Origin of the sequence: Mesorhizobium sp. WSM4976, from assembly GCF_029625685.1 — a bacterium.
Taxonomy (GTDB): domain Bacteria; phylum Pseudomonadota; class Alphaproteobacteria; order Rhizobiales; family Rhizobiaceae; genus Mesorhizobium.
Window position 1 is genome coordinate 131979 of sequence record NZ_JARTVT010000016.1, and the last position, 44496, is coordinate 176474.

Consider the following 44496-nt stretch of genomic DNA (forward strand, 5'->3'; position numbering starts at 1 on the left):
ATCCCGGCGTCATCGAGGTGAACATCCACCCGGCCGCCAACTGGCACGAATGCATCGCCACCACCACGGCGATCTACGAGGAGGCACGGCAGTCGCGGCTCGGCACCGACAAGTTCATGATCGATGGCCGCCATACCGGAACCGGCGGCGGCAACCACGTCGTGGTCGGCGGCGCGACGCCCAATGACAGCCCGTTCCTGCGCCGGCCCGACCTGTTGAAGAGCCTGGTGCTGCAATGGCAGCGGCATCCGTCGCTGTCCTACCTGTTTTCCGGCCTGTTCATCGGCCCGACCAGCCAGGCGCCGCGCTTCGACGAGGCGCGGCACGATTCCCTTTATGAACTGGAGATCGCGCTCGCGCAGGTGCCGCATCCGGACAAGGGCAATGCGCCCTTGCCATGGCTGGTCGACCGGTTGTTCCGCAACCTCCTGACCGATGTCACCGGCAACACGCACCGTTCGGAAATCTGCATCGACAAACTGTTCTCGCCGGACGGCCCGACCGGCCGGCTCGGGCTGATCGAATTCCGCGGCTTCGAGATGCCGCCCAATGCGCGTATGAGCCTCGCGCAGCAATTGTTGGTCCGCGCGATCATCGCCCGCGCCTGGAAGAACCCGCTCGACGGCCGTTTCGTGCGCTGGGGCACTTCGCTGCATGACCGCTTCATGCTGCCGCATTATGTCTGGGCGGACTTTCTCGATGTGCTGGAGGATCTGAAGCTTAACGGATTCGACTTTCGTCCCGAATGGTTCGCGGCCCAGCTCGAATTCCGCTTCCCCTTCTGCGGCGAGGTTCAGCATGCCGGCGTCAAGTTGGAATTGAGGCAGGCGCTGGAGCCCTGGCATGTGATGGGCGAGCAGGGCGCGATCGGCGGCACGGTCCGCTTCGTCGATTCTTCCGTCGAGCGGCTGCAGGTGCGGACCGAGGGCCTCAATCCGGAGCGTCACGTCATCGTCTGCAACGGCCGAATCGTGCCGATGAAGGTCACAGACAATCGCGAGGTCGCGGTGGCCGGTGTGCGCTTCAAGGCCTGGCAGCCGGCGTCGGGCCTGCATCCGGCCCTGCCGGTCAACACGCCGCTGGTCTTCGACATCTATGACCGCTGGTCGAGCCGCTCGGTCGGCGGCTGCGTCTACCATGTCGCGCATCCGGGCGGCCGCAATTACGACAGCTTCCCCGTCAACGGCAACGAGGCCGAGGCCCGGCGGCTTGCCCGGTTTGAGCCGCGCGGCCATACGCCGGGCGGCTATGTGCTGCGTGACGAAGAAGCCTCTGAAGAGTTCCCCATGACCCTTGACCTCAGGCGGCCAGCGAGACTCTGATCGACAATGGCCAAGGGGAATCAGAAACGGGCGGGCAGCAGGCCGCGGGCGCAGGGCCTGCTGGAACGCTACCGTCCGATCGAAGGCGTCGTGGACGAAATGGTCGACGCGTCGGGCAGCCCGCGTCCGGCCTGGCGCTCCTTCATCGACGCGCTCGACGGTTTAGGGGCGGAGCGGCTTGGGCAGCGTTTTGCCCGCGCCGACCAGTATCTGCGCGACGCCGGCGTCTATTACCGCGTCTATGACAAAGCAGGCACGAATGAGCGGGAATGGCCACTCGCCTATGTTCCGCTGCTGATCGACGAGCAGGAATGGGCTGAGATCAGCGCCGGGCTGGTCCAGCGCGCCGACCTGTTCGAGGCGATTCTGGCCGACATATACGGACCGAACCGGCTGATCGAGAAGGGCATCCTGCCGGCCGGGCTGATCGCAGCGAGCCCGGAATATCTGCGCCCCATCGTGGGCGTGAGGCCGGCCAGCGGCCATTTCCTGCACATGGTCGCCTTCGAGCTCGGCCGCGGCCCGGACGGCCGCTGGTGGGTGCTGGGCGACCGCACCCAGGCGCCGTCGGGCGCCGGCTTCGCGCTGGAGAACCGTGTCGCCACGACGCGCGCGCTGTCGGACATTTATGGCGAGATGCATGTGCATCGCCTCGCCGGCTTCTTCCGCCGCTTCCGCGACGCGCTGAACGGCATGGCCAGGGATTCCGGCGGCCGTGTCGCCATCCTGACGCCGGGGCCGCTCAACGAAACCTATTACGAGCACGCCTATATCGCCCGCTATCTCGGCATCATGCTGCTCGAGGGTGAGGACCTGACCGTTTCCGGCGGCCGGCTGATGGTGCGCACCGTTTCCGGCCTGATGCCGATCGGCGTCTTGTGGCGGCGGCTCGATGCCGCTTTTGCCGACCCGCTGGAACTCAAGCCGGACTCGCAGATCGGCACGCCGGGGCTTGTCGAGGCGATCCGGCGCGGCACGGTGTCGGCCGTCAATGCGCTGGGCTCGGGCCTGATGGAGACGCGGGCGCTGCTGTCCTTCCTGCCCAGGATCGCGCGCGAACTGCAGGCTGACGAGCTCAAGCTGCCGAACATCGCCACCTGGTGGTGCGGGCAGGAGAGCGATCGCGCCCTTGTGCTTGCCAACATCGACCGCATGGTGGTCGGCCCGGCGCTGTCGACCCGGCTCGCCTTCGAGGACGACGGGGCGGCGACCCGGCTCGGATCATCCCTATCGGCCGGCGAGCGGGCCGAGCTCGTCGCGCGGATCGAAGCGGACGGCGCCGGTTTCGTCGGCCAGGAAGCGGTGACGCTGTCGACCACGCCGGTGTTTGTCGGCGGTTCGCTGGAACCACGACCCGCCAGCCTGCGCGTCTATCTGGCGCGCACGCCCGAAGGCTGGACGGTGATGCCCGGTGGCTTCGCCCGCGTCGGCTTCTCGCTCGACCCGACGGCGATCGCCATGCAGCGCGGCGGCCAGGCCGCGGATGTCTGGGTGGTCAGCGACAAGCCGGTCGAGCGTGAAACGCTGCTGCCGCAGGAGCATGAGAGCTTCACCCGCACCATGCCGGGCAGCCTGCCCAGCCGCGCGGCGGAGAACCTGACCTGGCTCGGCCGCTATATCGAGCGCTCGGAAGACACGGTGCGCGTGCTGCGCGCCTATCACGTGCGCCTCGCCGAGACGTCGGACCCGGACATCCCGCTGCTGGCCGATATCAGGGACTATCTCGAGCCGTTCGGCATCGACGTCGAAACGGCGATACCATCGGGGTTGATCGGGAGCTTGGACAGCGCGGTCTACAGCGCCGGCCAGATTCGTGACCGCTTCTCGCCCGATGGCTGGCTGGCGCTGAAGGACCTGTCGAAGACCATCCACAAATTCGCCAATACGGTCGCGCCCGGAGACGACGCGACGCGGGCGATGACGGTGATGCTGCGCAAGCTCGCCGGCTTTTCCGGCCTGCTGCATGAGAACATGTACCGCTTCACAGGCTGGCGTTTCCTTGAGATCGGCCGCAGGCTGGAGCGCGGCATCCAGACTGCCCGCACGCTTAGCCGGCTGACCGGGAACGGAGCGCCGGAAGGCGCGCTCGACATGATGCTGGAGATCGGCGACAGCGTCATGACTCATCGCCGGCAATATCCGGTGCAGGCCGGGCGGCGCACGGTCATCGACCTGCTCGCGCTCGACCCGCTCAATCCGCGCTCGATCCTGTTCCAGCTCGAGCGGCTGAAGGCCGAGATCGGCATGCTGCCGTCGGTCGGCGGCGAGGGGCATATGTCGCCGGCCGCCAAGGAGATCCTGCAGCTCAACACCGCAATCGCCGTCATGGAGCCGTCGGACATGAGCGCCAAGGTGCTCGACGACTTCGCCGGCCAGATCGGCGATCTCTACAACAGCCTCGCAAAGGCCTATTTCAGTTAGAGCATTTCCAGCGAAAAGGATCGCCTCCAATGCTCCAACTCTTTGTTTTTGCGCAATTCCGGACGCAAAACCGCTGCGCACTTTTGCTGGAATTGCTTTAATGCTCTACGACATCAAACTCCATCTGCATTACGACTATGCGGCGGCCGCCGGCGGCGGACGGCACCAGGTGCGCGTCATGCCGCAGACGATCGCCGGGGTGCAGCGCGTGATCGCCGCCTCGCTGTCCTTCCAGCCGATGCCGGCCGAGCGCGCCGATTTTTCCGATTTCTTCGGCAACAACGTCACATCAATCGCCTTTCGCGATGCGCATGAGACGCTCGACATACGCATGAATGCACGCGTATCGGTCTTGCGGCCCGAGCCGGACCTCGATGTCTCTCCCGATTTAAGCGGGCTGAGGGCGGAGCTCGATCTGGTGCGCTCCTTATCGCCCTCCGCGCCGCACCATTTCCTCGGCGCCAGCGACCATGCCGGCATCGATGCGGCGATCACCGCCTACGCGCGGGACAGCCTGGCCTCCTCGACGGTGGCCACGGCCGCCGATCTGTGCAATCGCATCCATCGCGATTTCGCCTATGACGGCAAGGCGACCACGGTGCAGACGCGGGCGAGCGACGCCTTCCTCCTGAAGCGCGGTGTCTGCCAGGATTTCTCGCATATCATGATCGCCGGCCTGCGCGGGCTGGGCATCCCGGCCGGCTATGTCAGCGGCTTCCTGCGCACCATTCCGCCGAAGGGCAAGCCGAGGCTCGAAGGCGCGGATGCCATGCATGCTTGGGTCAAGGCCTGGTGCGGCCGCGATGCCGGCTGGCAGGAATTCGACCCGACCAACGGCATGCGGGCGAGCAACGATCATATCACCGTCGGGTACGGCCGCGACTATTCCGACGTAGCGCCGATCGTCGGCGTGCTCAAGACGACGGGCGGCCAGGTCGGCGAGCAGGCGGTCGACGTCATTCCGGTCGCCATGGAAAAGGTGTGACGGCAATCCCGATCGCCCGATAGACGCTTCTCAAGCACGGGCGCGGCCGATATCGTGAGCATTGAGATTGACGGGGATCGGCGGCCGCTTGCGGATCGGCTGCGGCGCGGAGACAGGTTTGGAAGCAGTCAGCGTCATCATTCCGGCACACAATGCGGCGCGGACGATTGCCCGGACGCTCGCCTCGCTGGCATCGGAAAAAGCGGTTATCGGCGAGGTGCTTCTGGTCGAGGATTCATCGTCCGACGACACCGCCGCCGTTGCCGTGGAAGCGGCATTGCGGCTTGGCTTGCCGCTGCGCGTGATCAAGTCGAGCTGCCGCGACGCCGGCGGCTCCAGGAACCTGGCGCTGGAGCAAGCCCGCTTTCCCTGGATCTACATGATCGACGCCGACGATCTTCATCTGGAAGGCGGCTTGCGTATGTTGCTGGCGACCGCCACCAAGGCCCAACCCGGAGCCGACATGGCCGTCGGCGCCTACCGCCGGAGGGTCGATGGCGGGGAGCGGTCGACCAAGCTGCCGGGCGGCTACACGGCAAGTGGACCGGCCAATGCCTGCGCCTATCTCGAAGGACGGATACGGTCGATCGCGGTCGGCAGCGCTCTGCTGTCGAGGCGGCTCATAGGCGAGACAAGATTCGCGACCGGTCTTGCCTATGATGAGGATACCCTGTTCTGGGCGCGCGTGATGGCCGGGGCTTCGCTCGCGATCGTGACCCAACCAATATTCATCTATTTCGTGTCGGCGGAGCGCTCCGACGATCGTTTCACGGTCAGATCTGCCGCGCGCTTCCTGGAATGGCGCATGGCCCTGCGCCGCCTCCGGTCCTGCGGCATCGCGGAGCGGTCGCTGAAGATCAGGGAAGGCCTCGTCGCGTTGAAGATCGCGCGCGTTCATTATGCGCGCGGCGATTTCGACAAGGCGGCAAGATTTCTCAACGTGGCCGAAGCCGCGCCACGGGCGAGCGCGGACGTCTGGCGTTGCATGCGCTATCGAGCGAAGATCACGCTGCGGCGCCGGTTTTCGGCGCCGGCCGCCCAACCGCAACGCGCCTGATGGCCGAGCGGCCGGACCTCGCCGTCGTGGTGATTGGTTTCAAGGCGCCGGCCGAACTGAGGGGCGCAGTCAGGTCGGTCCTCGACCAGAATATTCCGCTTGAAATCGTGGTGGTGAATTCCGGCGGCGGCAACGCCAAAGGGCTTCTTGCCAATGCCGGCATCCACGTGAGGGTCATTGATGTCGAGGAACGGCTGTTTGCCGGCGCCGCTCGAAATCGCGGCGTTGCGGCCACCAAGGCGCCCTTCATAGCCTTCCTTGCGGATGATTGCGTGGCCTGTCCGCGATGGGCCGAAGTCCGGCTGCTGCGCCACCGGGAGGGCGCTTCGGCGGTGGCGAGCGCCGTCGCCAACAGCCACCCGCGCAATCCAATCGCCTGCGCGGCATATCTCGTTACCTACATGCGACGCCTGCCCGGTCTTCCGGCCGAGAAGGCGCAACGCTACGGCGTCTCGTTCGACCGGACGCTGTTCGAGCGATACGGGGTTTTCAACGAGCGGATGAGGTCGGGAGAAGACACCGAATTCATGGCCAGACTGCCGGAAGCTCTGCGGCCCGTCTGGGAACCGCGGGTCCTGACCATCCATCGCAACGAGACGAGCCTGTCCAAGTTGCTTGCTGACCAGTATCGGCGCGGACGCCGGTACGGCGCCTATCTCGGATCCGTCGAGGCCGGAAAACCCGTGCGCCCGTTCCGCAAGGTGTTTCGGGATTGGCGTAACGTCGGCAAGCTGGCCAAAGAGGGCCTGCCCGGCAAGGAAATGATTTTCGCAAGGCTGTCGCTGCCGATCGTGTGGATGGCTTTGTTCGCCAAATCGCTGGGGGCGTCCGTCGGCGCCCGGCATGGCGACAAGACGGGCTGTCGCCGATGATCACCGTCGAGATGAAGCCGGCGCGCCGGCGGCGCGGCCGATGGCTTTGGTCGCGGCAAAAGATCGTCGCCGTGTTCAGCTATCGCTACGATCAACATCTCGTGCCCGATCTAATGGCCAACCTGGACCCGATTGTTGACGGCTGGGTCGCCTATGACGACCGCGCCTCGGAGGGGATTTTCAGCAGCGAGCCTGAGAGGCGGCGCGCGCTTATTGGGGCGGCCCATGAGGCGGGCGCGGATTGGGTTCTGGCCATGGATCCCGACGAAAGGCTGGAAAACGCTGTCGCCAGCCGGATCGGCCGGCTGGTCAGCGGGTCCAGGCATGTCGCGTGGGGATTCCGCTGCCGGGAGATGTACACGCCGGCCAGCTACCGCGTCGACGGCCCCTGGGGCCGGAAAATGCAGCACAGGCTTTTTGGGGCCTATCACCCCGACCGCTATCGATCGAAGGATCTGCATGGCGCGTGGTTTCCCGACGACATGGGCTTCAGGCTCAAGGACAGCGGTCTCAATCTCTATCACTTGAAGATGATCGAGCCAAAGCGGCGCGCGGCGCGTCGCGACCTCTACAATCGTCTCGATCCGGATCGCCGGCTGCAGCAGATCGGCTACGACTATCTGGTGGACGAGGCGGGAATGATCCTCGAAGGCGTACCGGCCGGACGAGGTTACTTTCCCGCCCATGCGGACGACGGCGGGCTCTGGATGGCGGATCTCTCCGTCAACCGGCGCGACTGAAAAGCTCGTTCGGAACCAGTTATCGGCGCGCGGCTTTATCTACGGGTCATTTCGCGGAGCCGGTATGTTACAGCATTCACAAGCGTCATCGGACCGTTCGGCGCGGGACGAGGCAACCCGGAGCAACGGCGCCAGCAGCTTGGCCGAGAGCACGTCGCTCAACTATGTAAGCGATTCCGATCCCGGCATTCGCAGATTGAGGAAAGGCACGGGATTCGCCTATCTGGGCCCCAGCGGCAGAGCCGTCGACGAAGCGACGCTTGCCCGCGTCAAGGCGATCGTCATTCCGCCGGCCTGGACTGATGTATGGATCTCGCCCGATCCGGACGGCCATATCCAGGCAACCGGCCGGGACCAGCGTGGCCGCAAGCAATACCGCTATCACCCGCAATGGACCGAGGAACGCGACGGCGTCAAATATTCCAGCCTCGTCGCCTTCGCGGAAAGCCTGCCTGCCCTGAGGCGCCAGATCGATACCGATCTGCGCCGGCGCGGGCTGCCCTTGGAGCGGGTCGTCGCCTCGGTGGTCTGGTTGCTCGACAACACCATGATCCGCATCGGCAATGCGGCTTATGCGCGCGACAACAAGAGTTTCGGGCTGACCACGCTGCGCGACCGCCATGTCGAGATCAACGGCTCCAGCCTGCGCTTCGCCTTCAAGGGCAAGTCGGGCAAGGAATGGAAGCTGAAGCTGGTCGATCGCCGCATCGCCAAGGTCGTGCGCGGCGCCCAGGATCTGCCTGGGCAGAAGCTGTTCCAATATCTCGACGAGGAAGGCGCCCAGCGGCCGGTGCGCTCGGAGGACGTCAACCGGTACATCCGCGAGGCGTCCAGTGCCGAATTCAGCTCAAAGCATTTTCGCACCTGGGGCGGCACCATCCATGCCGCGTCGCTGTTTGCCGGGACCGAGCTGCCGGAGAGCAAGATACAGCAAAAGCGGGTGGTCAACGGCGTCGTCGACAAGGTCGCCGAGCGGTTGGGCAATACCCGTGCCGTCTGCCGCAAATGCTACATCCATCCCTTGGTGTTCGAGGCGTGGACCGAGGGGCGCCTGCTCCACGAGATGGCCGAAGCCAACAAGCGCAAACGGCTGATACAAGGCCTCGACGAGGAAGAAACGCTGGTGCTCAGATGGCTGCAGGCGCATGGCGCCTGACGGTCAGGCGCAAAGGACAGCCAAGCCCGCGATGCCCGCCGAATTTTTTTATCGACCTCGTGTCGGGAAGGGTCCTAGTGTCGCGTCCTTTGATACGGAAAGGACCTGCCATGCTCTACGCCATCCTCTGCTACGCCTCCGAAGACGTCGTCTGCTCCTGGAGCAAGGAACAGGACGACGAGGTCATGGCAAAGCTTCTCAACGTGCAGGATAAATACGCCAAGGCCGGCCGGCTTGGGCCCGTGGCGCGTCTTTTGCCGACAACTGCCGCGACGACCCTGAGAAAGGTCAAGGGCGAGGCCGTCGTGCTCGATGGCCCGTTCGCCGAGACCAAGGAACAGTTCCTCGGCTTCTACACGCTCGAATGCCACAACCTCGACGAGGCCGTCGAATTCGCCCGCGAGCTTTCCGAGGTCAATCCGAGCGGCGGTTCCTACGAGATCCGCCCGGTTTCGGTCTTCAATCCGACAAAGGTAGCGGTATGACGGACCTTGCCTGGATAAGCACGGCGATCAGCAACGCCCGTCCGCAGGCGATGGGCGCGCTGCTGCGCTACTTCCGCGATCTCGATGCCGCGGAAGAAGCTTTCCAGGATGCGTGCCTGCGAGCACTCAAGAACTGGCCGAAGAATGGGCCGCCGCGCGATCCGGCGGCCTGGTTGATCTTCGTCGGCCGCAACAGCGGCATCGATGCGGTGCGCAAGCGCGCCAAGCAGGCGCCGATGCCGGAAGAGGACCAGATCTCCGATCTGGAGGATGCCGAGGGCGACATGGCCGAGCGGCTGGACGGCGCGCATTATCGCGACGACATCCTGCGGCTTCTGTTCATCTGCTGCCATCCGGATTTGCCGGCAACACAGCAGATCGCGGTGGCGCTGCGCATCGTCTCCGGCCTCACCGTCAAGCAGATCGCGCGCGCTTTCCTGGTCGGCGAAAGTGCCATGGAGCAGCGCATCACCCGAGCCAAGGCGCGTATCGCCGACGCCGGCGTGCCGTTCGAGACCCCGGGCGCGGTCGAACGCTCGGAGCGGCTCGCCGCAGTCGCGGCGATGGTCTATCTGATCTTCAACGAAGGCTATTCGAGCAATGGCGGCGAGGCGCCGGCCCGCGCGCCGCTTTGCGAAGAGGCGATCCGGCTCGCACGCCTGCTGCTCAGGCTCTTCCAGGCCGAGCCGGAGATCATGGGGCTGACGGCGCTGCTCTTGCTGCAGCATGCACGGGCGCCGGCAAGGTTCGATGAGAATGGCGAGATCGTCCTGCTTGAGGATCAGGATCGCTCGCTGTGGAGCCGCAAGATGATCGACGAGGGCCTCGCGCTGGTCGACAAGGCGCTGCGCCATCGCAAGCCCGGCCCTTACCAGGTGCAGGCGGCGATTGCCGCGCTGCATGCGCGGGCGGCGACGGCCGCGGACACCGACTGGACCGAGATCGACCTGCTCTATGGCCTGCTGGAACAGATGCAGCCGTCGCCGGTGGTGACGCTGAACCGCGCCGTCGCGGTCAGCAAGGTACGCGGCCCGGAAGCCGCGCTTGCCTTGATCGAGCCGCTGGAAGAGCGGTTGTCGGGCTATTTCCACTTCTTCGGCCTAAGGGGCGGGCTGCTGATGCAGCTTGGCCGCAACGAGGAGGCGCGCGTCGCCTTCGATCGCGCCATCGCTTTGGCCAACACCGCCGCTGAGGCCGCGCATATCCGCATGCATATCGACCGGCTGATCAAGGAAAGCAGGGAGAAGTCCTCGATACAGAGGGCCCGCTGATCCGGCTTCACCCTCTGGCCCAATTTCGCAGCCGAGCCTTGGACCATGCCGGGGTGGCGGTTTTTCCCCGAAACGAGTAATGCCACGCCATCAAGCGCCCAGGCGTGCTCAACGGCATTTCCGCGAGATGGCGCATGGCTCCATTCCGCCCTTGGGCGGGATCTGAAAGGAACAAAAATGACATTGGCGAAGGAAACGGCCTCACTTCTGGAGAAACTCGGCGTTGCCAAGGAGGCGCTTGGCGGAGGCGACCTCATCGTTCGCAGCCCGGTGACGGGCGAACAGATCGCGGCGCTGAAGTCGATCTCGGCGGCGGACGCCGGCAACGCCATCGATGCGGCGCACAAGGCCTTCCAGGCCTGGCGCCTGGTGCCGGGGCCGAAGCGCGGCGAACTGGTGCGGCTGCTGGGCGAAGAACTGCGCGCGCATAAGGACGAGCTCGGCCGGCTGGTGTCGATCGAGGTCGGCAAGATCCTGTCCGAGGGTCTCGGCGAAGTGCAGGAGATGATCGACATCTGCGATTTCGCTGTCGGTCTTTCCCGACAGCTCTATGGCCTCACCATCGCCACCGAGCGTCCAGGACACCGCATGATGGAGACCTGGCACCCGCTTGGCGTCGTCGGCGTCATCTCCGCCTTCAACTTCCCGGTCGCGGTGTGGTCGTGGAACGCGGCGCTCGCCTTCGTCTGCGGCGACGCGGTGGTGTGGAAGCCGTCGGAAAAGACGCCGCTGACCGCACTTGCCTGTGAGGCGATCTTCAAGCGCGCCGCACGGCGCTTCGGCGCCGATGCGCCGACAGGGCTGCTCCAGGTGCTGATCGGCGACCGCGTCGCCGGCGAGGTGCTGGTCGACCATCCGAAGGTGCCGCTGGTCTCGGCCACCGGCTCGACGCGCATGGGCCGCGAGGTCGGTCCGCGACTCGCCAAGCGCTTCGCCCGCGCGGTGCTCGAACTTGGCGGCAACAATGCCGGCATCGTGTGCCCGACCGCCGACCTCGACATGGCGCTGCGCGCGATCGCCTTCGGCGCCATGGGCACTGCCGGCCAGCGTTGCACGACGCTGAGGCGCCTGTTCGTGCATGACAGCGTCTATGACGCGCTCCTGCCGCGGCTGAAGAAGGCCTATAAGAGCGTCTCGGTCGGCAATCCGCTGGAAGGCAAGGCACTGGTCGGTCCGCTGATCGACAAGGCGGCCTTCGACAACATGCAGAAGGCGCTGAAGGAGGCGCAAGCGCATGGCGGCAAGGTGACCGGCGGCACGCGCGTCGAAGACGGCCACCCGGACGCCTACTACGTGCATCCGGCGCTGGTCGAGATGCCGAAGCAGGTCTCGCCGGTGACGGAAGAGACCTTCGCGCCGATCCTCTATGTGATGAGATACACCGATTTCGACGAGGCGCTCGAATTGCACAATGCGGTCGGCGCCGGCCTGTCGTCGTCGATCTTCACCCGCGATCTGCAGGAATCGGAACGCTTCCTCGGCGTCGACGGCTCGGATTGCGGTATCGCCAACGTCAATATCGGCACCTCGGGCGCCGAGATCGGCGGGGCGTTCGGCGGGGAGAAGGAGACGGGCGGCGGCCGCGAGAGCGGCTCGGATGCCTGGAAGGCCTATATGCGTCGCGCCACCAACACGGTGAACTTCTCCAAGGCGCTGCCGCTCGCGCAGGGCGTCTCGTTCGACATCGATTAATGACAGATACAGGCGCCGCGAAACCGCGGCGCCTGATACGCTCATCAGAAAGCTTTGCCGGTTGCCGGATCGAACAGGCGAAGCGCTTCCGCGTCGAAGACAAACGCGCATGGCTGGCCCTTCGCGACGCGGACTTGCGGCGGCAAGGTCGCCGTCAGCCGCTGGGTTCCGGCCCGGGCGGTGGTGACTTGCTCCGGCCCGGTCAGTTCGACGACATCGATCTCGACGGGCAGTGACAAGTCCGTGCCGCTGCCCGTCCCAAGGTGGAGCGCTTCCGGCCTTACGCCGACTGTGACCTGAGCGCCGTTACTGACTGCATCTGTGAAGCGTGCCGGCAGCGCCAGACGCGCATCCGTGCCGGTGATGGAGAGCTTGCCGTCCTCGACTGTGGCTTCCAGCATGTTCATCGCCGGCGCGCCGACGAAACCGGCCACATAGAGCGTTGCCGGCTGGTTGTAGATCTCTTCCGGGGTGCCCAGTTGTTCGATGCGGCCGTCGCGCATGACGGCGATGCGGGTCGCCAGCGTCATCGCCTCGATCTGGTCGTGGGTGACGTAGACGACGGTGGTCTTAAGCATCTCATGCAGGCGCTTCAGCTCGGTGCGCATTTCCAGGCGCAGCTTGGCGTCAAGATTGGAGAGCGGCTCGTCGAAGAGGAAGACCTGCGGCTTACGCACCAGCGCCCGACCGATGGCGACGCGCTGGCGCTGGCCGCCTGAGAGCTGGCCGGGCTTACGATCTAGCAGGTTCTCGATCTGCAAAAGCTTTGCCGTCTCGCGCACCGCCTTGTCGCGTTCGGCAGCGGGAACCTTGCGCATCTCAAGGCCGAAACCGATGTTGCGGCTGACGGTTAGGTTCGGATAGAGCGCGTAGGACTGGAACACCATGGCGATGTCGCGGTTCTTAGGATGCACGCCAAGCACCGACCGGCCGCCGATCAGCACGTCGCCGCTGGTTGCCTCGGCGAGACCGGCGATGATGTTGAGCAAGGTGGATTTGCCGCAGCCCGACGAGCCGAGCAGCACCAGGAACTCGCCATTTTCGAGCGCGATGTCGATGCCTTTCAGCGTCTCGACGCTGCCGTAATTCTTGCGGACTTCGCGGATCTCAAGCGCGCTCATGGACGGCATCCTCGAATTGGGTCGGCCCGCCATAGTCGCGGGGCAAGGTTGAGATGGCGCGCGAGGCCACGCGGATGGCGGCGGACAGGCACTTTTCAAGGGAGCGTCCCTGTGCCAGGGCGGCCAGGAAGGCGGCGTTGAAGACATCACCGGCGCCGATCGTGTCGACGACAGCGACGCGCGGTGCCGCCACTTCGATGAGCTCGCCATCGGCGCCGATGGCGATCGCGCCGTCCGGTCCGCGTTTGACCACGACGATCGCCCCGTCCTTCATGCCGTCGCGGATCTTGTGCGCTGCCTCGACGGGACTAGCGAGACCGGCCAATGTCGTCGTCTCGACCTCGTTGAACAGGGCCAGTTCGCAGCGCGACAGCCAGCCGCGCGCCGCCGCGCAGTTCGCTTCGGTCCAGCCGTCGATCGGCCATCCCGTGTCGAGCGCGACGGCAATACGATGGGCTTCGGCCCAGTCGAAAAGCGCTCCATAGTCGCGCGTAAGGTCGTCGGTGAGAAAGGAGCCACTGAGCAGCACATAGCCGCCGGTAAGCCGGTTGCCGTCGAGCACCGAAAGCACATCGTTCAGGCTGAAGCGGGGCAGGTGGCCGCGCGTGGTGAAAAAGGTGCGCTCGCCATCGGGATGGGTCATGCCGACCGACAATGTCGTGCCTTCGGGGCGAACCGCCCAATTTTGCGCGCGGTGCCCGAACGCCTCGCGCAGCCAGCGGCCGAACTGGTCGTCGCCAACATTGGCGGCAATTTCGAAATCGATGCCCAGCGCCTGCCAGGCCAGCGCCGTATTGCCAGCCTGGCCGCCGACGCGCAGGTCGTCGTGCTCGACGACGGTCTCGGTGCCGGCCTTCGGCCAGGGCGCAACCGGGCCGACGATCAGGTCGACATTGACGTTGCCGATCACCGCGAGCGGTCGCATCATTCGCTCCTGGTGATCTTGGTGGTGCGCACCGGCGTTCCGGCATTCTCGACCCGGGAATCGGCGAAGGCGATCATCAGGCGTTGCGCCACCGGCAGTATGGCGAAGATCGCCGCCAGGCCGGTGGCCGGTTTGAAGGCCAGTGTCACGGCACCTGAGACAGGCGCCTTGCCCGAAGCGTCGAAGACGATCAGCGGCGCACCGGCTTCGACGACGGACACGGCCATAGCGGTGACGAGGTCGGCTGTCGGATCGTTATCCCGGAACAGGACGATGCCGATTTTCGGGCCAAGCATCTCCATTGGCCCATGGCGAAGCTGGCCGCCTTCGAGTGAATAGCAGGGCAGGCGCGACAGTTCGGTGAGGCCGAGCGCCAGTGCTTCGGCTACACCTTGCAGGCTGCGGCCGGATGTGACCACGGTCACTACATTGCCGAGTGCTGCAAGCGCTGCATCGATCGCAATCGCCTCAGGGGCCTTGAGGGCAGCAAGTGCCGCGGCGGGATCGTCGCCCAGAGCCGCCAGAATGGCGAGATGCAGCGCGAAGGTCACGGTCAGGCTGCGGGTTGCGGCAAAGGCAAGCTCGGTGCCGCCAGCGCCGACCAGGCAAGGCACGGTGCGGCCGAGGAAGGAACCGGCCTCCAGCGTCAGGCCGAAGGTCTCGGCGCGATCGCCGGTCTCGGCGAACCAGCGCAGCACCTCGGCGCTCTCGCCGGACTGCGAGGTGACGATCACCGTCTTGCCGGTGAGCGGCAACGGCTGGCCAAGCTGTTCCGACAAAGGCAGCGCGATGGCATCGATGCCACGGGCGCGATAGAGCGGCTCGACCGCGCGGGCGACCGCGTGCGAAGCACCCATGCCGAGCAGGACGAGCCTGCCGGTCTTGCCGATCGAGGTGGCGACCCTGGCGGCGACATCGCTGTTGTTTTCGAAGGAGGCAAGCGCATCCTGATGCTGGCGCGCCATCTCGCGGTCGATCGCAAGCAGGCCGGAGGGACGAGGCTTTTGAGCGGTCATGATTATCCTTTCACTCCGCCGCTGGTCAGGCCCGAGATCAGCGCGCGTTGCATGACGAGGCCGATCAGCACGGGCGGCAAGGCCGCGAGCACGCCGGCGGTGGCGATCAGCCCGTAATCGGACACGCGGCCGCCGGCGAGATCGGCGATGGCGACGGTAAGCGTCTTCGCGCGCTGATCCGAGGTGAAGAGCAGGGCATAGAAGAATTCGTCCCAGGCAAGCAGCACGGCAAACAGCGCCGATGTCGCGACGACGGGCGCGGCCAGCGGCAAGGTTATGATGCGCCAGGTCTGGAACAGTCCGGCCCCGTCGATCATCGCCGCGGCCTCGATCTCGCGCGGGATGGAATCGAAACCCGATTTCATCAGCCAGGTTGTGAAGGGCGCGAGGATGGTCAGATAGATCAGCGCCAGGCCGAAGACGTTGTTGAGCAGGCCAAGCCAGGACAGACCCATATAAAGCGGCACGGAGAGTGCGACCGGTGGCAGCATATAAGTGGCGATCACCATCGATAGCGACCAGCCGACCGAAGGTGTGCGCGAGACGGCCCAGCCGGCGGGCACCGCGAGGACGACAGCGGCAAGCGTCGCCATGCCGGCGACCTCCAGGCTGTTGCGCAGCGAGGACGTGAAGGCGGCGCCGGCACTGTTCTCGGCCCTCGACAGCAGCTGCGCGTAACGGGAGAAGTCGGCTGCCTGCGGCCACCAGCGTAGCGGCTTGGCGGCGAGGTCGGCCGCCGGCGATATGCTCATGACGAAAAGCCAGGCGAGCGGCGCCAGGACGACGGCGGCGAGCAGGAGGGCGCAGGCGTAGACGAAGGCGATGAAGACGGGGCTCTTGCGTTCCATCAGGCCGCGCTCCCGGCGGTCTTGCGGACCAGTGTCGCGTAGGCAACGGCCAACACGGTGACGAGCAAGGTGACGATCAGCGCCAGCGATGCGCCGGAGCCGGCGCGCTGGAAGGAGAAGGCCTCCTGGTAGACGAGGATCGACAGCGAGCGCGTGCTGTTGGCCGGGCCGCCGCGGGTCATGACCCAGATAATGTCGAAGACCTTGAAGGCCTCGATGGTGCGCAGCACCAGCGCCACCATCAGCGGGCCTGCAAGATAGGGCAGGATGACGAAGCGGAAGCGGTTGAACGGCCCGGCACCGTCGACAAGCGCGGCGGCGGTGATGTCGCGCGGCACGGCCTGCAGGGCGGCCAGCGCAATCAGCGCAACAAGTGGAAAATTCTTCCAGCAGTCGGCGACGATCAGCGCCGCAAGCGCCGTGCCGGGCTCGCCCAGCCAAGAGCGGTAGTCATCGATGAGATGGAGCTGAGTCAGCGCCGCGTTCAGCGCGCCATATTCTGGATTGTAGATCAGCCGCCAGAGCGTGGCGTTGACGACGGTGGGCAGCGCCCAGGGCAGGATCATCAGCCCGCGCAGCACGGCGCGGCCGCGGAATTCCTGATTGAGCAGGAGGGCCGCCAGCACGCCGAGCACCATTTCGGCGGCGACCGAGACAACGGCGAACCAGGTGGTGGTGATCAGAGTCCGGCTGAAGTTCGCGCTCGTCAGCATTTTTGTGTAGTTGTCGAAGCCGACGTAATTGCCCGCGGTGCCGACCAGATGGGCGTCGGTGAAGGAAAGCCTGACTGTATCGACCAATGGCCAGCCGATGATGGCGACCATGATCACCAGCAGCGGCAGCATCAGCAGCCACGCGCGAGTCGTCATCCAGGTGCCTGACATCAGAGGCGCCTCTTTCCGTCATCAGATCAGAAATAGCGCGGGCGGCGCTGGTGTATGGGGCCGCCCGGGTCGAGGAACGCCAGATCAGAGGCCGCTGTTTTCGGCGGCGGTCTTAAGCGCGTCTTCAGGCGTTGTCTGGCCGAGCAGCGATTCCTGGATCGCCTGCTGCAGCGCCGTCGACAGCTGCTGATATTTCGGCGTGGTCGGGCGCGGATACATCGCGGCCAGGCCGAGCTTGGCGGCGGCGATCAGCTCTTCCTGGCCCTTGGTGACGGCCGGATCGTCATAGGACGAAGCCCAGATCGGCAGCGAGAGCTTGGCATACTGGTTCTGCGTCGCCTGCGAGGTCATGAACTCGATGTATTTCCAGGCTTCGTCTGGGTGCTTCGACACCGCCGTGATGCCCAGGCCCATCGAACCGTTGACGGCCGAGACCTCGCTTGTGCCGGCAACGCCGGGTGCCGGCACGACGCCGACCTTGCCCGCGACCTTGGAGTCCTTCGGATCGTTGGCCATGTTGTACATGTAGGTCCAGTTCAGCGCGAAGGCCGCATCGCCGTTCTCGAACACCTTGCGGACGTCCTCTTCCAAGAATTCCTTGGAATTCGGATTGGAGAGGCCCGACTTGTAGCTGTCGACCATGTATTTCAGCGCCGAGACGCCGCCGCCATTCTGGAAGTCTGGCTTGCCGTCCTTGAGGAAGTCGCCGCCATAGGCGCTGACCAGCGTGGTATAGTCGCATACCGCTGCCTCGGCCTGTGACCAGCTCCAGGCGATCGGCGTCTTAAGCAGCCCCTTGTCCTGAATAATCTTGGCCTGTTGACCGAGCTCTTCCCAGGTCTTCGGCGGCGCCTTAATGCCGGCCTTTTCCAGGATTTCCTTGTTGTAGAACAGGTATTTGGTGTCGAGGATCCAAGGCATCCCGTAGTACTTGCCGTCATATTGCACTGTGGTCCAGGCGCCTGGCAGCACGCCCTTCTTCATGTCGTCGGTGATCTTCGAGGATACGTCGATCAGCACCTTGTTGGTCGCGTATTCGGCCGGCCAGATCACGTCGAACAGCACCACGTCGTAGCCGCCGCCCGATCCTTGGGCGAGCACGGTCTTGTCGTGCAGGCCTTCATAGGGAACGAATTCAAGGTTCACCTTGATGTCCGGATTGACCTTGGTGAAGGCCTCGGTCATGGAGCGCACGTCGGCCTCGCTATAGGCGGCCTGAGCCATGAAGAGGGCGTTCAAGGTGGTCTCGGCGAAGGCATGGGGGACGAACAGCCCGCCGACGAACACCGCGCCCAGAAGTGTCTTACCGATCGATTTCAGCATTTGTCTTTCTCCCATTTCGACAGCTGCAAGTGGGCGGCGAAGCTTGTGCCGCCGCTTCCTCGAATTGCATCGCGTGTGACCGGATCTGTCCTGAACGGCGCGCGGCGGGAGCTCGAGGCTTTTGCCGTCTTTTGCGGAGCCGCTCGGATTTCACCTATTAAGTCAATTCGCTTGACTTAATTAGTCGATCAATCCTTTAATGGAGTCAAGAGGGGAAAGACGGTGCACGACATCAGCCCGATCCGTGCCAAGAGCGGCACCAACCAGGAAGGCACCAGCGCGCACAACCGCCGCGTCATGATCGAGGCGCTGCGTCTCAACGGCGCGCTGTCGCGTGCCGACCTGGCGCGCGCGACGCAGCTCACCAAGCAGGCGGTTTCCAACATCATCGAGGATCTCGAGCGCGATGGGCTGGTTGTCGCCATGGACGCGGTGCGCAAGGGCAGGGGGCAGCCCTTCACACCCTACCGGCTGGTGCCCGAGGGCGCCTTCGCCATCGGGCTGCAGATTGACCGGCATTTGACGCGCGTCGTGGTGGTCGACCTGGTCGGCAGCGTGATGGCACGCGCCGAGGCCAACCTGCCGCTTGATGAACCATCACCTGGTGTCCAGACCATCCTCGGTCTCGTCGCGGATGTCAGGCGCGAACTGGCTGGCATTTCCGCGCAGTCCGAACGACGGTTGGTCGGCCTTGGCGTCGCCATGCCCGGGCCGTTCGGCCTAAAGGAATCCGACGACAAATGGATGATGCCTGCCTGGCAGCGATTCCCGCTGCTCGAGACGCTTGCCGCCGGCACCGGACTGGATGTCGGGCTGCAGAACGACGCGGCGGCCTGTGCAACGGCGGAGCGCATCATCGGCGCCGCGCATGGCGTCGATCACGCCGTCTGCCTGTATGTCGGCTACGGCATCGCCGCGGGGCTCATCCTGAACGGCGAGCTCTACAATGGCGGCAACGGCAATGCCGGCGAGATCGGCAGGGCGCTGCTGTCGCCGGCCGGTCCAGCCTCGACGCCTTTGGAGCATCGCGCCTCGCTCGCCTCGCTCTACCAGCATCTCGGCCTCGACCCCGCCGAGAGGGGGCTTTACGAGACGCTTGGCGCGCTGGCGCTTCAGCGAGACTCGAGGATCATGAGCTGGGTCGAAAGAGCCGCGTCCGACCTGCGCTGGAGCGTGCACCTGATCGAAACGATCTTCGATCCGCAGACCGTCATCCTCACCAGCAGCGCGCCCGAGGCGCTGGCCCGGCTTCTGCTTCAGGCTATGCATCCGCTGCTGCCGTCGATCGCGGACCGCCCCACCCGCCACCTACCGCGGCTGCAGCTAGGCACCACCGATCCCTGGGCGATCGCAGTGGGCGCCGCGGCCGAACCGATCAGCCGGGCCTTCGATCCGCGGTTTTCCGCTATCCTGAAGGCCGGATAGAAAACGCCTGACGAACAGCCGGCCGCCTGCTCCATGCAGACAGCGAAAGCCGCCTTGACGATGGCGAGCTCGACCGCCTGCGCGGTGAGATATTCGCTATAGAATTCATTCGAAATCCACATGATGAAATGGCCGCGCCGCCCAAGCCAGCCGGCGCGTGCCAACGCAACCAGCGGTATTTGTCGGTTGGATTCGAGAAGCGATCGTTGCGCCGGTCAGCTCTCGTCCGCCTAGTGCAAACTGTCCTCGAAAGCCAGGTCGACGACGGCGAGCTTGGACGTCTGCACCGCCATGTATTCGTCGAAGAACTGGCGTGAAACCCACATGACGGAATGACCGCGCTGGCCGACCCAGCCGATGCTGCCAAGCGCCTCGCCATCGTTGAGTTTCCGCGCCAGGTGGGTGCGTGACAGCTTCAGCCAGTGCGCGAATTCGCTGACCGAGATGACGCTGGTCGGTATCCTGTCGAGATGAACGTCCTCCGGATCGATACCGGACATCAGCCAGTCCATGACGATGCCGCCATTGTTCAGCCAGATAAACAACGAGAAAGTCCGCCCAGGCTCCCGCACGCCCTCGCTGGCCAGCAATCCGTCGGCGATGAGCGGCTGCAGCCTTGACAGCATGCCGGGTCGATCGAGGAAAGTCGTCAGCCGATGTCCGCCGTCTATGCGGTCGAGCGTCCTCAGATGCGCGTGGATCCAGCCGGTGAAGGTTTCGATGGTGCCCTCTGTGACCCGCATGGGGCGGGCGCGGCCGTCACCGCTGGGCGAAATATACTCGGCGATGTTGTAGCGCAGCATCTCCTTGACGAAAGCCTCGGCGGTGTTGCGGCTGGCCACCGAATTGCGACGCACGACCTCGATGAAGCGCGCCATCGTCATGTCGGTGCGGCGGTCGTTGGGATCGCGACGGAAATGCAAAGCCAGGCCGACATGGCCGAGGAGCCAGCGCTGCTGGGTGGCGAAAACGGCGGCCAACCGCGGGCTTGTTTCGTAGACATGGATGAGCGCGCGCGACTGTTCCTGCACACTGCGAAGCGCTGCCGGATGACTGGCGATCTCTGCGACACTCAGCGGCATTTCCTGCGGTACTCCAGGCGATTTCGAAGAACGACAAATGAAGATTCCCAGTGTTCGCCGGTTGTGTCCAGTTGTCTATTGGAACAACGAACGATCAAGCGGCCGCCTTTGTTGCTGACCCTTTGCACCGGTTCGGGAAACTCATCCCAATAACAGTCGGGCTCGCAGCCCCGCGTGAATGGCCGCGTTCTGCCGAACCATGGGCTTGGTCTCCACCGTATGTCTTCTGGCCTCGGCTGAGCAGGGCGCTGGCCGGTAATCGAAGGTGAATTGAAGTTCTCGTGTGGACTTTGCAGCGTGGAAGCGGCTACCTATCCTGATGCCTTGGCGCTATTTGCCGAGGCACCCGGGTGAAATGATGCCGAGAACAATCCGGACACTGACCGCCAGCGAAGTGGAAACGCTCGTCGACTGGGCGGCCGGAGAGGGCTGGAACCCAGGCATCGGCGACGCCGCCGCGTTCCAGGCAGCCGATCCGGACGGATTCATTGGCGCTTTCGTCGGCCAAGAGATGGTGGCCGGGATTTCGGCCGTCGCATACGGCCCGGAATTCGGCTTCATCGGCCTCTATGTCTGCCGGCCCGACCGGCGTGGCGAAGGCCACGGCAAGGCGGTTTGGGATGCTGGCATGGCACGCCTCGGCGGCCGCATCATCGGTCTCGACGGCGTGGCCGAGCAGCGGGCCAACTACCAGCGCATGGGCTTCGTGCCTGTCTATGAGACCGTCCGCTATAGCGGTCGCCCCGCCGGGTTGCCGGCGGGCGGCGACATACGGCCCGTGACGGCCGGCGACATAGCGGGGATATTCGCCTATGATCGCCAGTGTTTCCCGGCGCCGCGGGAAGCCTTCCTTCGGGAGTGGCTGCGGCAGCCCCGGATTGGGCTGCTCTGTGGCGGAGCGGCCGGCATTGCCGGCTACGGCGCGGCCCGCCGATGCCGGGAAGGCTTCAAGGTCGGGCCGCTGTTTGCCGACAGGACGGATCTTGCCCTGGCGTTGTTGGCGGACCTCCCGGGCAGGATCGGCAACGAGGCATTGCACATCGACGTGCCAGCCGGCCAGGTTCAATTCACCGCCATGCTTCAGGCCTCCGGCATGGTCCCGGGCTTTGCGACGACACGCATGTACAAGGGAGGCAAACCCGGCAATGCTCCCTCGACGGTTTTCGGCATCACGACGCTCGAGCTGGGATGATCGGGGCCAGCGAAGCTGCTGAGGCGATTGTTTTGCCTGGCTGGTCCATGCAACAGGGCCCCATGACGTGATTTAGGGACATGGTTTGCCTTTTCCGGACGCTGCGTGGCGTGGAGGTTATCGAATGGCTGGCAGGACGGTTCTGATCGCCGGCGGCGCCGGTGGCATGGGCCTTGCGACCGGATTGCGCCTCGCGGCCGACGGCGAGCGGATCGCGCTCGCCGACCTTCCCGGCACCAAGCTCGACGCAGCCGTCGCCAAGATTGTCGCGACTGGAGCGAATGCGATTGGTTTGCCGCTCGACATCCGCTCCGTCGCTGCCTGCCGCGACGTGGTGGCCAAGGCTAGGGACTGGGGCGGCGCCATAGACATCCTCGTCAACGCCGCCGGCGTCTGGCTCGAGGGGCCGGCGAGCGGCGTCGAGGAAGATCAATGGGACCTAGTGCTGGACGTCAATCTCAAGGGGGCGTTCTTCCTGATCTCGGCGGCCGTCCCCCATCTGGCGGCAGCGCAAGGCGTGATCGTCAACATCGCGTCCGACGCCGGCCTCGTCGGCAACAATGGGGCGGCCGTCTATTGCGCATCGAAGGGCGGGCTGGTTCTGCTGACCAAAGCTCTCGCCCTGGAACTCGCCCCGCAAGGCATCAGGGTCAATGCCGTTTGCCCGGGCGACACGGCAACGCCGATGATCGAATATCAGGCCAGCACCTATGGTGGGGACGATCCGGACAGCTACAAGCGCCGGCTTCTCGGGCACTATCCGCAGGGGGACAAAGCAAGGTTCATTCAGGTGGAAGAGATTGCGTCCTTCATCCACTATCTCTGCCAACCGGGCGCCGCGCCGATCACCGGGGCCGCGCTGTCGATCGATTTCGGTGTCACCGCCGGCTATTGAAAAAAGCCTGGGCAGTTTCATCGCGGGCACGATTGCCCGTGCCGGCACTTGCGAGGTGGAGAGGAAATGGTCGTGTTTCGCAAATCCCGCAAAGGGCTGGTGACCGGCGCGGGCGCCGCCGACGGCATTGGCATCGCGACCGCGCGAGCGCTAGGCGAGGCCGGCCTTTCGGTCGTCATCACGGCTTCGTCAGCGCGCGTCGAGCAGCGGGCTGGGGAACTGCGGGCGGAGGGGCTCGACGTCCGCGCCGTTGTGGCCGACCTGACGCATTCGGGCGATGTCGAGCGCTTGTGCTCCGAGGCCGGCGAAATCGACATCCTCGTCAACAATGCGGGGATGGGGACTGTCGGCCAGCCGGCGTTGCAGCGGCGGTTTGTCGACCTCAGCGAAAGCGACTGGGACCGCGGCATCGATGTCAGCCTGAAAACCGCGTTCCTGAGCACGCGCGGATTCCTGGCCGGCATGGTGCAGCGCGGCCATGGGCGCGTGGTCAACATGGCTTCGGTGACGGGGCCTTACGTATCCAATGAAGGCGAGGCCGCCTATTCGGCGGCCAAGGCCGGCATGATCGGGTTGACGCACGCGCTCGCCCTGGAAGTAGGCCGAAGCGGCGTCACGGTCAATGCCGTGGCGCCGGGCTGGATCGCGACCGGCGCATCGACGCCGGAGGAACTCGCCGCTGCCCGCAACACGCCGCTTGGGCGCGCGGGCAGTCCTGAGGAAGTCGCCGCCGCCGTGCTGTTTCTGGCGTCGGACGGAGCCAGCTATGTCAACGGCGCCGTTCTCGTCGTCGATGGCGGCAACATCCTGCAGGAACGCAAGGGATGACCTAGGAGCGAGGGGCGGAGAAGCGAGGGGGTCGCTTTGGCCGGATCGTTGCCACTTTGAATGGACATAGGTGTACATTCGCGCTAGACATAAGCTTCGCGCTGCCCGTTCGCTGTTCGGCGATCAATGGCAAGGCGAGGGTCCAGGGGGCGATTGATGCACAAGCTCGGGCTGCAGACATGGCGGTCAGGCCTTGAACCGAATGTCCAACTTGTGACGGCGGCTTGAGCGCATGACGAGACATTATTCGGCGCTTTCGCTCTTCAAGGAGGGCATAGCTGGTCAGACTGGATGGGTGAAGGCCTGGCGCTCACCCGATCCGAAGCCGCGCTATGACGCGATCATCATCGGGGGCGGCGGCCACGGCCTGTCGACGGCCTACTATCTCGCAAAGAATCATGGGGTCACCAACGTGGCCCTGCTGGAGAAGGGCTGGATCGGGGGCGGCAACACCGGCCGCAACACCACCGTGGTACGCTCCAATTACTTTTACCCGGAAAGCGCGGCGATCTATGGGCTGGCGCACAGTCTCTACAAGACGCTCTCGAAGGACCTGAACTATAATGTGATGCTTTCCCAGCGCGGCATCCTCACGCTCGCGCATAGCGAGGCGGCAATGGAAACCGCGGCGCGGTCCGTCAACGCCATACAGGTCAACGGCATCGACTGCGAATTGTTTTCCCGTGAGGACGTTCGCCGTGTCGTGCCGATCTACAACTTCAGCCCGGATGCCCGCTATCCCGTCTATGGCGGCACCTGGCAGCCAAGCGGCGGCACCGCCCGCCACGACGCCGTCGCCTGGGGTTATGCGCGTGCGGCGAGTCGTCTCGGTGTGGACATCATCCAGAACTGCGAGATCACCGACTTCATCATCGAGAACGGGCGCTGCCGCGGTGTCGTCACCTCGCGCGGCGCGATCCGGGCCGAGCGTACAGGCATGGCGGTGGCCGGGCATTCGTCGGTGCTCGCGGCGAAGGCGGGATTCCGGCTGCCGGTCAATTCCTACGCGCTGCAGGCCTGCGTGTCCGAACCGGTCAAGCCGATCGTCGACACGGTCGTGATCTCGCCGGACACGGGCGTCTATGTCAGCCAGTCGGACAAGGGCGAACTGGTGATCGGCGGTGCGCTCGACCGCATCCCGTCCTACGGCCAACGCGGCAACCTGCCGGTGCTGGAAGGTGTCATCGCCGGCATGCTCGAAATGTTCCCGATCTTCGGCCAGTTGAAGATGATGCGGCAATGGGCCGGCATCGTCGACGTGGTCCCGGATTCCTCACCCATCATCGGCGAATCGCCGCTGCCCGGACTTTTCCTCAATTGCGGCTGGGGCACGGGCGGCTTCAAGGCGATCCCAGCCGGCGGCACGCTGCTTGCCCATCTGCTTGCCACCGGCCAGCACCACGACGTCAGCCGGCCCTTCGACCTCGACCGCTTCGCCAGCGGCCGGCTGATCGACGAGGCGGCCGGCTCCGGCATTGCGCATTGAAGGTGTAGAAAAGATGCAGCTCTTTCCTTGTCCCTTCTGCGGGCCGCGCGAAGAAAGCGAGTTCCACTATGGCGGCGAGGCCGGCAATCTGAGGCCCGATAGGGACGTGACGGCCGAGCGTTGGGCCGATTATCTCCACATGCGCGACAATCCGAAGGGACCGACGCGGGAGATCTGGGTGCATATGACCTGCGGCGAGTTCTTCGCGATGAGCCGCGACAGCGTCAATCACAAGGTGTCGGGCTCTTCCGTGCTCGGCGATGTGGAGCACGGAAGATGAGCGCTTCCCGTCTCGCCGCCGGCGGCAGCGACATCGACCGCGACCGCCCGCTGACCTTCACCTTTGACGGCAGGCGCGTCGAGGGTTTCGCGGGCGACACGATCGCCTCCGCCTTGCTGGCCGGCGGCCAGACTGTGGTCGGCCGTAGCTTCAAATACCATCGGCCGCGTGGCATCTGGGGATCCGGCGTCGAAGAGCCCAACGCGCTCGTCGATGTCGAGGGCGCGGCCGGACGGGTGCCGAATGCGCGCGCCACCACCGTGCAAGCTGCAGACGGCATCACAGTCAGGAGCGTCAACGCTTCGCCGACGGCCGAGAACGACCGCAACGCGGTTCTGGATCGCTTGGCCCGCTTCCTGCCTGCGGCCTTCTACTACAAGACCTTCATGTGGCCAGACTGGCACCTGTTCGAGCCGCGCATCCGCGCCATGGCCGGGCTTGGCGTCGTCGACAGCGACTGGCAGCCGCGTAAGGTCTCGGACCAGGTCAACCACCATTGCGACGTCCTGGTGGTCGGTGCCGGGCCGGCCGGTCTTGCCGCGGCAGCCAGCGCCGCGGCGGCCGGGCACTCGGTCGTCCTGGCCGACGACGGTGCGCATCCCGGCGGGTCGCTGCGTCATCGCGCCGGCGAAGTCGATGGCGTCGAGGGCAAGGCGTGGGTCGAGGTGACGGTTGCCGGGCTGAAGGGCGCCGGCCAGCTGGTGCTGAGCGACACGACCGCCTTTGGGCTTTACGACCATAATCTGGTCGCGCTCAACCAGCGCCACGCCGACGGCAGGCCGGACACGCTTTGGCGTGTGCGGCCTCGCCGCATCGTGCTAGCGACGGGCGCGATCGAACGGCCTGTTCCGTTCGCCAACAACGACCTTCCGGGAATCCTGTCCGCCGATGCGGCGCTCAGCTATCTGCGCCGGCATGGCGTTCTTGTCGGCCGGGAAGTTGTGGTCGCGACCAACAACGACAGCGCCTATGAACCGGCCTTGGCGTTGGCCGCGGCAGGCGCCTCGGTGACCGTGGTCGACTGCCGACGCGATGGCGGTGCGCAAGCGAAGACCCGCATTCGCGTCCTGGCTGGGCGTACGGTGGCGGCGGCGCGTGGGCGCAGCGCTGTCCAGGGTGTCCTGCTGGACGATGGCACGACCCTCGCGGCCGATTGCGTGCTCGTCTCCGGTGGCTGGACGCCCACGGTGCATCTGTTCTCGCAGGCAAAAGGCAAGCTCGCCTGGAGCGACCAACTTGCGGCTTTCATTCCGGGCGAGGCCATTGGTGAGATTGCCGTCGCCGGCGCCGTGGCTGGCACTGTCTCGCTTTCGGATGCATTGGCCAGCGGTGCGGCGGCCCCCGGTCACTTCGGCTCATCGTCGCCAGCGCCTCGCGGCACGGGAACGGAGGCAACGCTCGGCGTCGTCAGCCTGTGGCCGAAACCCAAGGCCAGGGGTCGCGTCTGGGTCGACTATCAGAGCGACGTCACCGCCAAGGATGTCGAGCTCGCGGCGCGGGAGAATTTCGTCTCGGTCGAGCACCTGAAGCGCTACACCACGCTCGGCATGGCGACCGATCAGGGCAAGACTTCGAACCTGAACGGCCTGGCGCTGCTGGCGGATATCACCGGGCGCGGCATCCCGGATGTTGGCACTACGACCTACCGGCCGCCCTTCACGCCTGTTCCGTTCGCTAGCCTGGCCGGGTCGCGCCGGGGCAGCATGCACGTTCCAGTCCGCCGTCTTCCGCTGGAGGCAAATCATCGCCGCGCTGGCGGCGTGTTCCAGGAATATGGCGGCTGGCTGAGGCCGGCCTACTATGGCGGCGGGGAAGCGGACGCCTCGATCCAGGAGGAGGCGCGACGAGCCCGGCAATCCGTGGCGCTCTTCGACGGCTCGACGCTCGGCAAGATCGAGGTAATCGGCCCGCGCGCGGCCGAGTTCGTCGACTTCATCTATTACAACACCATGTCGACCCTCAAGCCGGGCCATTGCCGCTATGGGTTCATGCTTTCGGAAAATGGCGTCGTCTTCGATGACGGGGTGCTTGTTCGCCTGGACGAGCATCGCTTCATCGTCTCCTGCTCGTCGTCGCATGTCGCCGCCGTGCACGCGCGCCTCGAGGAATGGCGGCAGGACCGCTTCGGCCGCGATGCGATCTATATCCACAACGCCACCGCGCAATACGCCACTTTGACCGTTTCGGGTCCGAATGCGCGTCAGGTCATGGAAGCGCTTGACCTGGGCGTAGCACTTGATGATGCGAGTCTGCCGCATATGGCCGTCGCTGCCGGCCGCTTTGCCGGTGACGAGGTGCGCATCGCCAGGGTCTCCTTCACCGGCGACCGCAGCTACGAGATCTCCATCCGCGCCGACCGGGCCGAGGCGCTGTGGGCAAGGATGCAGCAGGAGGGCCGCGCCTTCGACGCGGTGCTGCTCGGGCTTGAATCGCTGATGATCCTGCGCGCCGAGAAGGGCTACATCGTCATCGGCAAGGACACCGACGGAACCACCATGCCGCACGATCTCGGCGTCGCTGGACCGCGGACCAAACGCGCGGACGAGTTCGTCGGCCGGCGCTCGCTTTTCACGGAAGCGGCAAACGGCACGGACCGCAACCGGCTCGTCGGGCTGGCTGTCCGCGAAGGCGAGGCGCCGCTGGCCACCGGCGCGCATGGCGTGGAGAAGCGCGACGGTCGGCTCAGAAGCATCGGCTTCGTCACCTCCAGCTATCAGAGCCCGGCCCTGGGACGCCCGGTTGCGCTGGCGCTCATCGAACGGGGCGCGGCGCGGCACGGCGAGACCATCGACGTTCAACATCTGGGTGTCGTGCGGCAGGCAACGATCGTCGCGCCATGCGCCCTCGATCCGGAGGGGAGGCGGCTCCATGCGTAACCTTGCCGGAAAATGGCCGGCAGCGCCCGATTTCGCCATAGCGACGCTGAACAAGGACGGCGTCACCGTGCGGACAGTTAGCGGGCTGAACCAGCTTCTGGTCAGCGGCGACCTGACGGCCTGGTCGAAGGCTTCGGGGCTTGCCGGCGAAGGCGTCGGCGCCGCCGCGGTTGCCAGCGGCGACACATACATGGTGCGAATCGCGCGCGACCGGCTTCTTGCGGTCGGGGAACAGCCGTTCCCCATCGCGGCCGATTGGCATGCGGCCGGCTTCGCGGTCACGGTCATGAATGCCGGACTGCACGTGTTCGAGATCGAGGGGCCGGAGCTGGATCGCCTGACCGCCAGGGGCACGGCGCTCGATCCGGGAGCGGCAAGCCCCTCGGCTTCGATTCTTTTTGCCGGTATCGGCGTCCTCTTCTACCGGTTCGGCAACCCCGGGCGAGCGCGTCTCCACGTCGACCGGGGCCTTGCTCCGTATCTTTGGGAGTGGCTCGAACAGGCGCAAGTGTTGTAGCGGGAGCGGTTTCAGGTCTATCTAGCCGACGTTCAAACTTGGCCGGCCCCCAAATGCTATCCGATTCCAACGCTGACGAAGTCGTGCGGCGGTCCGGTCTGACCGGCAATACCAAGGTGACACGCGAGGACTGGATGAACCTCGCGCTGGAGACGTTGATCTCCGAGGGCGTGGAGGCGGTGCGCGTCATGGCGCTCGGGCAGAAGCTGAATGTCTCTCGCTCCAGTTTCTATTGGTATTTCAAGAGCCGCCAGGACCTGCTCGACCAGCTGCTCGAGTACTGGCGCAACAACAACACGCGTTTCATCGTCGAGCAGGCCGCACGGCCGGCCGCGTCGATCACGCAGGCGGTGCTCAATATCTTCGAGTGCTGGTTGGATGAATCGCTGTTCAACCCGCGGCTGGATTTCGCCGTGCGCGCCTGGTCGCGCCAGTCCGCCGACGTGCACCGGGTCGTGAACGAGGAGGACGACGCACGCGTTGAAGCCATCCGGACCATGTTTTTACGGCATGGCTATGAAGCCACGGAAGCGTTCGTGCGGGCGCGCGTGCTCTATTTCACGCAGATCGGCTATTACTCGCTCGAGATCGTCGAGCCGGTAAGCAACCGTCTCTTCCTGACGCCGGCCTACCTTCTCACCCATACCGGCAAGGAAGCCCGCGCGGGAGAGGTCGAGGCCTTTGCCGAAAAGATGCTGCTGAAAAGCCCCGGCTGACCGGCCTCGCCACGCGCGAACAATGGCCACGAGCATCTCTGTCGCCTATATAGCGTTTTTTCAGCCTGATCGCCGTTCCGTGACCCCTGCCGCCCGCCTGCAAGCCACAATCGAACTTATGCATGAAGTCGATAGCGTCGCGCGCCCCGCCGATGCTGTCGTCTCGGCCTGGTTTCGGGCGCGGCGCTATATCCACGACAAGGACCGTGGTCAGATTTTAGACCTGCTCTACGCGCTCCTGCGGCATCATGCGCGGCTTGGCTGGTGGCTGGCCAGGCATGGGCGCGAAAATAGGCCTCGCAACCGGCTGCTTGCGTGGCTTTCGCTGAAGGAGGGCAGAACGCCCGATCAGATCGAACGCCTGTTCAACGGCGCGAAATTCGCGCCTGCCATGCTGACGGATCACGAGCACGCGCTGCTGGTCAAATTGCGGGGATGCACGATCGGCCATCCCGACATGCCGGAAGAGGTGCGCCTCGAATGCCCGTCCTGGGCGGCCGATCCGCTGCGCCGCCGCTTCGGGGAAGCGTTCGGGGACGAGATGGCCGCGCTTCTTACGCCAGCTCCGCTCGACCTGCGCGTCAATCCGATCAAAGCGACGCGCGAGGCCATGCTTGGCGCGCTGAAGCATCTCGGCTTGCGGGCGCAGCCGTCAGTTCTGGCGCCTTACGGCATTCGCTTGAATGAGCGCCTCTCGCTGGCGAGCCTGCCGATGCTGAAGAAAGGCGAGGTCGAGATCCAGGACGAGGGTTCGCAGCTCGTCGCCATGCTGGTCGACGCCCGGCCGGGCGAGCGCGTGGTCGATTTCTGCGCCGGAGACGGCGGCAAGACGCTGGCCATCGCCGCGCAGATGAACAACAAGGGCCACGTCGTCGCCTGCGACGTCATGGAAGGCCGTTTGAAGCGCGGCGCCGAACGCTTCCGGCAGGCAGGATTGCACAATATCGAGACCAGGCTTCTGGCCGGCGAAACGGATCGGTGGGTCAAGCGCCACAAGGGTGGTTTCGATCGCGTACTGGTGGACGCGCCATGCAGCGGCACCGGCACCTGGCGACGCAATCCCGATGCACGTTGGCGCGCGCAGGAGGAACAGGGTCTGGACAAACTCGTGTCGTTGCAGGCCCGGATGCTGGCGAGCGCGGCGCGCCTGCTGAAGCCCGGCGGACGGCTGGTCTACGCGACATGCTCCTTGATGCCCGAGGAGAATGAGGACCAGGTGGCCGCTTTCCTTGCGGCTCATCCCGCCTTTCGTATCGTGCCGCTGAGCGAGGCCGCGCCGCAGATGACGAACTCAGCTCATTCCGACTACCTGTCGCTGACGCCCGCGCGCAACGATACCGACGGCTTCTTTGCCGCCGTCATGCAGCGAGAAGGCGCGCTCCCGCCCGAGCGTGCGCTGACAAAGGACAAAGCCGAGTAAGCCGGTCCCGCGGCTCACTTCTTTGGAAAGGGCACGCCCTTGGTGGTGAATCTCTGCCCTCTGCCGATCGGGCGCACGGGGCGCTTGGTGGCGGCGGCCTTGCCGGTTCCGGGCGGCTGGTGGGCGGGCACGAGCTGGTCGGGGCGGGGGCCGATCAGGTCGGCGCGGCCCATCTCCTTCAGGGCGTCGCGCAGCAGAGGCCAATTGTCGGGGTCGTGGTAGCGCAGGAACGCCTTGTGCAGGCGGCGCTGCCGCCCGCCGCGGACGGTCTCGACCTTGTCGGTCGCGCCACGCCGCACGCCCTTCAGCGTGTTGACGCCGGTATGGTACATGGCCGTTGCGGTCGCCATGGGCGAAGGCAGGAAGGTCTGCACCTGATCGGCGCGGTAGCGGTTCTTCTTCAGCCACAACGCCAGCTGCAGCATGTCCTCGTCGGTCGTGCCGGGATGGGCGGCGATGAAATACGGAATGAGGTAGTATTTCTTGCCTGCTTCCTTGGCGGCTGCGTCGAACATCTCCTTGAAACGGTCATAGGTGCCGATGCCGGGCTTCATCATTTTGTCGAGCGGCCCGCGCTCGGTGTGCTCGGGCGCGATCTTGAGATAGCCGCCGACGTGGTGGGTCACCAGTTCCTTGACATATTCGGGGCTCTTGATGGCGAGGTCGTAACGCACGCCGGAGGCGACCATGACCTTCTTGACGCCCTTGACCTCGCGGACCTTGCGGTAGAGCCGGATCAGATCGTCATGCGAAGTGTTGAGATTGGGGCAGATGTCGGGAAACACGCAGGACGGCAGGCGGCAGGCCGCCTCGATCTTGGGGTCCTTGCAGGCCATCCGGTACATGTTGGCGGTCGGGCCGCCGATATCGGAGATCACGCCGGTGAAGCCCGGGGTCTTGTCGCGGATCTTCTCGATCTCGCGCAGGATCGAGCCCTCGGAGCGGTTCTGGATGATGCGGCCTTCATGCTCGGTGATCGAGCAGAAGGTGCAGCCGCCGAAGCAGCCGCGCATCACCGTCACCGAAAACTTGATCATGTCCCACGCGGGGATCTTGGCATCGCCATAGGAGGGATGCGGGGCGCGCGCGTAGGGCAGGTCGTAGACGGCGTCCATCTCCTCGGACGTCAGCGGGATGGGCGGCGGATTGAGCCACAGGTCGCGGTCGCCATGGCGCTGGACGAGCGGGCGTGCGTTGCCGGGATTGGCCTCGCGGTGCAGCACGCGCGAGGCGCGGGCATAGGCATCGCGATCGCCCTCGACCTGCTCGAACGACGGCAACCGGATCACGATGTCGCCGGGCTTGCGGCTGGCGCCCTCGTCGGCGGAATCGAGATCGTCGGCATGGAGTTCCGTAAAATGCTCGGGCACGCGGCGGAACAGGGCGACGCCCCGGATGCTATCGAGCTGGCGCGGCGTGTCGCCGGCGGCAAGCCGGTTCGCCACCTCGACGACGGCACGCTCGGCGTTGCCGTAGATCAAGAGGTCTGCCTTGGCATCGGCCAGGATCGAGCGGCGCACCTTGTCGGACCAGTAGTCGTAATGGGCGATACGGCGCAGCGAGGCTTCGATGCCGCCCAGCACGATAGGCACGTCCTTGTACGCCTCGCGGCAGCGCTGCGTATAGACGATCGTGCAGCGGTCCGGCCGCTTGCCGCCCTCGCCGCCAGCCGTATAGGCGTCGTCATGGCGCAGCTTGCGGTCCGAGGTATAGCGGTTGACCATGGAATCGAGGTTGCCGCCGGTGACGCCGAAGAACAGCCTCGGCCTGCCCAGCGCCTTAAACGGCTCCGCCGACTGCCAGTCGGGCTGCGAGATGATGCCAACCCGAAACCCCTGGGATTCGAGCAGACGGCCGATGATCGCCATGCCGAAGCTCGGATGATCGACATAGGCGTCGCCCGTGACCAGCACGATGTCGCACTCATCCCAACCAAGCGCCGTCATCTCCGCTCGACTCATCGGCAGAAACGGCGCTGCCCGCCCGGCATGAGGCTTGCTGCCGGACAGCGGAACGATGTTCTTCTGGGCGCTGGCTATGGTTTCCATCGCCTCGACGTATAGGCCGCCGGCCAAGCGAATTCAATTAAGCTCGATTCGGGCTCCCGAAAGGATGCGGTGGGACTTGTCTGCTGCCGACGCTCCGGCTTCCATCGGGTTTTTGACGTCCGCGAAGGGCTGGCAGCGGGAGACCACGACATTGAGACCCACTATCGACGAAGTACTTTTGGCGGAAAGCCAATCAGAGACCGAGCGCCTATGCCGCCAGCAGCAACGCCTGGAGCGCGAGCTTTGCCGACGGTCGGATTGCTGATCGCGGTTTTCGGCGCCATCGGCGGTCTGTGGTGGCGCATCGAAGCCGCGATCGAGCGGCGCGGGACGAGATCAAGAAGAATGCACGCGACGCGAACGTCAGGGGCGACATGGCGATGGCCTCAATCTCCCTGCTGGGGAACAGCTTGCCGCGCACAAGCTGTACGTTACCGCAACCTACATCACCAAGGCCGGTTTGCCTCAGTTCCGCGACGAGGCGATGACAGGTGCTGGTTCTTAAGGGCAGCGTGTCCACGCGAGCGGATGGTTCGCTTTATCGAAGCCGACAAGTTGGCCAGGAAGCTCCTGCCGGGGGACTAAAGATCCCGGCTATAACGGTGAAATAGCCTCAGCTTATCGGGATATCCGATGCGCACCTCCGACTGGCATTTCTCGCACCTGTATTTGCCGATGACTTTAAACCAAGATCCCTTCCTGACGAGCGGATGTCCGCAGTAAGGGCATTCGAGGGTCAGAGTGGCATCACTTAGTTCGAGAGGGATGGTCACAGCAACGCACCTCATCAGGGCACCCCGAGTGACACTAGCAATGATAGTAAGCTGGGCGCGTTGACCGAGATCAAGCCAGCGCAATTTTGATCGACCGGATCTTCATATTAGCTATCGCTGATGTAAATCCAGGCTGCCATTCCTGAGACATGCGACGAGCTCGCGCCTTTAGTAGGTCAGGAGTTCATGGTCATGAAATACATTGCCCTCACGATACTTGCCTGACGCTCACTGGCTGTGTGCATGACAGCTGCCGCGTTCCCCCTCCCAGCCAGGCGCAGCGCGATTGCCATCGGCACGAGTCTTCTTCGAAAATCGAACCCGCCCTTGGCTACAAAGGATTCAAGCGGCCAATCCCCTGTCCTTTTATGAGGGGACGGAAGTGCCGGGGTTCCGCAAGATTTCCTGGCATCGGCATCGCTCGGCGACCTGAAGATGGATGCAGAGGGGCGCGCGCTACCGCTTTTCCCCCCCCGCTCAGAAGCATTGCGGTATTTTCTGCGGTGTAGGGACTGAGGACAGTCTTAGTGCTGCAAGGATGGCCGTCGTAATGCAGGTCAATGCGCGAATTTCCGGTAGAAGCGCCCGCCCATTACACTCGCCTCGAAGGCCAGTTCGATTATCCCTTTGCGGCTTGAGCTGAATGCCAAGACGACGCCCAGGAAAATGACATAGGACGCAACGAGAGAGAGCAGCAGCGTCATGAAGGTACCTGGCAGCGATGCTTTAAGCCCGTATTCTACGACGCTGGTCATGATGGCCGACACAAAGTACGGCCACAGAACCTCCAGCAACTGCCTGAAGCTTAGCGGGCCGCGCCTTGTCGCCCCCCACCACAGGATCGGTCCCTGGATGGTGCCCACGCCTATGTAGAAAGCGGCGACTCCGCTTATGCCCCATGGTAACCCGCACACGAATGAGGCTACAAAAAGGGTGGAGCTCAAGGCGCCCCAGTTTCGCATTTCCTTTGTCCGGTCCTGGCTGATGAATAGCCAGCCGGTGCTGCTGCTGATCGGCGCGAAAATGGCGCCAAAGGCCAGAATGGAAAATACCTCGGATACCTCCGACCATCTGGGCCCAAGCAATGTCACGATGAGCAACTGGCTGTTTATGATGGCGAATATCACCGCCGGGTAGGTGGCAAGAATTGTCAGTTCCAGCATTCGGAAATAAAAACGGCGGTATGTCCCCGGCTCGCTCAAGGTTCTTGCAAGGGAAGGAAGAGCGACTTTTGCTATCGGTGTTGTGATCTGGCTAAGCGGCAACAAGAGTAGCTTGTATGCTCTATCATAAATGCCGAGAGGCATCTCACCGAGGTAGCGGCCGATCAATATGTTGTCAAAATTCCTGGCGAAAAAATTCAGGAAATTGAAGGACGTTATGTTGGCGCCAAAATTCAACAGATGGAAATTCTGGCTTCGCAGAGCAGGCCTGCTCGGAACCCATTTGGCAAACCACCAGGCAAGCAAAAGTGTGGTCAGAGCCGTCGCGATCTGGCTGTAGACGAGCGCCCAATAACCGAAGCCATTCCACGCGAAAAGCAGGCATGTCACGGACCCGGCCAGGAAGCTGACCAATTCGACCAGCGCGATTTTCGCGAAGAGAAGCTGCCGATTGAGCAAGGCCAAATGCTGGGCGCAGAGACCACCAATCACAAAGGTCGCGCTGAGGCCTACCACGATGGGCACGATCCGCGGTTCTCGGAAGAAGACACCTGCTACCGGGGCAAGGACAATCACGGCCAGGCAAATAGCCGCGCTGAGCCCGACATTGACCCAGAAAACGAAGCTGAGCTGCTCCTGATCGATCTCATCCCTCTGGACGGTGGCTTGGGTCAAGCCGAAATCCGAGAAAAGCGCCGCGAACGCGAACAACGGCGCAGCCATCGCCACTATGCCAAAATCCTCAGGCAGGAGAAGCCGGGCGACAAGAATCTGGTAGCAGAATTGCATCAGGAATTTGAGCGCCTGCGACACGAAATTGATGGCCGTGCCGTTCACCGAGGCGACCTTGAGCTCGGCCCGTGACATTCGGTTGTCAGAGAATGCAAATCTATTAGCCGAAGCCATCTCAAGCAGCTCGAACAGCCGTGACCTTGTTCTTGACCTGCCTCAGAATCGAGGCGGCAATGCGCCAATCCGTCACCCCGGCGGTCGCAAGCGGCAATAACCTCCTCTCTGCGATCAGCGTTTGGGTCTTGTGCTCGGCCGACAAACGCTCCATTGCGCGAATGCGCTCCTTGAGAAGGCCAACAAGTCTCGAATTGGCGGATAGTCGATGATCAAGCAAAAGCTTCTTCGACTGATCTACTTGTCCGTCGTAATTTACCGTCGTCCTGCTCCACCCGGCGCCTCGAGGCGTATACATGTAGCCGTGAAAGTTGCTGGCCACGTACTTTGCTCCTTCGAGCAGCGCATCCATCACAAAAAGGAAGTCTTCGCCATGGCGAGAATCGGACGGATAGCGCAGGGATCTGTCCGCCAGGAATTCTTGCTTGAACATTGGTTTGAGCAGGCCCCAGTCCGTGTCGGTTCCGAAAGGCCTCGCATGTGTCAGGAACGTCTTGATGTCGATCAGCGTCATCTCGTCGGTGAACCCGATGGTCGCGGGACTGGAGGCGTCGGTTGCCGGATCGTAGTATGAGAACTTGTCGGCGACGATGTCGGCATCTTGTGCTGCGGCAACCGTGACAAGCCGCTCGACCCGCCCTGGCGCGTACGCGTCGTCGGCGTCCAGGATTGCCACCCAGTCCCCGCTGGCGACCTCCAGGCCGGCATTGCGGGCGACCGAAGGCCCGGCATTCTTGGGCAGGTGAACGACTTTGATGCGGCCGTCCTTCCGCGACATCGCTTCGGCAAGCTCCAGGGTTGCGTCCGTCGAGCAATCATCGACGACTATGATTTCTGTAACAGCATTCCCCTGTGCCAGTGCGGAATTGACGGCGCGCCCAAGAAACGGAGACGCGTTGTAGGCGGCAATCAAGACCGAAACAGTAGGACGCATAAAGGGCGGTTTGTGGGCAAGGCTGCGAAAATTTTCGGTCATCCGGCACCTCCCGGAAGCGAACCCGGTTCCACCCGCCATTTCCCGGGTTCTTGGAAAAGCCGCCCCTGCCTAGCAGCCGTCGCTGAGGCCGGGATTAGATGACGATGAAGCGAAACTGAATTCGAAGCTGAAGCTTCGCGCCCCGATCGGGACAGTGGCGTCAGGCCTGCGGCAATGTCACCGCAACATGAAGGCCCCCGCTGGGCGAGTGCGTGCTGAGCGTGATGTTCGCGGAAAGCCGCTCAACAATGCCCGAGACGATGGCAAGGCCCATTCCGGTGCCCTCCGCCCCGGGCACGTTTACGCGATAAAACCGTTGGAACACCGCCTCCCGATGCTGGGGGGCGATGCCCGGGCCGCTGTCGGCGATTGAAAGAGTCAAGGCGCCGGGTTTGGGCGCGATCGAGACCCTGATCTTACCGCCAGCCGGCGTGTATTTGATCGCATTGTCGATCAGATTCCCTATCAGCAGACGAAGCATGGGCTCGTCCGTGTTGACTTCGGCCGACTCGTCTCCGGCGAGCGAAACATCATGCCGCTTCAGCGTGATGAACGTGCCGAATTCGGCGATGACGGACGCAGTGACATCATAGAGCCGGACAACTTTCAGCTCTAGCGGCTGATGGCTGATGCGTGCCGCTTCCAGCATCTGCTTGACGAGGCGGGTAGCTTTTTCGTTGCTGGCCCTGAGATCGGCGAGGATCGTCTCTCGCTCCGTTTCGCTGTCTGCATCAGCCAGCATCTGCAGCAAAAGTTTGATCCCGGCATGGGGCGTTCGTAGCTGGTGCGCTGCCAAGTCAGCGAAGCGTCTTTCTGCCGTCAGCGACCGGTCGAGCTTGCTGAGCAATTGGTTCACTGACATGCCCAGCGGATGCAGGTCGCGCGGCAATGCATCCATCGAGATGACGGAGAGGTCGTCGGGCGATCGGCTGCGGATCTGGCGGACCAAGCCGTGAATGGGTCGCAGGCCGTCGCGGATTCCATACCAGACCAGCAGCCCGATGACCGGCACCAGCACCAGCAGCGGAAAGAACAGATTGAGCATGATGTTCGACACCAGAGTGTCGCGAAGGACTCGCTTTTCGCCGACTTCCACGATGATGCCGGTGTTCGGGATCGGCAATGAATAGACACGCCATAGCACGTTGGCGTAATTCAGCATGTTGAAGCCGGCCCTTTGGGCGGGAACGCTTTCTGGGAAGGCGCCATTGGAAAAAATACGGATCTTGCCGTCCTTCCACAGGCGAAATATGTGCGCATCCGCATAGTCATCCGCCTGATCGTTGATGGCGAGTTGGTTGCCCATCGCAAAGTCCATGTCCTTGACCTGCTTCGGCGGATCATTTCCAAGCGCCTCGATCTGATGTTCCTGCAGCGTCCAAAGCTCGTTGGCGTCATTGATCAGCTTGGCGTCGTAGATCTTGTCGATCTCACTGCGGGCTGAACGGAAGGCAAGGACGCCTATTATTGCGATCGCGATGAGGATCGTCGGTGTTATCCGCAGAAAGAGCTTCCAGGTAAGGGTCAGCCGCCTCATGCTTCGACCATGTAGCCGACACCCCGGATGGAGCGGATGAACTCAGCCCCAAGCTTCTTGCGAAGATTGTAGATGATGACCTCGGTCGTATTGCTTTCCACCGCGCTGTCGGTGCTGTAAAGCGCATATTCGATGTCACTTTTTGTGACGTATTTGCCTGCCCGCTCCATCAGAAGCTTTAGAAGCCGAAATTCCTTGGCGGTCATCGCGATCTGCCCCTCGACCCCGCGCACCACCATTGCCGCCGGATCCAATTCGATATCGCCGCTTTTGAGAACGATGTCGGTGCGACCCTCCCGCCGGCGCATGAGGGCGCGCAGCCGCGCCAGCAATTCGTCAAGGTCGAACGGCTTGACCAGATAATCGTCAGCTCCGTTGTCGAGCCCTTCGACTTTCTGCAGGGAAGTATCGCGGGCAGTGAGTAGAAGGATTGGCACATCGTTCCGGCTCTTTCGTGCCGAGCGCAGGACCTCAATCCCGTCAACCCCGGGTAGATTGACGTCGAGCACGACCATATCAAAGGCGAGATCCTGAAGCCCCGCAATGGCAGCCTCGCCATCCTTCATCCAGTCGACCCCGTAGGCGTGCTTTTCGAGAGCCTTCTTCAGCGAAGAGCCGAGGATCAAATCATCCTCAACCAGGAGCAGGCGCATGGCTGCGATGCCTTTGTGTTGCTTGTGAACCGGCTGTTTGCCGATCCGATCGCGGATCAAGGAACGCCATCGCGGCATTTTTGCGGGCAGTGCCCCGGGCGTGTGCAGTCACAGTTGCGAGACCAATCGTAAGCAAGTGCACAGGCTGTACATGCGATTGGAATCCATGCCCTGGTCCGCAGCGAGCCGTTCCGCTGGGCATGCCGGACCAAAACTACTCGTTAATGGAAGCCCTTGCCGCCTACACGTCGAGGGCGCCTATCCGTCTGCTTTGGCTCCGGCTAACTCCGAACCGGGCAGTCTCCTTCCGGCCCCATTTCAGCCGTTCTCCAATGGCGGCAATGATGGTCTGGGCCACCCGAGCCGCCCACTCTGGAGCCGTGCCTGCCTTAACTACCGACAACATCAGCATGCGCTGACCGCAGCTGAGGGCAAGTGCGGCCGTTCGCACATGAGCTACGCGGCGACTTGTATTTTTCCAAGGGCCGGCTAGGAGGGTTGCGACCAATCCGCGCTGCACAGGATGTATTTCGTGTCAATCCGCTGGGCGTCGCGCGCGGCACTCCCGTCATGGAGCCCCCTTCAAAACTCCGGGATGCTCTCGCGGAAGATGACCTGCAGCCGCGGCTGGTGGAGCTCGTAGGGCAAGCCCCTGACGGAATGGGAGAGGATGTTGAGCGCCTCCCTGGCTTCGACTCGCGGGTTCTGGTCGATCACCGCGTCGAGCGTGCCGTCGAGCAAAAGCTCCTTGGTGCCGTCGGTCACCTCATGGCCGAGGAAGATCACCTCCTTCGCGCGTCCGCGTTCCTTCAGCGCGCGGGCGATGCCGGTATTGCCAGCGCCGACATTGTAGATCGCGGCGAGGTCGGGGTGGCGCTCGAGCAAAGCGGACGCTTCCGAATAGGCCTTTTGGCGGTCGTCGAGCATTTCACGCATCTCGACGATCTCGAGGTTGGGGGATTCCTCGGCAATGATATGGCGGAACCCCATCTCACGCTCCTCATGGCCGCGATAGGCGAGCGAGCCGGCGAACAGCGCGACCTTGCCGGGGCGGCCGGCGCCCATGAAGCGGTTGAGCAGATAGCCGGCGAGACGGCCAGCGGCCCGGTTGTCGATGCCGATATAGGCGACCCTCGGCACATGCAGGATGTCGGAGGCTATGGTGACGACCTTGATGTCGCTCGCAGACAGCGAGCGGATCGCCTCACGCACCGTCGGGTGGTCGAGCGCGATGACGCCGACGCCTTGCGTCTGGCCATGGAGGTCTTGCAGCAGGCGGGCGAGCCGGTCGGGGTTGAACCCTTCGATGCTCGTCACGCGCACGTCGAGATCGGGCCGCGTCAATGCCTGCGCCTCAATGTGCCGGTGTAAAAGCTTGATGAAAGAGTTGGTGCCAGCCGGCAGAGCGAAGTCGAGCCTGATCGTCTGCCCCGGCACTGCTCGCTGCGGCGCGCCGTTCGGCGTTTCGGCGATGTAGCCCAGGCGCTGTGCCATCTCGATGACGATCTCGCGTGTGCGGGCGCGTACCCCTGGGCGATTGTTGAGCACACGGTCGACCGTGGCCGGAGAGACACCGGCTTCCCGGGCTATGTCTGTCACGGTTGACCGCACGTCGAGCACCTCATCGCGAGCATCAAAATCAAACAGCTGCCAATCCGTCCCGGAAAACCGCTCAGCCGGGGCGATTCTGATGTGAAATGATGTAACCGCCCTCCAGTTGGGCGCAAGCCGGCCTGTTACAAAAGTCAGCGAAGGTCCGGACAAGCCGACCAGTTCCACGCAAAAGGCCTCCCTCAAATCCAAGCAAAGGGTGCAATGTCGCGAGCTTGATGGGCTGCATTCTCTCCCTCATTTGCGATCTTATGATGCATTATGATTATTTATGATGTTGACAGGCTTCACGTGCTGTCGTCAATATCCCTCACGAGGGCCATGGAGGAACAGGCCCCGAGGGAGGAATTCAATGTCTCAGTTGATCCGCATGTCGCGGCGCCGCCTTTTGGCGTCCGGTGGAAAGGCCGCGGTGTTCGTCGCCGCGACGGGTATTGCACCGCAGTTCATTCGTCCCGGCCGCGCCTTTGCGGCGGACGCGTTGGCGCCCGGCATGATCGGTGGGCCGACCGGCTTCGACGGGGCGGAGCGCTATCAATACGGACCCGATACACCGGAAGGGCGCGCCATCGAGGCGGCCAAGGCGCTGAAGGCCGCCGGCAAGGCGCCGGCAAAGATCGTGCTCGGCCTGTCCGATGGTTCGATCGGCCAGCTGACCAAGCCTTTCCCGGCCGGCGCGCCGTCTATCAAGGATCTCTGGGAGAAGGAAACCGGCATCGCGATCGAGATCGTTGGCCTGCCCAACGGTCAGGAATTCACCAAGACGATGCAGGACATCTCCACCAAAGGTGGGGCCTACGACATCTATTCGACCGAGTGGAACCGGCTTGGCGATCTCGCCGAAACCGGCGGCATCGCCAAGCTCGACGACTTCGTCGCCAAGCACAAGCCCGAGTGGGACGATCCGAAGCAGGGTTACGTCAACGGCGCCAAGGGCGTCTCGCTGCTCAACCAGTATCGCGGCTCGACCTATGGCGTGTCGCTGGACGGCGACTTCCAGACCTGGGTCTACCGCACCGACCTGTTCGGCGATGCCGCCGAGCAGAAGGCCTTCAAGGACAAGCACGGCTACGACCTTGCGCCGCCGAAAACCTGGAAGCAGCACAGCGATGTCGCGGCCTTCTTCCAGCGACCGGACAAGGGCTTGTTCGGTTCGACCGATCTGCGAAACCAGGGCTGGGGCTACACCAATTGGTACCAGCGCTTTGTCTCGATGGCCTCGCCCAACCAGTTCCTGTTCGGGGACGACGGCAAGCCGCTGATCAATTCAGAGCAAGGCATCGCCGCCACCAAGGAATATGTGGAGTCGCTGGCGCATCATTCGCCGGACGCGATCTCGTGGGGCTGGCCGGAACAGTATGGCAATTTCGCCAAGGGCGGGGCAGCGATGACCTGCGCCTTTTCCAACCTGCCGAAGTTCCTCGACAATACGGGCAACAAGGATTCCGCCGTCACCGGCAAGATCGGCTCGATGCTGCCGCCTGGCCGCGAGATCGACGGCAAGCTTATCAGCCGCTCCGTTCTGTGGTTCTCGCTGACCGGCATGGTGTCGTCGCAGTCGAAGAATCCGGAGGCCGCCTACCTTCTGCTGCAGTGGCTGGGGTCCGCCCGCATCTATGCCTGGATGAGCGCCAATCCCGGCGGCTATCTCGATCCATTCCGGTTGTCGGACTTCTCTGATCCGCTCGTACGCCAGACCTATCACGCCTACCACATGGATGTGGTGCGCGAAACGGTGGCGCGCACGGTGCCGACCATCAACTATCCTGGCGCGACCGCTTTCCACAACGCGCTCGACGAGAACCTCGTGGCCTCGCTGACCAAGGCCAAAACGCCCGAGCAGGCGATGGCCGACACAGAACGCGAGTGGAGGAAGATCGCGCGGCGCACCGGTGAGGAGAAATTGCTCGAAGCCATCAAGACCAACAAAGAGGCTTGGCCCACGGTTCTCGATCCGATCAGCTGATCCACCTCCCTGGATCAGAAAAGGAGGGGAGGGGCGTCAGCTCTTCCCCTTCGCCCCAGAGCACGATCCCGAAAAGTGGCAACCGATTTTCGGAAAAGATCATGCTTCAACAATGATCTAACGCCACCAGCAAAGCAGCCAGATGAAGCGTTCCGTTCCATTCGAGATATTCCGCTACGCCGCGATCCTTTCGGCGATGGCGGTAACGCTGGTGCCGATCCTTTGGATGGTGTCGATGGCCTTCAAGCCGATCGGCGAGTGGTCGGCGACCGGCGCCGACCTGACATGGTGGCCGAAGCAGCCGACGCTTGCCAATTTTCAGTTCGTGTTCGGCCACTCCACCAACGACCTGATCGTCGCGCTCGACCACACGGCGGTGAAGCCGATCCTATCGTCGCTTTTGTCGGCGGTGTTCGGGACCGTGATCGCCATGTCGGCGGGCACCGCCGCGGCCTACGGTCTTTCACGCTTCGGCTCCGGCCAGAACCTGCCGCTGGCGCTGATCCAGCTAAGGCTGTTCCCACCGATGGCGGTCATGATTCCGGTGATGATCATGTGGGCGTTCCTCAATCTCAACGACACATGGTGGGGGCTGGCGCTGATCTACGGCATCGTCACGCTGCCCTTCGCCTTCTGGCTGATGAAGACCTTCTTCGACGACATGCCGCGCGAGATCGAGGAGGCGGCGCTAGTCGAGGGCTGCTCGCGGTTGCGCGTCTTCACCCGCATCACGCTGCCGATGATGCGCGCGCCGCTGGCAAGCGCCGCGCTCTTCGTCTTCATCCTCAACTGGTCGGACTATCTCATCGCGCTGCTGCTCACCACGCGTGAATGGGTGACGATCCCGGTCTACATGGCGTCGCTTTCCTCCTCGATGACCGGGCAGCTCTACGGTGCCAAGGCCGCTCTCGGCCTGATCGCGGCGGTGCCGCCGGTGATTATGGGTGTGGCCATCCAGCGCCATCTGGTGCGCGGACTGACCTTCGGAGCGCTCAAGCAATGAGCGCGGTGATGGCGACGATTTCGGAGGACAAGATGGGTGCCGTGCATGCCAAGCCGGCCCAGCGGGACGAGGGCATGCGGCTGGGCTTCCGCCTGACCCTGCCGGCGCAGATCCTGGTGCTGTTCATCTCGGCCTTTCCGCTTCTGATGCAGCTCTACATCAGCGTCACCGACTGGTCGCCGCTTTCGGGCGTCGGCTGGTGGAACGCCTGGGAAATGTGGAACAGCTTCGCCAACTACACGGATCTCGCCGCCGACACGCGCTTCTGGAGCGCGCTGCAGCGCACTGCGATCGTCATGCTGGTCTGCGTGCCGGCGGAGTTCCTGCTCGGCCTCGCGCTCGCGATGCTGTTCGCCGACGATTTTCCCGGCAAACGCATCTTCTACTCGATCCTCCTGATGCCGATGATGGTCGTGCCTGCGGTCGCCGGTTACATGTTCTTCATGCTGTTCCAGTCGGGCGGCCCGGTGAACGACATCCTGTCGAGGATCGTCGGCATGCCCGTGACGATCGCCTGGCTGTCCGATCCGAACCTGGCGTTGATCGCGGTCATGATCGCCGACATCTGGCAGTGGACGCCGCTGATGTTCCTGATACTGCTCGCCGGTCTGGTCGGCGTGCCGGACGATCAGATGAAGGCCGCGACACTGCTCGGCGCCAGTGCCTGGCAGCGCTTCACCACGATCGTGCTGCCGAAGATGAAGACGATCATCATCATCGCGCTGGCGATAAGGGTGATCGAGAACTTCAAGATCTTCGACACGCTCTACATCATGACCGGCGGCGGCCCCGGCGTCGCCACCGAGACGATCTCCGTCTACATCTACAAGGTCACCACGCAGGACCTGATCTGGGGCTATGTGGCGGCCATTGCTCTCGCCATCCTGATCGTGCTCTCGATCGTCGCGGTCTACGCAATGAGGCGCATGGCGAAGGCAGGGGAGGTGCCGGCATGAGACTTCCTGTGTCAACCTGTTGTGAGCAAGGCGTTTGCGGCGGGGTGTTTTTGGGGATCGTAAGGGGTG

The 44496-nt window shown here is 63.9% G+C and carries 36 protein-coding genes (1 of these 36 cut by a window edge); 23 read left to right on the forward strand and 13 right to left on the reverse strand.

Features of this window, described 5'->3' with window-relative positions; translation table 11 throughout:
• The 10 genes from P9272_RS20380 to P9272_RS20425 form a co-directional block, all read left to right on the forward strand.
• Positions 1 to 1322: the 3' portion of a transglutaminase family protein gene (locus tag P9272_RS20380; protein ID WP_278161933.1), read on the forward strand. Its footprint begins 2038 nt before the window's first position; the window shows 1322 of its 3360 coding nt (coding positions 2039–3360); its start codon lies off the left edge, out of view; its stop codon occupies positions 1320 to 1322.
• 6 nt (positions 1323 to 1328) lie between these two features.
• Positions 1329 to 3743 carry a circularly permuted type 2 ATP-grasp protein gene (locus P9272_RS20385; RefSeq protein WP_278161934.1) on the forward strand — a complete coding sequence of 805 codons (2415 nt, stop codon included), beginning with the start codon at positions 1329 to 1331 and terminating at the stop codon, positions 3741 to 3743.
• 100 nt (positions 3744 to 3843) lie between these two features.
• Positions 3844 to 4728, forward strand: coding sequence for a transglutaminase family protein (locus P9272_RS20390; RefSeq protein ID WP_278161935.1), 885 nt, complete (start codon positions 3844 to 3846; stop codon positions 4726 to 4728).
• Positions 4729 to 4846: 118 nt separating this feature from the next.
• Positions 4847 to 5785 (forward strand): glycosyltransferase family 2 protein, encoded by a 939-nt coding sequence (locus P9272_RS20395; RefSeq protein WP_278161936.1) that lies wholly within the window; start codon positions 4847 to 4849, stop codon positions 5783 to 5785.
• The gene (locus tag P9272_RS20400; RefSeq protein WP_278161937.1) at positions 5785 to 6657 is read left to right on the forward strand and encodes a glycosyltransferase family A protein; all 873 of its coding nucleotides are present in this window, start codon (positions 5785 to 5787) and stop codon (positions 6655 to 6657) included. The genes P9272_RS20395 and P9272_RS20400 overlap by 1 nt, the downstream gene beginning before the upstream one ends.
• Complete coding sequence (locus P9272_RS20405; RefSeq protein ID WP_278161938.1) at positions 6654 to 7397, forward strand: hypothetical protein; 744 nt, start codon at positions 6654 to 6656, stop codon at positions 7395 to 7397. The genes P9272_RS20400 and P9272_RS20405 overlap by 4 nt, the downstream gene beginning before the upstream one ends.
• A gap of 64 nt (positions 7398 to 7461) precedes the next feature.
• Positions 7462 to 8553, forward strand: a complete 1092-nt coding sequence (locus tag P9272_RS20410) for a DNA topoisomerase IB (protein ID WP_278161939.1) — start codon at positions 7462 to 7464, stop codon at positions 8551 to 8553.
• 110 nt (positions 8554 to 8663) lie between these two features.
• Positions 8664 to 9038, forward strand: a complete 375-nt coding sequence (locus tag P9272_RS20415) for a YciI family protein (RefSeq protein WP_278161940.1) — start codon at positions 8664 to 8666, stop codon at positions 9036 to 9038.
• Positions 9035 to 10309 carry an RNA polymerase sigma factor gene (locus tag P9272_RS20420; RefSeq protein ID WP_128255978.1) on the forward strand — a complete coding sequence of 425 codons (1275 nt, stop codon included), beginning with the start codon at positions 9035 to 9037 and terminating at the stop codon, positions 10307 to 10309. Before P9272_RS20415 ends, P9272_RS20420 begins: the two co-directional genes overlap by 4 nt.
• 177 nt (positions 10310 to 10486) lie before the next feature.
• The gene (locus tag P9272_RS20425) at positions 10487 to 12001 is read left to right on the forward strand and encodes an aldehyde dehydrogenase family protein (protein WP_278161941.1); all 1515 of its coding nucleotides are present in this window, start codon (positions 10487 to 10489) and stop codon (positions 11999 to 12001) included.
• 44 nt (positions 12002 to 12045) lie between these two features.
• Here P9272_RS20425 and P9272_RS20430 read toward each other — a convergent pair whose 3' ends face one another.
• The 6 genes from P9272_RS20430 to P9272_RS20455 all read right to left on the reverse strand — a co-directional run bounded on the left by P9272_RS20430 (position 12046) and on the right by P9272_RS20455 (position 18118).
• Positions 12046 to 13122, reverse strand: a complete 1077-nt coding sequence (locus P9272_RS20430; protein WP_278161942.1) for an ABC transporter ATP-binding protein — start codon at positions 13120 to 13122, stop codon at positions 12046 to 12048.
• Entirely contained in the window at positions 13109 to 14047 is a 939-nt protein-coding gene (locus P9272_RS20435) for a PfkB family carbohydrate kinase (RefSeq protein ID WP_128256331.1), read from the reverse strand. Before P9272_RS20435 ends, P9272_RS20430 begins: the two co-directional genes overlap by 14 nt.
• Entirely contained in the window at positions 14047 to 15069 is a 1023-nt protein-coding gene (locus tag P9272_RS20440) for an SIS domain-containing protein (RefSeq protein WP_278161963.1), read from the reverse strand. The genes P9272_RS20435 and P9272_RS20440 overlap by 1 nt, the downstream gene beginning before the upstream one ends.
• A complete protein-coding gene (locus tag P9272_RS20445) occupies positions 15066 to 15911 on the reverse strand; it encodes a carbohydrate ABC transporter permease (RefSeq protein ID WP_128255974.1) in 846 nt (281 codons plus the stop codon). Before P9272_RS20445 ends, P9272_RS20440 begins: the two co-directional genes overlap by 4 nt.
• Complete coding sequence (locus tag P9272_RS20450; protein ID WP_278161944.1) at positions 15911 to 16795, reverse strand: sugar ABC transporter permease; 885 nt, start codon at positions 16793 to 16795, stop codon at positions 15911 to 15913. The genes P9272_RS20445 and P9272_RS20450 overlap by 1 nt, the downstream gene beginning before the upstream one ends.
• A gap of 84 nt (positions 16796 to 16879) precedes the next feature.
• Positions 16880 to 18118 (reverse strand): extracellular solute-binding protein, encoded by a 1239-nt coding sequence (locus P9272_RS20455; protein ID WP_278161945.1) that lies wholly within the window; start codon positions 18116 to 18118, stop codon positions 16880 to 16882.
• Between the two features lie 222 nt (positions 18119 to 18340).
• On the opposite strand from P9272_RS20455, the gene P9272_RS20460 reads away from it, so the two are divergent.
• A complete protein-coding gene (locus tag P9272_RS20460) occupies positions 18341 to 19543 on the forward strand; it encodes an ROK family transcriptional regulator (protein WP_278161946.1) in 1203 nt (400 codons plus the stop codon).
• Positions 19544 to 19773: 230 nt separating this feature from the next.
• Here the strand turns inward: P9272_RS20460 and P9272_RS20465 are convergent, their stop codons facing one another.
• The gene (locus P9272_RS20465; protein ID WP_278161947.1) at positions 19774 to 20625 is read right to left on the reverse strand and encodes a hypothetical protein; all 852 of its coding nucleotides are present in this window, start codon (positions 20623 to 20625) and stop codon (positions 19774 to 19776) included.
• Positions 20626 to 20983: 358 nt separating this feature from the next.
• On the opposite strand from P9272_RS20465, the gene P9272_RS20470 reads away from it, so the two are divergent.
• The 9 genes from P9272_RS20470 (at position 20984) to P9272_RS20510 (ending at position 30835) form a co-directional block, all read left to right on the forward strand.
• On the forward strand, positions 20984 to 21817 hold the full coding sequence (locus P9272_RS20470; RefSeq protein WP_278161948.1) for a GNAT family N-acetyltransferase: 834 nt from the start codon (positions 20984 to 20986) through the stop codon (positions 21815 to 21817).
• Between the two features lie 124 nt (positions 21818 to 21941).
• Positions 21942 to 22712, forward strand: a complete 771-nt coding sequence (locus P9272_RS20475; protein WP_128255969.1) for an SDR family NAD(P)-dependent oxidoreductase — start codon at positions 21942 to 21944, stop codon at positions 22710 to 22712.
• A gap of 72 nt (positions 22713 to 22784) precedes the next feature.
• Positions 22785 to 23540, forward strand: a complete 756-nt coding sequence (locus tag P9272_RS20480) for an SDR family NAD(P)-dependent oxidoreductase (RefSeq protein ID WP_278161949.1) — start codon at positions 22785 to 22787, stop codon at positions 23538 to 23540.
• A 232-nt stretch (positions 23541 to 23772) separates the two neighbouring features.
• Positions 23773 to 25026: a sarcosine oxidase subunit beta family protein gene (locus P9272_RS20485; protein WP_278161950.1), complete on the forward strand. Its 1254-nt coding sequence runs from the start codon at positions 23773 to 23775 to the stop codon at positions 25024 to 25026.
• Positions 25027 to 25039: 13 nt separating this feature from the next.
• The gene (locus P9272_RS20490) at positions 25040 to 25306 is read left to right on the forward strand and encodes a sarcosine oxidase subunit delta (protein ID WP_278161951.1); all 267 of its coding nucleotides are present in this window, start codon (positions 25040 to 25042) and stop codon (positions 25304 to 25306) included.
• On the forward strand, positions 25303 to 28182 hold the full coding sequence (locus tag P9272_RS20495; protein ID WP_278161952.1) for a sarcosine oxidase subunit alpha family protein: 2880 nt from the start codon (positions 25303 to 25305) through the stop codon (positions 28180 to 28182). Before P9272_RS20490 ends, P9272_RS20495 begins: the two co-directional genes overlap by 4 nt.
• Positions 28175 to 28699, forward strand: a complete 525-nt coding sequence (locus P9272_RS20500) for a hypothetical protein (protein ID WP_278161953.1) — start codon at positions 28175 to 28177, stop codon at positions 28697 to 28699. The genes P9272_RS20495 and P9272_RS20500 overlap by 8 nt, the downstream gene beginning before the upstream one ends.
• 134 nt (positions 28700 to 28833) lie before the next feature.
• Entirely contained in the window at positions 28834 to 29415 is a 582-nt protein-coding gene (locus P9272_RS20505; protein WP_278161954.1) for a TetR/AcrR family transcriptional regulator, read from the forward strand.
• Between the two features lie 118 nt (positions 29416 to 29533).
• Positions 29534 to 30835: an RsmB/NOP family class I SAM-dependent RNA methyltransferase gene (locus P9272_RS20510; RefSeq protein ID WP_278161955.1), complete on the forward strand. Its 1302-nt coding sequence runs from the start codon at positions 29534 to 29536 to the stop codon at positions 30833 to 30835.
• Between the two features lie 14 nt (positions 30836 to 30849).
• Here the strand turns inward: P9272_RS20510 and P9272_RS20515 are convergent, their stop codons facing one another.
• The 6 genes from P9272_RS20515 to P9272_RS20540 all read right to left on the reverse strand — a co-directional run bounded on the left by P9272_RS20515 (position 30850) and on the right by P9272_RS20540 (position 40502).
• Positions 30850 to 32883, reverse strand: coding sequence for a YgiQ family radical SAM protein (locus P9272_RS20515; RefSeq protein ID WP_278161964.1), 2034 nt, complete (start codon positions 32881 to 32883; stop codon positions 30850 to 30852).
• Between the two features lie 1330 nt (positions 32884 to 34213).
• Positions 34214 to 35686: a lipopolysaccharide biosynthesis protein gene (locus P9272_RS20520; protein ID WP_278161956.1), complete on the reverse strand. Its 1473-nt coding sequence runs from the start codon at positions 35684 to 35686 to the stop codon at positions 34214 to 34216.
• 40 nt (positions 35687 to 35726) lie between these two features.
• Positions 35727 to 36701, reverse strand: a complete 975-nt coding sequence (locus P9272_RS20525) for a glycosyltransferase family 2 protein (RefSeq protein WP_278161957.1) — start codon at positions 36699 to 36701, stop codon at positions 35727 to 35729.
• Positions 36702 to 36861: 160 nt separating this feature from the next.
• Entirely contained in the window at positions 36862 to 38238 is a 1377-nt protein-coding gene (locus P9272_RS20530; protein WP_278161958.1) for an ATP-binding protein, read from the reverse strand.
• Positions 38235 to 38891 (reverse strand): response regulator transcription factor, encoded by a 657-nt coding sequence (locus P9272_RS20535; RefSeq protein ID WP_128256327.1) that lies wholly within the window; start codon positions 38889 to 38891, stop codon positions 38235 to 38237. The genes P9272_RS20530 and P9272_RS20535 overlap by 4 nt, the downstream gene beginning before the upstream one ends.
• A gap of 582 nt (positions 38892 to 39473) precedes the next feature.
• Positions 39474 to 40502 (reverse strand): LacI family DNA-binding transcriptional regulator, encoded by a 1029-nt coding sequence (locus tag P9272_RS20540; protein WP_128255957.1) that lies wholly within the window; start codon positions 40500 to 40502, stop codon positions 39474 to 39476.
• A 352-nt stretch (positions 40503 to 40854) separates the two neighbouring features.
• Here P9272_RS20540 and P9272_RS20545 point away from each other — a divergent pair, with 352 nt between their 5' ends.
• From P9272_RS20545 to P9272_RS20555, 3 genes are all read left to right on the forward strand, one after another.
• A complete protein-coding gene (locus tag P9272_RS20545) occupies positions 40855 to 42468 on the forward strand; it encodes an extracellular solute-binding protein (RefSeq protein WP_278161959.1) in 1614 nt (537 codons plus the stop codon).
• A gap of 142 nt (positions 42469 to 42610) precedes the next feature.
• Positions 42611 to 43471, forward strand: coding sequence for a carbohydrate ABC transporter permease (locus P9272_RS20550; protein ID WP_128255955.1), 861 nt, complete (start codon positions 42611 to 42613; stop codon positions 43469 to 43471).
• Positions 43468 to 44427, forward strand: coding sequence for a sugar ABC transporter permease (locus P9272_RS20555; RefSeq protein ID WP_278161960.1), 960 nt, complete (start codon positions 43468 to 43470; stop codon positions 44425 to 44427). The genes P9272_RS20550 and P9272_RS20555 overlap by 4 nt, the downstream gene beginning before the upstream one ends.
• Positions 44428 to 44496: the final 69 nt, after the last annotated feature.

Bases quoted from the DNA above. Each gene is read 5' to 3' on its own strand.
- P9272_RS20550 (WP_128255955.1), top strand. From the start codon at position 42,611: ATGAAGCGTTCCGTTCCATTCGAGATATTCCGCTACGCCGCGATCCTT.
- P9272_RS20445 (WP_128255974.1), bottom strand. From the start codon at position 15,911: ATGGAACGCAAGAGCCCCGTCTTCATCGCCTTCGTCTACGCCTGCGCC.
- P9272_RS20475 (WP_128255969.1), top strand. From the start codon at position 21,942: ATGGCTGGCAGGACGGTTCTGATCGCCGGCGGCGCCGGTGGCATGGGC.
- P9272_RS20495 (WP_278161952.1), top strand. From the start codon at position 25,303: ATGAGCGCTTCCCGTCTCGCCGCCGGCGGCAGCGACATCGACCGCGAC.
- P9272_RS20545 (WP_278161959.1), top strand. From the start codon at position 40,855: ATGTCTCAGTTGATCCGCATGTCGCGGCGCCGCCTTTTGGCGTCCGGT.
- P9272_RS20470 (WP_278161948.1), top strand. From the start codon at position 20,984: ATGCCGAGAACAATCCGGACACTGACCGCCAGCGAAGTGGAAACGCTC.
- P9272_RS20390 (WP_278161935.1), top strand. From the start codon at position 3,844: ATGCTCTACGACATCAAACTCCATCTGCATTACGACTATGCGGCGGCC.
- P9272_RS20525 (WP_278161957.1), bottom strand. From the start codon at position 36,701: ATGACCGAAAATTTTCGCAGCCTTGCCCACAAACCGCCCTTTATGCGT.
- P9272_RS20465 (WP_278161947.1), bottom strand. From the start codon at position 20,625: ATGCCGCTGAGTGTCGCAGAGATCGCCAGTCATCCGGCAGCGCTTCGC.
- P9272_RS20555 (WP_278161960.1), top strand. From the start codon at position 43,468: ATGAGCGCGGTGATGGCGACGATTTCGGAGGACAAGATGGGTGCCGTG.
- P9272_RS20415 (WP_278161940.1), top strand. From the start codon at position 8,664: ATGCTCTACGCCATCCTCTGCTACGCCTCCGAAGACGTCGTCTGCTCC.
- P9272_RS20450 (WP_278161944.1), bottom strand. From the start codon at position 16,795: ATGTCAGGCACCTGGATGACGACTCGCGCGTGGCTGCTGATGCTGCCG.
- P9272_RS20455 (WP_278161945.1), bottom strand. From the start codon at position 18,118: ATGCTGAAATCGATCGGTAAGACACTTCTGGGCGCGGTGTTCGTCGGC.
- P9272_RS20520 (WP_278161956.1), bottom strand. From the start codon at position 35,686: ATGTCACGGGCCGAGCTCAAGGTCGCCTCGGTGAACGGCACGGCCATC.
- P9272_RS20385 (WP_278161934.1), top strand. From the start codon at position 1,329: ATGGCCAAGGGGAATCAGAAACGGGCGGGCAGCAGGCCGCGGGCGCAG.
- P9272_RS20405 (WP_278161938.1), top strand. From the start codon at position 6,654: ATGATCACCGTCGAGATGAAGCCGGCGCGCCGGCGGCGCGGCCGATGG.
- P9272_RS20485 (WP_278161950.1), top strand. From the start codon at position 23,773: ATGACGAGACATTATTCGGCGCTTTCGCTCTTCAAGGAGGGCATAGCT.
- P9272_RS20410 (WP_278161939.1), top strand. From the start codon at position 7,462: ATGTTACAGCATTCACAAGCGTCATCGGACCGTTCGGCGCGGGACGAG.
- P9272_RS20425 (WP_278161941.1), top strand. From the start codon at position 10,487: ATGACATTGGCGAAGGAAACGGCCTCACTTCTGGAGAAACTCGGCGTT.
- P9272_RS20420 (WP_128255978.1), top strand. From the start codon at position 9,035: ATGACGGACCTTGCCTGGATAAGCACGGCGATCAGCAACGCCCGTCCG.
- P9272_RS20490 (WP_278161951.1), top strand. From the start codon at position 25,040: ATGCAGCTCTTTCCTTGTCCCTTCTGCGGGCCGCGCGAAGAAAGCGAG.
- P9272_RS20510 (WP_278161955.1), top strand. From the start codon at position 29,534: ATGCATGAAGTCGATAGCGTCGCGCGCCCCGCCGATGCTGTCGTCTCG.
- P9272_RS20505 (WP_278161954.1), top strand. From the start codon at position 28,834: ATGAACCTCGCGCTGGAGACGTTGATCTCCGAGGGCGTGGAGGCGGTG.
- P9272_RS20515 (WP_278161964.1), bottom strand. From the start codon at position 32,883: ATGGAAACCATAGCCAGCGCCCAGAAGAACATCGTTCCGCTGTCCGGC.
- P9272_RS20435 (WP_128256331.1), bottom strand. From the start codon at position 14,047: ATGCGACCGCTCGCGGTGATCGGCAACGTCAATGTCGACCTGATCGTC.
- P9272_RS20535 (WP_128256327.1), bottom strand. From the start codon at position 38,891: ATGCGCCTGCTCCTGGTTGAGGATGATTTGATCCTCGGCTCTTCGCTG.
- P9272_RS20500 (WP_278161953.1), top strand. From the start codon at position 28,175: ATGCGTAACCTTGCCGGAAAATGGCCGGCAGCGCCCGATTTCGCCATA.
- P9272_RS20430 (WP_278161942.1), bottom strand. From the start codon at position 13,122: ATGAGCGCGCTTGAGATCCGCGAAGTCCGCAAGAATTACGGCAGCGTC.
- P9272_RS20400 (WP_278161937.1), top strand. From the start codon at position 5,785: ATGGCCGAGCGGCCGGACCTCGCCGTCGTGGTGATTGGTTTCAAGGCG.
- P9272_RS20530 (WP_278161958.1), bottom strand. From the start codon at position 38,238: ATGAGGCGGCTGACCCTTACCTGGAAGCTCTTTCTGCGGATAACACCG.